Origin of the sequence: Microbulbifer variabilis, assembly GCF_020524905.1 — a bacterium.
In the GTDB taxonomy this organism is placed as follows: Bacteria; Pseudomonadota; Gammaproteobacteria; order Pseudomonadales; family Cellvibrionaceae; genus Microbulbifer; species Microbulbifer variabilis_A.
Genome location: NZ_JAIVKI010000021.1, coordinates 1 through 57,671 on the forward strand (window position 1 = coordinate 1; position 57,671 = coordinate 57,671).

Sequence of the window (57,671 nt, forward strand, 5' to 3'; positions counted from 1 at the left end):
CCAGGCTGCTGAATCAAGTGATTTTTTGCAGCTTTTTTCGGTGATCCGAGTGGCTCAAAGCCTTTTTCGAATCCCGGCAAGTGCGTTTCCGCCCCTGCTTGAAGTGGCGCGCATTATAGCGACCTCTCCGTACTTGGCAAGCTCTTTTTGAAGGAATTTTCTGTGAAAAATCAGTCAGTTGGAACTAGTCCCTCACCGCCGTCTCAGGCAGCGAGGGCGCGAACTATACGGACTACTGTGCTTCTGTGCAAGGCTTTTTTCATCTATCGCACAGCCCTCTTTTTTTGAGGGTAGTATTGAGGCCGCATCCGACCTCTCGACGATCACATGTCCCTGTTAGTTCGCACTCCCGCATAACTAACATAGAGTCGAGAGACACAAATACCAAAGAGAATTTAGAGATTAGTGCAGCTCCCTGTCCTTCGCCTTTTCATCACTGGTTTTGTCGCTTCGATTGACAGGTTTAGGGCGGACCCTGACCCATAGCCACATTGCAGGACCTGAAAGCGTGTAAAGCACAGCCAGTGTGAGCAGCACTCCAGCAGGGTCTATGGTCACCAGGCTAAAAACAAGGATCACCGCCAGCATCATTACAAAAGGCACTCTGCCTTTGAAATCTAAACCCTTGAAGCTCGCGTAACGGAAATTAGATACCATCAGAAGCCCGGCAGCAGCAGTTACCAGCGCTGCGATCATTGCAAGGCCAGCCCCAACCTCCACATTGTGTCCAGCCCAAACCATGCTGGCGACAATAGCGGCTGCCGTAGGACTGGCAAGACCGATAAATACCCCTTTGTCGACAGTATCCACCTGGGTATTAAAACGAGCCAGACGCAGTGCGGCGCAGGCCGCATACAAAAATGCTATCGCCCAGCCAAATTTACCTAAAGTATCCAGTCCCCAACTAAACGCAACCAGTGCGGGGGCAAGACCAAAGGACACCATGTCCGATAGAGAGTCATATTGCACTCCAAAGGCGCTTTGGGTATCGGTCAAGCGCGCTACCCGCCCGTCCAGACCATCTAGGACCATAGCCACGAAAATTGCGATCGCTGCGGCCTCAAAGTTGCCGCTCATACCGGCGACAATTGCATAGAAACCGCTAAAGAGGGCCCCGGTGGTAATTAGGTTGGGCAAGAGATAGACCCCGCGTGCGCGGACCTTCTTACCATTTTCCGCAACCTCTTCCTCAATGTGCTCGTCGACAGGCAGACGAATTTCCTCATTCAACCCACTGACTGGATCTTCGGACTGCTTATCATCGCCATGAACGCTCATAGACTCTCCGTAAATGCATTTTGCTGCCAGCGAGTGTACGCCATTGCCCTGTGCACGCACAGAGCAAAAAAAAACGGCGGGAAACCCCGCCGTTTTTTTGCTGGGAAAGGATCAGCTATTGCCTTCAGTTCGATCGATAATTTTATTGGCTTTTATCCAAGGCATCATGGCACGCAACTTGGCACCAACCTGTTCGATTTGATGCTCTGCGCCAATACGACGCTCCGCCTTCAAGCGCGGCTGCCCAGCAAGAGATTCCAACATAAAGTCCTTGGCGAATTTTCCGGTCTGAATATCCTTCAGCACTCGCTTCATTTCAGCTTTGGTTTCGTCGGTTACAACCCGCGGCCCGGTAACATAATCACCGTACTCAGCAGTATTCGAAATAGAGTAGCGCATGTCGGCAATACCGCCCTGATACATCAGATCGACGATAAGCTTCAGTTCATGTAGACACTCGAAGTAAGCCATTTCCGGTGCGTAACCCGCCTCAACCAGCGTTTCAAAGCCCGCGGTTACCAGTGCAGAAACACCACCACACAATACGGCTTGCTCTCCGAAAAGATCTGTTTCAGTTTCTTCGCGGAAATTGGTTTCGATAATCCCAGAGCGACCACCGCCATTTGCAGAGGCGTAGGAGAGAGCCAGCTCTTTCGCTTTGCCTGAAGCATCCTGATAAACCGCAATCAGTGTTGGCACACCGCCACCTTCAAGATAGGTCGAGCGCACGGTGTGGCCGGGGCCCTTTGGCGCAATCATAATGACATCCACGTCCGCTGGCGGCTCGATCAGTTCGAAATGCACATTAAAACCATGGGCAAAAGCCAGCGCGGCACCAGATTTTAAGTTGGGGGCTACCTGCTCTTTATAAATATTGGCCTGGTACTCATCCGGTGCCAAAATCATTACCACATCCGCATCTTTGACTGCGCTCTCAACCTCAGCCACGCGTAAACCGGCTTTTTCGGCTTTTGCCCAGGAACTGGAACCCTTGCGCAATCCGACAACGATATTCTCCACACCAGAGTCTTTAAGGTTATTTGCATGGGCGTGCCCCTGAGAGCCATAACCGATAATGGCAATATTTTTCCCGCGAATTAAAGAGAGTTCACAATCTTTATCGTAATAAACTTGCATGATTAAATTCCTGTTTCCTACTATCTAAACACTTAATACTTTTTCACCACGGGCGATTCCCGAAACACCGGAACGTACGACTTCCATAATGGTGTGCTCACCTAGTGCCTGCAAAAATGCGTCGAGCTTTTGACCGGTGCCGGCAACCTGTACCGTGTACATGCTGCTGGTGACATCTACAATCTGCCCGCGAAAAATATCTACACTGCGCTTTACCTCATCGCGCTGAGCTCCATTTGCACGCACTTTTACCAGCAGTAATTCCCGCTCAATATGGGAGCCTTCGGTGAGATCGACCAACTTCACCACATCGATTAATTTATTCAGATTTTTTGTGATCTGCTCAATCTTGTGGTCATCACCGATAGTCACCAGGGTGAGGCGCGACAAGGTGGCATCTTCGGTAGGTGCCACGGTCAAACTCTCAATGTTATAGCCGCGTTGGGAAAACAGTCCCACAACCCGAGACAGCGCTCCCGGTTCGTTCTCCATCAAAACCGAAATAATTCTACGCATCGCCTTAACCCCTATGTCCGTTCGGTTTTGCTCAGCCACATATCGCGCATGGAGCCGCTCGGCATGACCTGCATCGGGTAAACATGCTCAGAGGGGTCAACATAAACATCGATAAATACCGTGCGATCTTTATGAGCAAAGGCTTCCTGCAGTTTTGTGTGCAGTTCCTCGCGCCGCTCAATCTTCACGCCCAAATGGCCATAGGCCTCGGCGAGCTTAACGAAATCCGGCAGAGATTCTTCGTAGACACTATTGGAAAGGCGTCCCTCATACTGCATTTCCTGCCATTGTTTCACCATGCCGAGAGCCTGGTTATTAAGACACAGAATCTTGACCGGCAAATGGTATTGAGTGGCGGTGGACAATTCCTGAATGCACATCTGAATACTGCCCTCGCCGGTCACGCAAACGACCTCCTTATCGGGGTGGGCAATTTTCACCCCAAGGGCAGAGGGCAGTCCAAAACCCATGGTGCCGAGACCACCGGAGTTAATCCAACGGCGTGGCTTGTCAAAGTGATAGTACTGAGCTGCAAACATCTGGTGCTGTCCGACATCAGAGGTAACGAAAGCATCTCCCTCGGTTATATCGTAAACCGCGCGAATCACCTCCTGCGGCATGATCATGGCGCCGTCTGTCTTGTAGCGCGGGGCAGTGTAGAGACCGTGGCGCTCACGCCAGTCGTCTATCTGACGCCACCAGTCAACAATGGCCGACTGGTCTGGCTGCTCATCGCTGGATTTGAACGCCTCCAACATATCCGCCAGTACCGACTGCACAGTACCCACGATAGGAATATCGGCGACGATCGTTTTGGAAATAGAGGCCGGATCCACATCAATATGGATAATCTTTGCTCCGGGGCAGAATTTACTGGGTGTATTGGTGACTCGGTCATCAAAACGCGCCCCTACCGCCAGAATGACATCGGCATGGTGCATCGCGGTATTGGCCTCAAAAGTGCCGTGCATACCGAGCATACCGAGGAAACGTTTATCGCTACCGGGGAAGGCGCCGAGTCCCATCAGCGTATTGGTCACAGGGTAATTCAGATGGCGAGCCAACTCGGTGAGCAGTTCGGAACCCTCCCCCTGCACCACACCACCGCCGGCGTAAATTACCGGCCGCCGGGCCGACAGCAACAGCGCCACCGCTTTACGTATTTGTCCGCTATGGCCCTTGCCCGCCGGAGTGTAAGAGCGCATACGCAGCTTCTCTGGGTAGCGGTACGGAAAGCGTTCGGCAGGATTGGTTACATCCTTGGGCACATCGATAACCACCGGGCCGGGGCGGCCAGTAGTGGCTATATAGAAGGCTTTTTTGACAATCTCGGGAATATCCTCGGCATTCTTTACCAGGAAACTGTGCTTAACGATCGGGCGTGAACAGCCAACCATATCGGTTTCCTGAAAGGCATCCTCACCGATCTTGTCGCTGGGTACCTGACCCGAAATCACCACCATGGGGATTGAGTCCATATAGGCAGTCGCAATCCCGGTAATCGCATTAGTGGCTCCTGGGCCAGAGGTCACCAGTACCACGCCCGCCTTGCCCGTAGAACGTGCATAGCCGTCTGCAGCATGGGTAGCACCCTGCTCGTGACGCACCAAAATATGCTTGATGGACTTCTGTCTAAAGATGGCGTCATAGATATGCAGTGCCGAACCGCCCGGGTAGCCGAAAATCAGATCTACCCCTTCATCCTGCAGCGCGCGAACCAACATATCGCCGCCGGAAAGTAATTCCACTTGAGTCTCCTCAATTTACCTAGTTGGTAGGATAGCCATCACCAAAGAACCGCTAACCGAACGAACAACAAGAATGTTGAACGGCAATTGTAAAGGAAAATGGTGACAGATATCAGCCTGTTGCGTGTTTACATGCCGATTTTTAGGATGAAATCATCGCGCGCAGTAAAACACCCAGCCTGAAACCGACACGTCAGTATCAAAATTGCAGGCTAGCAGGCCTCCAGGGGTAGGGAGAGCCTCTCGACGGAATTGCGGCGGAAGGGTGTTCCACCTGAGTTAGTGTCCTGGCCGCGGGTGTGCGGGGACGACTACTCGCCGAAGAAACAGTCGATTTTGCCAATCCAACCTTGACTGTCAATAGACATGAATGAAAGTGTTAAGAGAGTTACAGGAAAGTCCACCGATACCGGTACAATATGCTAGGTAAGGAAAGATAAAACGATGAGGGGTAATCCAATGCGCATCGCACTCGCAATGCTATTCTCCGGCCTGGCACTGGCCGCTCAAGCCAACGGCATCTACAAATGGGTAGATGAAGACGGTGTGGTGCATTTTGGTGAGCAGCCACCTAACAGTTCCGAAGTCGAGGTAATAAAAAAGCCCAAGTCGGAACGCTATAAACAATGGGAAGCGGAACAACAGGCCGCACTGGCTGCGGAGAAAGCCAAACAAGAGGCTGCAAAGCCCACTCCCGAGAAAAAAAGTACTGCAAAGCAAGAGTCCCAGGGCCCTTCAAAGGCAGATGAGCAAGTTGCCCGCGCCCAGGCTGAGGCGCGTGCGCAACGCTGTGAATCCTCACAGAAGAATCTGAAAGCCCTGACGAGCCATGCTCGGGTACGCGAAATCGACGAGCAGGGCAATCAACGCATGCTGGGAGAGGACGAGCGCCAGGAGCGTATCACAAAAGAAAAACAGAGCATCCGCGACAACTGCTAACGATCTCGGCGGCTACAACTCTTTGTAGGGCGTATCGTTAAATTGCTCCAGGCTGTAGCGCTCGGTGTAATAACCCGGTTCAAACAGCCTGTCTGCCCTCGGCACGGTCACTCGGGCAATACTCAACTGCTTGACCAGATAGGGGCCGTCCTGATCGGCATCGCGGATCATCAGTCCATAGAATTCGAAGGGTATCCAGTGTCTCCCAGGTGGAAGCTCAACCGCATACTGGGTACTGCCAATAGGTGTCTGCTCATCGTTGTAGAGGGAGCCACGGAAGTAAAAACGTCCCTGCTGCAGCACTTCCACTTCGGCTTCCACCAATAGATTACCCTCACTGGTGAGCGAATCTCGCAAATTACCGGTATAGCTGCCGGTATCTTCAGATAGCGTAAAAGCGGCGGCATCGCGAAGACCGTCGATATCCGTATCCACGATGATTTTATAGATACCCGTTGGCAGCGACTGGCCCTGGTAAACACCCGCCTCCATTTCCGCTTCGTAGATCAGATCTCCATTACTGTCCTTGAAGGTCAGGGAACCCAGTACATGCTGGTCGTCCAGGACCATCAGGGCAGTCAGGTCCGCTGGCACCTTGACCCCATCGCTGTCTGTCTGATAGGCATAGACCCGTACAGTATCCCCATACAGATAAAATTTCTGGTCGGTCCAAAGGGTCAGGGTATCTCCATTATCACTGTAGGTTGTGCGCTGGTCGGGGGCGTGGGTCTGGGAGATTGGATCCTGCGAGGCGCTCTTGATCGCGCGGTTTTCCGGTGGATAGCGGTGGAACTTGGCCAGATCGGAAAGCAGGGATTGGTGCAGCTCGGTCTTTACCGGACGCGCCTGGATCTCCTGCCATACTTGCACAGATTTATCTTCAACTGGATCCTCCTCAACGGACTCGGCCCGCCGTAACTGCACCAGCTGTGGCCGGGGGGTATCCACCCCACCCGCCTCGGCCTTGGCAACAACCGCTGTGGATACTTCCCCAGCTTCTCCAGTGAACCAATAAGCCACTGCTGCTGCGATCAAGACAATAGATCCCAGGATGGCTAGGCGCCTCTTGAGGCGGTTGTTGCTGGCGGACATCGACTATCTCCCGCAAAAATTACTGAGTACAAGCGGCGATACGGCCTGCGCTGTTTTTCCCAACTCCGCAGTCCAGACCATCGGGAATGCTATCGTAATCCGGAGACATAATACCGCCATTACGCTCAGCATCGTGATCGGTGTAGATACTGGCCAGGTTATAGGATCGGGCTGTACCCTTGTTGTCGTTATTACAGGAGAAGGTGGCACTACCGTAGGCAATACCCATAAAAGTGTCGTACTGTTTCAGGTTGGACCAGAGGTTGCGCTTGCCGGAACCGGAACAGTTCATTTGAGAAGCAAGATTGATATAGCCATCATCTTCGCCATTTAGCAGTGCAGAGGAAACACTTTCCGCACCGGGAAAGCCCGCGTAGCCGCCGATGGTATAGACAGGGGCGCCCAAATTGGTACCTACATAATTGCGCACGGTATAGATATCGTTGGTCTGCATGTAGCGCACTGCGGAGCACTCTCTGCCGAAGAAAAGATCGTTAATTACTTCATCATACCAGGTGCCATTGCAGATACGGTCCACCCCCTCGGTGCCCGCGATTGCGCCACCGGTAGTGAAAATCGCAGCCACTCCACTAATCGCACTATCAAAATCCACGGTTACTGCGTTGGCGTCACTCAAACTGGCTACCTGTACTTCCTTGGTGACGGTTTTACAACTTTTACTGCCATACCAGGTTGTCGAGCACTTCTCGACTTCCTGCATTTCAGTATCGGTATCGTACTGCTCGTAAGCACGATTGTAGTAAGGCGACCCCTCAACTGAATTACCAGCGATATACATCATTTGGGCAGCGCCTTGGCTGTGGGAAATTATCCAAAAAGTATCATCGGCGGAACACTGGTTTTCATGCTCGAATTTATCCCCGGCTCCGCTGCGAATCTGGATTATTTGCCGGGCAATTTCACCGGATGTTTGATCGTGCCAATAGGGAAGTTCACCTTCGTCGGTAGAGTTATACCCCACCACGCCGTAATTTCCCCCATTGACTAGCAGCTGATCGATGAAACTACTGTTTTGATATTCATCGAAATAAGTTTCGCTCCAATAGTCCAGTGCCGGCTGCACTAAACTCCCATTATTATCAGTGCTGGTTGTGTGCCCCTCGACTCCATGTCCATGGACCAGGATATAGCAGTTCTCCGCTATGGCTGAAGAAGTACCTACCATCGCAGCAAAAAAAACAGACAGGCCTGCGCCTAGTCGTTTAGAAAGTGTCATGGTTATCGCCCTTTATAGTTTTATAAGTGGATTTTTATTGACCGCAGAGTCTCGAGGTATCCGTTTCGCAACACTTTGCAGGCAACTGCAAGTTATCCGGTGAAGCTGGTATTACAATAGGATTTTTGGCGCCAGAGGATGATCGAGTACGCCACGTGAGGCGACCAGTTCGTCATAATTCACATTTTTGTTTTCGTTGTTTGATGTGCCTTTGCTATGATCCTGTCAACGCCACCCGGACGGCAAAGAGTCATGAGAGACCAGAATAAAAATATGTCCGGCCATGCCGGCGTGCCTAAAATTTTCGCACCTTATTTTGTTACTGCCGCTGCGCGGTTAGGTATTCCTATTGGCACATTGATCGAGCGCTTGCCATTCACATTTAGCTGGAATCCCCGCGAGAGTGAGCGACTCAGCTATAGCGAGTTCAATGCGCTGATCGAAAACCTGGTGGCACTTTCCCCGGTTTCTTCGCCAGGGCTAAGCTTCAGTCGCTTTCCCATTATTTTGTGGCTGGAGGAAACGATTATCGAAGCGCAGCCTTCACTGCGACGTCCCCGGGAAATCTTGCGCCCCGCAGAGATTGTTTTATCGCAAACCCTTGCTCCGCTACTGCGTTTCGAAACCAAGAAGGAAAAAGAATTTGAAATCCTCACTTTGCACTGGCGTCTGGAATTATTTAGCGAATCCGTAAATCATTTCTTCGCTGAGATGTTGATGGCGCGTATCGCAGAATTGTTGCGTACCCTTAACCCTCAGTTTACCGAGGTATGCGGTGTTAAGTTACGCAGTGTAAAACCCGAGGACGACTCGATTTATACGCGGATTTTCCAGAGCCCGGTAGAGTTCGAATGTGATACCAACGCCATTATTCTCAGCGCGGAAACGCTGGATTTTCCTATCCCCAGTTATCACAAGTTGCTGCGCAGTCAGAGCCGTAATGTTTTGAAAACCGTTTTGCACAATACCTTGTCGAGCTACAACCTGGCCGCAAGCCTTCGCTCCTGGCTTGAAAAGCATATACTCCAGGAGGAAGTCTCCATCAAGCAGGCCGCCGCTCACTTCCGTACCAGTGGACGCACCCTGCAAAGGAGGCTGAAAGAACAGGGGGTTACTTTTCAAGAGTTGAAAGACAGTGTCACCCTGGCCCTGACTAAGCGGTTACTGCTGTCCTCCAGCGAATCCGTCGAGAGTATCGCCATAAAACTGCATTTTGCTGAGCGTGCGGTATTCACCCGTTTCTTTAAAAAGCACGAGGGGGTAACCCCCAGTGAATTCCGCCGCAGCAATGCCTCAAGAGATATTCTCGACGCTTAAAAACATCGCTCGCAGAGTTTTTAACTCCCCTGTGCTTGCGCCTGGATCTTTTTGTAGTCTCGCCCTAAATACAAATACATGGCAGGCACAACAAAAAGAGTAAACAAAGTGCCAATAGTCATTCCTGAGGCGACCACCAGCCCCATGGCAAAGCGAGCCCCTCCCCCGGGCCCAGATGCGAGCAACAAAGGCACCATTGCCAGTACCAGAGATGCTGTTGTCATCAATACGGGGCGCAGGCGAATGGAAGTGGCCTCCTCTATAGCCGTGCGCTTATCCAGCCCCCCCATTTGTAATTTATTGGCGAACTCCACTATCAATATTCCATGCTTGGAAATAACACCAATCAGAGTCACCAATCCCACCTGTGTATAAATATTGAGTGTGGTTAGACCAAGACTGACAAAGATCATGGCACCGCATACACTCATGGGCACAGTCACCAGCATAATGAGCGGGTCGCGCCAAGATTCAAACTGAGCTGCCAGCACCAGATAAATCACAATCAATGCAAAGAAAAAAGTCACCACCAATTCTGAGCCTTCCGTCTTGAACTGCCGGGATTGACCTGAGTAATCCACCGAGTACTCTGCTGGCAGTATTTCGTTAGCTGCGCTTTCCAATACCCCAAGCGCCTCCCCCAAAGTCACACCGGGCCGCGGCACTCCGGAAATCGTCACCGCATTGAGTTGCTGGAAGCGTTTTAATTGTTGCGGCTCCACGGTTTGACGCAGATTTATCAGAGTATTTACCGGTACAAGGTCGCCATTGATCGCACGAATATAATATTGCTTCAATTGATCAGAAGTGAGTCGGTCGACCCGCTCAACCTGAGGGATCACCTTGTAACTACGATTATCAAGGGAGAAGCGGTTAACATAGGCACCGGAAAGCATTGCTCCGAGATCCCGGCCTAGGTCCACCATATCCACCCCCATTGTAGCGGCCTTTTCCCGGTCTATTTCAATAACGATCTTGGGTTTGTCAATTTTCAGATCGGAATCCAAAAAAATAAATTTTCTACTCTGCAATGCCTTAGCCATAATCTCACTGGCAACATCAGCGAGGTTCTCCATAGGCTCTGTTGCCCCGATTACAAACTCAACCGGTAACTGACCACCCGCGGTGGGCAAACTTGGCGGCACTACCACTGCCACTTTGAGTCCGGCAATCTTGCGGACATCTTCACTGATTAATTCCTGCATTTCTTCAGTATCGCGTTGTCGCTTTTCCCAGGGCCCTAAAACAAACCCCGCGGTAGCATTGTTGACGCCATTACTAAAAGTACCAGCACCGTTGAGTAAGAAAATATTTTCTACTTCGGTGTAGAGATCGGCAATATCCACCAACTCTCCACTGTATTGCTCGACATAATCCAAAGTGGCATAGGCATCTGCAGTGGAGATAGTGAGTATCAAACCCCGATCCTCTGTAGGCTCCAACTCCTGAGGTGAGGTAATAAACAGGAAATAGCAGCTGACTAAAACAATCAGGCCAAACAGTAAAATAACCCCGCGCTCTTCTAACGCGTTGTGCAGACGTTTCTCAAACCCTTTTTGCAAATGGGTAAAGCGCCGTTCGAGCCAAACCTCCAAGCGCGAACCCCCACCCTCCCGCGGTTTCAAGATTCTTGAAGCCATCATCGGTGACAGTGTCAAGGCTACAACACCGGACAGGAGCACGGCACCCGCGAGGGAAAACGCAAATTCAATAAACAGGGTTCCGGTAAGGCCACCGAGAAAACCAATAGGAATGTAGACGGCAATTAGAGTTGTGGTCATGGCGACCACAGGCCAGGCCAATTCCCGGGCACCGACAATAGCCGCCTCTCGGGGCGAGAGCCCTTCCTCAATATGACGATGCACATTTTCCAAAACAATGATTGCATCATCCACGACTATGCCAATGGCCAGTACCATACTCAGCAGCGTCAATAAATTGATGGAAAAGCCCATCAGCAGCATCAGAAACATTGCGCCAACCAGGGAGAGAGGAAGAGCGATAGCTGGAATTAAAACGCTGCGCAGTGAACCCAGAAACAGGTAGATCACCACGATAACAATGATCACCGCTTCAATAATGGTACTTACAACTTCCGAAATAGAGTCCTGAATATATTCAGTGCTGTCATAGGGAATTTCGCCCTGCATCCCTTCGGGTAACTGTGGGAAAATTTCACTCTCCAGTTTTTGTCGCACACGCTTGATAACATCCAGGGAGTTCGCATTCGGAGCCACTTCGACAGCGATAAAAGTGGCGGACTGCCCATTGAATGTCACCGAGCTATCGTAAGTCTCGGCACCTAACTCAATATCGGCTATATCACCGAGCCGCACCAACTGATCGCCACTAGCACGCACTACCAGATTTTGGAAATCCATTTGCCGGGAAATATCTGTATCCGCACGAATTTCCACCGCCACTCTCGAGCCCTTGGTAGCCCCCACCGCAGACAGGACATTGTTGTTACGCAGAGCATTGGACACATCCTCGGGAGTCACTTCCAGCGCCGCCATTTCTTTGGGCTTAAGCCAGGCGCGCATGGCAAAAGTGCTATCGCCGAGCAACCGCGCACGTTGCACACCAGCAACAGTAGCCAGCTTGGGCTGTACGACCCGGACCAAGTAATCGGTGATCTGATTGTTGGCGAGAATCTCCGAGGAGAACGATAGGTACATAGCGGCGGTGGTCTCCCCCTGCTGCATCTCTACACTGGAGTCCTCCGATTCCTCGGGTAAATCGCTGCGTAGTTTATTGACCTTGGCGACTACCTGGGTGAGCACCTCATTCGGATCATAATCGAACCGAACATAGGCATTAATAGTGGAGAGCCCCTGAACGCTGGTGGAGACCATATAGTCAATGCCGTCTGCCGTAGCAACTTCTTGCTCCAGCGGCGTGGTAATAAAGCCCTGAACCAGATCGGAATCTGCGCCCACATAGACGGTGGAAACTGTGATAACCGCATTTTCCAGTTCCGGATACTGGCGAATATTTAATTCAGTAATTGAGCGCAAACCCAGCAGAAAAATAAAGAGGCTTACTACTGAGGCTAATACCGGTTTACGAATAAATATCTCAGTGAAGTTCACCGCAACTCCCTATAGAAATTAACTATTCCCAGGAGTGGGAGATGGGTTTTCCGGCGGTTTGTTCTCATTATTGATCACAGCTTTCTCACCATTGCGCAATTTGAGTAAGCCGCTGCTGGCTACCTCATCACCCTGTAATAATCCCTGTACAATTTCCACCAGATCGCCGCGTTCCTCTCCAGTTTTAACAAAGCGCTTATTTGCGGTGACAGTGCTATCAGCAGCACCTTTTTCCAATACAAAAACCGAGACGCCATAAGGAGCAAATAACAGGGCTGTGCGGGGTACGACCAGTACACGGCGGCTAGCTTCTATCTGTACGGAAACCTGGGCAAACATACCGGGGCGCAAGTGTTTCTTGGGGTTTTCCAGTGTGGCCTGTATCAGGAAGTTGCGGCTGGCCTTATCCACTCTGGGATCAACGGCAGTAATCTTTCCGCTGTAGGTATTCCCAGGAAAGGCATCGGTAGTCAGGTTAATGGGCATCCCCTCCTTAACTAAGGCGTATTTTTGCTCGGGAAGGGAAAAATCGACAAAGATCGGATCCAGCTGCTGTAGGGTCACCACTGCATCTCCAGGGCTGACATTCTGGCCCAGGTCTATTCGCCGAATACCCAAAACACCATTAAATGGCGCCAAGACTCGGCGCTGGTCCACCCTGGCGCGCTGTACTTCGATATTGGCCACTACCTGATCCAGGGTACTGCGCGCAGTATCTAGGTCCGCTTCTGTGGTCACCCCGCGCTCGGTGAGGGTTTTAATACGTGCATAATTGCGCCTTGCCAAACGCAGCTCGGCATCCAAAACCTGTAGCTGCGCTTTTTCCGGCTCAGCGAATATTTCCACAAGGAGATCGCCTTTATGCACATACTGACCAGATTTAAAGTGAATGGCGCTCACAACACCCTGAGCTTCGGTAGTAACCTCAACGCCATTAACTGCGCGGACTGTGCCGACCCCACTTAAATCCTCCCGCCAATTTTGTACCTGGGCCTTTGCCGAAGTTACCGTAGGCGCCGGTAACGTCATAGTGTCCAGATATTGGCTCACCATACGATGGACAATAAATTTGTACGCAAAAATGCCGCCAAACAGTACCAGGCATCCAAGCAGCATTAGCATCATGCGTTTACTGATAATTTACCCCCGATCGTTTACAACAATTCCGCTGTGAATAAGCTGGAAAATAAGACAAGCCCCAACTCAACAGGCCACTAATTTCAGTTTATAAAGAAAATCCTGTGTATACCGGCAGACACTGATGGGGTTGTAAAAGAAAACAAATTTAGGTGACAAGTGGGGATATGGAGATACCTACACTCAGGCAGAAAATAGAGTGTCAATCATCAAGGACAAGGGATTATTAAAAAGAGAAAGTGGACTAAAGAAGCATAAAAGTCTAGCTCAAAGACCAATGAAACAGATAATGACTTATCTGTTTCATTGGCAGAACAAACATCAAGATGATCGCTTAGTGAAATACCGCCCGATCACCCTCGACATCCGCATGGATAGTGCTTCCGGGCGTAAACTTACCGGCAAGTACATCCTGAGCCAGTGGGTTTTCCAGCCAGATCTGGATCGCCCTTTTCAGTGGTCGGGCGCCATAGACTGGATCAAAACCCACCTCCGCGAGCTTGTTCAGCAAGCCCTCAGAGACCTCCAGTTTCAGGTCTCGTTCACTCAAACGACGGCACAACTGGCCCAGTTGAATTTCCGCAATGGAACGCACTTCTGCCTTATCCAATGGGTGGAACACCACCACTTCATCAATACGGTTAATAAATTCCGGGCGGAAATGGTTACCCACCACCTCCATCACCGCATTTTTCATCTGGCGGTAGCGGATTTCTGCATCCAGATCGTCGCCATTTTGAGCACTGGCAAACTTCTGGATCAGATCCGATCCCAGGTTGGAAGTCATCACCACAACGGTATTACGGAAATCCACAGTACGCCCCTGACCATCGGTCAGGCGCCCATCGTCCAGTACCTGCAGAAGAATATTGAACACATCCGGGTGCGCCTTTTCCACTTCATCCAGCAGTACCACCGAGTAAGGCTTGCGCCGCACAGCCTCGGTCAAATAGCCGCCCTCCTCGTAACCCACATAGCCGGGAGGGGCACCGATCAGGCGCGCCACAGAGTGCTTCTCCATAAACTCCGACATATCGATGCGCACCATGGCATCTTCTGTGTCGAAGAGAAATTGCGCCAGCGCCTTACAAAGCTCTGTTTTACCAACGCCAGTGGGGCCCAAGAATAAAAATGAGCCATTGGGGCGATTGGGATCGGCGAGGCCCGCGCGGGAGCGCCGCACTGCATTGGCCACAGCGTCGACGGCTTCGCCCTGCCCTATAACACGCTTGTGCAGCTCATCTTCCATTCGCAGCAGCTTTTCCCGTTCGCCCTCAAGCATTTTGGAAACTGGTATTCCGGTCCAGCGGGAAACGACTTCGGCCACCTCTTCATCGGTCACCCGGTTGCGCAATAGCCGCGGCTCTTCTGTAGCCTCATGGGTAGCAGCGGACTTTAACTGCTGCTCCAGCTGTGGGATCACACCGTATTGCAATTCTGACATACGGGTAAGGTCCCCGGCGCGACGCGCCGACTCCATATCCAGCTTGGCCTGCTCCAGTTTTTCTTTTAAATCATGGCTGCCGGCGAGCTGGGATTTCTCGGCTTTCCACACTTCCTCAAGGTCAGAATATTCTTTCTCCAGCTGGTGAATCTCCTCCTCCAGCTTGGCTAGACGCTTCTGCGTAGCCTCATCATCTTTATCTTTCTTGACCGCCTCGCGCTCAATTTTTAGCTGGATTAAACGGCGCTCCAGTTTATCCATCGATTCCGGTTTGGAGTCTATTTCCATACGGATGCGGCTGGCCGCTTCGTCGATCAGGTCGATGGCTTTGTCGGGTAACTGACGATCAGTGATATAGCGCTGGGACAGTTTAGTGGCGGCAATAATGGCTGAGTCGGTGATATCCACACCGTGGTGTACTTCGTAGCGCTCCTTCAATCCGCGCAATATGGCAATGGTGTCTTCCTCGGTGGGCTCATCTACCAATACCTTTTGGAAACGGCGCTCAAGGGCGGCATCTTTTTCGATGTACTTGCGATACTCATCCAGGGTGGTGGCACCAACACAGTGCAATTCACCCCGCGCCAATGCCGGTTTGAGCATATTGCCAGCATCCATAGCGCCTTCAGCCTTGCCGGCCCCCACCATGGTGTGTAATTCATCAATAAATAGAATAATCCGCCCTTCCTGCTTAGAGAGTTCATTGAGCACCGCTTTTAAGCGCTCCTCAAATTCCCCACGGAATTTGGCGCCGGCCAATAGAGCGCCCAGATCCAGAGACAACAGACGCTTGTCTTTGAGACCTTCAGGTACCTCACCGTTAACGATTCGCTGAGCGAGTCCCTCGACAATCGCCGTTTTACCCACACCGGGTTCACCAATCAGTACTGGATTGTTTTTGGTACGGCGCTGTAGCACCTGAATCGTGCGGCGAATTTCATCGTCGCGGCCAATCACCGGGTCGAGCTTGCCGGATATCGCGCGTTCGGTCAGATCCAGAGTGTACTTGTCCAGTGCTTGGCGCGCTTCTTCCGCATTTGGATCGTCAATTTTTTCATCGCCACGCACTTTTTGTATCGCCGCCTCTAATTGCTTTAAATCGCCATTGGCATTGAGAATTTTGGAAATTTCCCCCGCAGCGGAATCAAATGCCGCGAGTAAAACAGTCTCACTGGAAATAAAACTGTCGCCATTCTTTTGTGCTTTTTTATCTGTGAGATTCATCAGGCGCATTAGCTCCTGAGACATACCAACATCCCCGGTCGGGGAGCTGATCGTTGGCAGCTGATCCAGTCTCTTGGCTAAATCGTTGCGCAGGCCATTCAGATTAAACCCCGCCTGGGATAAAAATGCGGGCACACTGCCGTTATTTTGGTTGAGCAGCGCGAGCAACAAATGTTCCGGGTAAATTTGGTTGTGGTCCCTGCCAACGGCCAGGGATTGTGCATCGGCAAAAGCTGCCTGCAGCGGGTTTGTCATTCGGTCTATGCGCATAAATGCAACTTCTCCTACTCGGGATTTTTTGTAGCACTGCGTCGATAGCTACCGGGAGGCGCCACGCTTCAGTGTAGTGATGAGAAGTAAAATAGGGGCGGGGGAAAGGTTTTCAATGATTTAAATCAATTGGTAGGAATTTCCGACATAAATCGTTAATGAGCAAAATTATTTTTGCTGGAATGCAGTGTTAGCTTCCCACCTCGACTTGATTTGTGTACTCGGCGCCCCAATAACGATCAAATGAAAGTGGCGCGCTCTGCCATATCCTTATCGTAAGTGAGACCAAGTGAGAAAGGTGCGAGCGATATCATAGAGAGGAAAATAAAAGTCACTCGCCCTTGTTCATTTAATTAGCTTTCATCATCGGCCAGCCAGATTAACGATGCCATACGACCGGTGGTTTTTTCCCTGCGATAGGAAAAAAAGCGTTCGGCTTCATTGACTGTACAGTGTTCGCCACCATAAATGCTCTCAACCCCGAGTTCAGCCAGTTCAGCCCGCGCCAAGGCATAGATATCGGCAAGGAAGTGCAAAGGCTTCTGGCTGTGGGGGCGGAAACACTGGGCAATCGCCTCGGTATGAGCACCACTTTGGGCATGCTCGAAGAAGACTTCTAAAACATCGACACCCGTTTCAAAAGCCTCGGGGCCTATCGCAGGCCCCAACCAAACCAGTAATTCTTGTGGGTCGCAATCGAGTGCCGCAACCGTATTTCGCAATATGCCCTCGGCCAAGCCTCGCCAGCCCCCGTGCGCCGCCGCTACCCTGGTGCCAGCCTTGTCGCAAATAAGTACCGGTAGGCAGTCGGCGGTGAGAACGGCACAGACACCCCCACCCCCAATGTTAAAGCTGGCATCGGCGGTACGTACAAGTCCGTCAGCCTGTGCCTGAATAACCTTGTCACTGTGAATCTGTTCCAGCCACTGAGGCACCGCCGGCAGCTTCAACTCCTCCAACAACTGCCGCCGATTGGCCTTCACTGCAGGTTCCTCATCCCCCACATGAGCGCCGAGATTGAAGCTACTATAAGCCCCGCTGCTGGCACCGCCTTTGCGCTGAGTGGTTACCGCGCGCACCTTGGCTGGAGCAGGCCAAGAGGGAATCAGGTAATGATCGATGGACATGCTATTTCTGCTTTATAACGATATTGCGAAACGAGCAGTGACTGCCGCTTCACCTAAAGTAGCTGGGGCCACTGGTATTCACTCGCGCTGGTCCCTATCGAGAAGATCGAGCAACTGGAGCATATCCGTTGGCATGGGAGCACACCAGTGCATATTTTCCCCAGTCAGCGGATGAACCAAGGCCAGCTCTGCAGCGTGCAGGGCCTGACGTGGAAAGCCCTGCAGTGCCTGAACCAGCTCTCTGTTCGCCTCTGCAGGCAATTTGGGTCTGCCGCCATAAAGCGGGTCGCCCACCAAAGGATGGCGAATATGGGCCATATGGACACGAATCTGGTGGGTGCGCCCCGTTTCCAACTTACAGCGCAGTAAGGTGTGAGCGCGAAAGCGCTGCTGAACCTGATAATGGGTGATGGCTTCCTTACCACCAAAATCCAGCACTGCCATTTTCAGGCGGTTCTGCCGATGGCGACCGATAGGCGCATCAACCTTTCCTGGCCCGGTTATATAACCTTGCACCAGGGCATCGTATTGCCGACTGACCGTTCTCTGTTTCAGCTGGTCTACCAGATGTACCTGAGCCGGCAGAGTCTTGGCGACAACCATCAAACCGCTGGTGTCCTTATCCAGGCGGTGCACAATGCCTGCCCGGGGGATCATTTCCTGGTTTGGGCAGTGATGCAGCAAGCCATTCAATAAGGTGCCATCGGGATTGCCCGCGGCAGGGTGTACCACCAAGCCTGCAGGTTTGTTAATCACAATGAGACTGTCGTCCTCGTAGACAATATTCAGGTCCAGGGCCTGGGCGGTCCAACTCCCCTGAGGCTCCAGCTCCGCTCGCAAGCTGAGCCGCTCACCGCCAAATAACTTATCCTTGGGCTTGGCAACAGCGCCGTTTAAGGTGAGTTGTCCGCCTTTGATCCAGGATTGCAGGCGAGAGCGGGAGTAATCGGGAATTAATTCGGCTGCCGCTTGGTCTAATCTTTGACCAGCCATACTGGCCGGTACTTCAATATCGAGTTTTAGGTGGTCATTCATCAAACAATTGCAAATACTTTGGGCAGCTCCGGGACTGTGTTTAAATGTCTGGAGTGCCAGATTAATCTTGGCGGATAGTTTAATAAGGTAGAGTGTGAGAATGATAGAGCGAGGGGCTATACAAGCCTGGAAAATGCTGTGGCTGGCCTTGGTGTCCGCAATAATGGTTGCCTGCGCCAACACCGATGATTCAGAAAAGGGGCTGCCCACCGGCAACCGGACTGAGCAGGCCTTCTACGAGGCTGCCCAGCGGCAACTGCGTACCAGCCAATGGGACCTGGCGATCAAAAACCTGCGCGCCCTGGAAGACAACTTCCCCTTCGGCAACTACGCCGAGCAGGCCCAGCTGGAGTTGATCTACGCCTACTACCGCAATTATGAGAACGATGCCGCCATCGCCGCTGCAGATCGTTTTATTCGCCTGCACCCGCAACACCGCAATGTCGATTACGCCTATTACATGAAGGGACTCTCCTCCTTCACCGAGGGTACCGGCCTGTTTGAGCGCTTTATGCCCACCGATCTGACCAATCGCGACCCTGGCGCTGCACGCGAGTCCTTCGCCTACTTCTCACAGCTGATGGCCCGCTATCCAGAGAGCCGCTACGCCGCAGATGCGCAGAAACGCATGATTCACCTGCGCAACCTGCTGGCCCGCTATGAGATTCACGTGGCCAACTACTACTTCAAACGCGGCGCCTACCTCGCCGCCGCCAACCGCGGCCGCTACGTTGTGGAAAACTTCCAGCAGACCCCGGCTGTGCCCGATGCGCTCGCGGTAATGGTTCAGGGCTACCACTTGATGGAGATGCCCGAGCTGGAGGCCAACGCTCTGAGCGTGCTGCGCAACAACTACCCCAAGCATCCGGCTTTCAATGAAGATGGCACCTTCAACTACGCCTTCTTCAAGGGCGCCAGTGGTCGCAGCCTGGTCCACCGTGTAACTCTGGGGCTGTTTGAGAAGTCTGACCCACAAGGCTTCGACAGCCGTGAGCTTTACAACCCCGAGTACAATCGCGGTGAGGCTCCCCTCCCACCAGAGCTGATGTAAGCACCCCTGTTAAACGTAAAAACGGCGCCTTATAGCGCCGTTTTTACGTTCTGGGCTGGCTTATTCTCCAGCCTTCCAACCGTTGGTAATCGGATAGCGACGATCCCGCCCGAAGCCTCGCTCGGAAATCCGAACCCCCACAGCAGCTTGGCGGCGCTTGTATTCATTGCGCGCCACCAGGCGCACCACCCGCTCTACAATGCTGCGTTCAAAGCCCTGCTTGATGATCTGCTCCGCACTGTAATCCCTATCGACGTAGAGATTCAGAATCTCATCTAACACTTCATAGGGGGGCAGACTATCAGTATCCGCTTGATCGGGAGCCAACTCAGCGCTTGGTGGTCGTGTAATGACGGTCTCTGGTATGACCTCTGAGACCGTATTGCGGTAGCGCGCCAACTCAAACACCAATACCTTGGGCACGTCTTTTAAAGCGTTAAAGCCACCCACCATATCTCCGTATAGGGTGGCATAACCGACCGCCATTTCACTCTTATTGCCGGTGGTCAGCACCATGGCCCCCTTCTTGTTGGAGATAGCCATCAATAGCACCCCACGAGTTCGTGCCTGTAGATTTTCCTCGGTGGTATCCCTTTCACTGCCGGCAAATTCTTCCGCCAAAGCCCCCATGAAGGCATCGAAAACCGGCTCAATTCCTATCTCTCGATAATCGACACCCAGGCGTTGGGCCTGATCGGCAGCATCCGTCTTACTCAGGTCCGAGGTGTAGTGGAATGGCATCATCACCGCTTCAACCCGGTCTTTGCCCAGCGCATCCACGGCAATCGCCAGAGTCAGAGCAGAGTCAATGCCGCCTGAGAGCCCCAGCACCACACCGTTGAAGCCGTTCTTATTGACATAGTCGCGCACCCCCAACACCAGCGCCTGGTAAACCGAAGCCAGATCCCCCATAAGAGGGGCCACCTCGCCGGGCAATAAAGTCACTCTACCGCTCTGCTGAGAAACCGATACGGGTAATAATTGCTCCGCAAATTCTTCTGCCCTAGCACAGACCTGCCCCTGAGCATCGACGGCCATGGAGCCCCCATCGAAAACCAGTTCATCCTGGCCTCCACACCAATTCACATAAACAATCGGCGTTTCAACCGCACGCGCTTGCCTGGTTATCAACTCCTGACGCTGCAGAGCCTTACCACGATGGAAGGGGGAAGCGTTGATATTCAGAATCAACTTAGCCCCGGCCTCTACGGTCTTTTGTAAAGGCTCTGGATGCCAGATATCCTCACAAATACTAAAGCCAACCGGGATCCCCTTAATCTCCACCACACAGGGCCCATCCCCCTTGGTGAAGTAGCGCTTTTCATCAAATACCTGATAGTTCGGTAGCTTTTGCTTGGCGTACTCCGCCACTAACTCCCCATCGGCAATCAGGCCAGCCATATTAAACAACCTGCCATTGCGATGGCGGGGGTAGCCAACCAGAATCGCACAGGGCAGCTGTACCGCTTTCAACGCTTCCAGTGCCGCATCAATACGGGTTTGCATACTGGGGCGCAGCAGCAAATCCTCCGGAGAGTAGCCACACAGAGTCAATTCTGGGAACAGAACCAAATCGGCGCCCAACTCGCGGTGGGCCCTGTTGGCCATCTCAATAACTCGGGCGGTATTACCGGGAATATCTCCTACGAGAGAATTGATTTGTGCCAGCACTAGCTGCAAAGTAGACATGGTTAAACCTCGGACAAGACAGGCCGCCATTGTACCCCCTGTGGGCTGTAACAGCAGCGGCCGCCACAACAACAAACCGGGAAGACATCTTGAGTAGTGCCAACAACACCAGTACACCCCCTTCTTTTCAACACCATGAATTATTGCGCATCTGTGCAATTTACCGGCTGTCTATCGCCCTGGTATTACTGGGCGTTTTCTATTCAGATATCGGCGCCGGTGCTTTTGGCGATGATGCGCCGCTACTTTTCCTATACACAGTTGTGGTGTATTCCATTCTTAATTTTGGTTGGCTAATTTTTTTACGCCAGCGGGCTTATCAAGTGGGTACAGGGCAAGTCGGGATTATTCTGGCCTGTGACATTTTGGTTTTCCTCTTATTGATTGAATCCAGTGGCGGGCTGAACTCGGGCCTCGGCTATCTACTGCTAATTAATTGTTCTATCGGCTCCATCCTCTTGGACCGTCGTATGAGTGCCTTCTTCGCAGCGCTGGCCAGCCTCGGGGTGATCGGCCTGCAGTTGTACAATTTGATATCAGGCCAGGGAACTAGCCAGGATATTGTCGCTGCAGGAAGCTTGGGATTACTATTATTTGCCACCGTAAGCGCACTCCAGTATTTGTCTGCACGCATCCGCAGCGCCAATATGCGTGCGGACCAGCAGAGTCGCCAAGCAGCGCACTTACAACGGCTGGCTCAGCAGATTATTGAGCGCATGGGTACTGGGGTTCTGGTGATGGGACCCGGCGGCCAACCCGAGCTCGTCAACCAGGCTGCCCGACGGCTCCTGGGAGAACATCTACAACCCGAAAGTAAGGTGGGAAGCTCGTTACTCCACTCCATCCGTCAATGGCGCAACGATGAGGGGCCCGATACTCCGCTGCTGCAAGCGGAAAATGGCAGAGAACTGCACTTAAACTTCGCCAAGCTCAAGCATGAAAGTGGCAGCAGCACACTGGTATTCATGGAAGACAACCGCAAACTGGCGGAAGCCGCGCAGAAATTGAAGCTCGCTTCTCTCGGGCACCTCACCGCCTCCATCGCCCATGAAATTCGCAATCCACTATCAGCTATCAGTCATGCCGCCCAGCTGTTGTCAGAATCCTCCCAGTTGCGCGAGGAGGATCACCATCTAACCGAGATCATTTGCAGGCAGTGCCAACGGGTGAACCAGATCGTTGAAAACGTTATGCAATTATCCCAACGTCGGGCCGGCAATCCCCAGGAACACAATATATGTAGCTGGCTGCAACAAATTATGCTGGATTACAACGCCGGCTCTGATAAGGGCGATCGAGTCGAACTCGACTTACCATCACAAACTCTGAGTGCAAGGTTTGATGCAGCACAAATGGCTCAGGTGGTCACCAACCTCACCGACAATGCTCTGCGCCACTCACAAGCGGCTACCGGCGAGCGCCAGGCCGAGATCCGTGTGTACTACAATCCAGAGAGGGGATGTACTCAACTGGATGTGAAAGATAGAGGACCTGGTGTTCCACAGGAGCATCGTGACAAGGTTTTCGAGCCTTTTTTCACCACCGGCAATCGGAGCAGCGGGTTGGGCCTCTATATTGCCCGGGAACTATGTGAAACCAACCAGGCAAATCTCTATCATTGCCGTAGTGATGATGATATGAGCTGCTTCAGGGTTGAATTTGCTCACTAAATCGATGTGACTTGATTCTACTCAGAAATTTTTCCCAAAATGTATGGGATTATTCGTAAAGAATTTCTGACATAATCAGAATCGGCACCTTTGCCCACAATCTCCACAAAACAAGAAAAGACAGAGAATTGATGCTACCTCTGGCCCTGGTTGTCGATGACGAACCGGATATCTGCAAACTAATCACACTCACTCTGCAGCGCATGGATGTGAACTGCCACACCGCAGCCAACCTCGCGGAGGCAACGCGCTTGCTTACAGAAAACCACTACGACTTCTGCCTTACCGACCTGCGCCTACCCGACGGCGATGGCTTGCAATTGGTGGAGCATATCCAGAGTGGCGTTCATCGAGAGCTGCCCATCGCAGTGATTACCGCCCACGGCAATATGGATACCGCCATCAAAGCGCTGAAGCTCGGTGCTTTTGATTTTGTCAGTAAACCGGTCGACTTGGAACGACTGCGCAACCTCGCCCAACTGGCCCTGCGGCTAAATCGGGAGCGCGACCCAAAACTAAGCAAGAGTTCAGAGCAGTTGCTTTTGGGAGAAGCGCCAAATATGCGCAAGCTGCGCGAGCAAATTGCCAAAGTCGCGCGTAGTGATGCTCCGGTTTATATTAGTGGTGAGTCAGGTTCCGGCAAAGAGCTGGCCGCTCGTGCCATCCACGCCCAAGGGGCTCGCGCAGACAAACCGTTTGTACCCATTAACTGCGGCGCCATTCCCGCCGAGCTAATGGAGAGCGAGTTCTTCGGGCACAAAAAAGGCAGCTTTACCGGCGCACACAAAGATAAGGCCGGCTTACTACAAAGTGCCCAAGGAGGCACACTATTTCTTGACGAGGTAGCCGACCTGCCCCTAGATATGCAAGTAAAGCTTTTGCGCGCGATACAGGAAAAACGTATCCGCCCTATCGGCGCAAACCAGGAAATCCCAATCGATGTACGTATCCTCAGTGCAACACACAAGGACTTGGCAAAGGAAGTCAATGAGGGACGCTTTCGCAGTGACCTCTATTACCGTATCAATGTCATCGAAATATTAACTCCGCCATTGCGCGAGCGTAGTGAAGACATCCCCTTGCTAGTCGATGCCATCATGCAGCGCATAGCCAACATTTCAGGCGAAATTCCTCCCGGCATCACCTCCGATGCCATGCAAGCCCTACGGACCTATCCCTTCCCTGGTAATGTACGCCAACTAGAAAATATCTTAGAGCGCGCTTTTACCCTATGTGACCAACAGGAAATTCGCTGTGAAGACCTGTTTCTGGAAAAGGATGAGAAACCGCAGGAACGAGAGGCCTTTTCCACTGCGATAGAAAGTGAAATCTTATCCGAAAATCAGCTGGAAAATAGCAACTGCTTTGATAGCAGCCAGTACAAATCACTGGATGAGTTTCTGCAGGATATAGAGAAAGAAGCGATAGAGAGCGCGCTTACCAAAACCCGCTGGAACCGCACTGCCGCAGCCCAGAAGTTGGGTATCAGTTTTCGCTCTCTACGTTATCGATTGAAGAAGTTGGGGCTGGAAACCTAAAGATATAAAAAGGGCCGGGTATTTTTTTACCGAGCCCGAAAATTTTAAGAAATACGCAAGCTACCAACAGTTACTAGAATTACTGCCCGTAGCGGTCTTCACACCAGCCTGAGTCAAAGTAAAGCCAGTACATGCACTATCCCCGCCTTGAATAGAACCAGAAACTGGTGCCGCAGTTAGCGTATAAGTAGTCGCGCTCAAAACTCCTGTAATGGAATAATAATTATTCTCCGAATCGATACTCTTATTATTTTGTAAATCCGCTGCAACACTACAGTTTGTATAATCATCATAAGAACTGTAAGCAGTAAAGCAGCGCTGCAAACGCTGCGCCACATCATTGAGGATTGCTTTTGCTTCAGAGCGATTACTCTTACGTACAGATTCCATATAAGACGGATAAGCGATAGCGGAAATAATACCTATAACCGCAACCACAATCATCAGCTCTATCAAGGTGAAACCATGACTCTTATTCAATTTAATTATCTTAATCGTAGACATTGTTAAAATTTTCTCCAGGACAAGCGCTCAGAAGGTGTAGTGATTTCACCGGTATGATTCCCATATTCACCAGAGGTCTCCGAAAATGGCACATAGACTTTACGTCCGGCGATTATATAGCCAGAGAAACCTGTGCTCGCGCTAGCTTGCTTTGAATTTGGGTTGTCCAAGATACCGTCGTTGATAAAACGGGTATCTCCAACACCCACCAACTCCATAGTCCAACCTGTAGCGCCATAATCACAGGGATCACTAGAGGTAACCAAGGTCGGGAAAATCAGTCGATCGCGCACAAGCAGTGGCTTACTGATAATACGCTCCCCAGTAGTACCTTTATCTCCGCTATCGCCGTAATTTACAGCACCAAAATCCAGGAACCAACCCTTCTTATTTCCTAGATCATCCCCCCACCACTCATCCTTATCTTTAGAGATTGTACGAGAGTTACCCGACTCCACGATCTTTTTTTCCATCAATAGGCTAGTGCGCTTATCCAGAGAGTTACCACCTGTGTTGTTAACAGACATGAACTCAAGCCTTTCTCCTGTATCCTCTAAGGCATAGAAACTATTGATCACCGTACCAGCAGCATTATCGGTACTCGCCATATACTGACCGGTACCAAAATACACCATAATTGAGTCACTGGATCGGGGATTAGCGCCAAGAGTGGGAGCAGCAGTAATAGACTGTGGATTGCCATTAACGTCTGTTGCCGTAAAGAGAGGAAGACGTGGTGCGTCATCACTATCACCGTCACGGAGTGACACATCCCATTTACTCATGTCACTATCACTAAGATCGAACTTCCACAGATTACCCAGAAGATCTCCCGCATAGGCGGTATTAACCAAACCCTTAGCATCGATCAATAGGGAGGGCTCGGCCAAACCATTGTCTTTATTATCAGAAGTTGGGATCACCTTGAAATTATTCGGGTTTGCCAGATCAACAACTACCAGGCTCGCCATATCCTTTGAGGATTTATAACCGTTACCAAAGATCAACTTCCAGCCCGCCGCAGTGGGGACCACCAAAGGACGCCCTAAAATATTGCCAATATAGGAGCCTGCTGCTGTAGCATCCAATTCGAAAAGTACCTCGGGGCTGCTTGGGTCGCTGACATCTAAAACAAATAAACCCTTGGCACCAGCCCCATAAGTACCTACCAGGATATTCATCCATTTAGCACTGCCGGCATTGTTCTTTTTGAAGTAAGCATCCCCTACAAAAAGAGGACCGTCCACAAAATACTGATGGGGATTTGTCTCGGAGCCATAATCGCTTGCCGCAAGATTTTTTAGTTTGCTATATATTCCCTTAGGCACATAGGCAAAGACCTCAGCACCTGTGCTGGCATTTATTCCGTGCAACATGCCATCGTTAGCCCCCACATAGAGTACCTCAGTGCGACTGCTCTTCTTGGTATTACTCAAGTAGTCGGCATAACTGCTTCCCCCAAGGCTAGCCGGTAGCAGGGAAAAATATTGATCACGATTATCGGCCAGGACCGGAGTGCTATTGACTATATCCCCGAGTAACTTAGACCTGCTGCGTAAACCTTGAACCGTTTGGCCAGCAACCCAGCTCAAGCGCTGCTTAGCAACTGTCTCATCATCTCCGCCTTTAAGCGCCTCCTTTTGTGTATCATTCAAAGATGCCCAGGTGAAATCTACTGTTTTGCTGCCTGTGGCTGAGTTGGCGTTATAGGTTTTGATTTTTCGAGAGCTGGTGGGAATTTTTCCAGACTCGGAAGTATTCCAAGTAGAGATACTTTTTAAAGTGCCGTCCTCATTCATCTTGATAGAACGGACCTCACCACTCCAATCATTGGAATCAAACAGCGCCTGGAAAATCGCCGTATCAGTACCCAAGCGTGTGGAGTTGGCCGCAACTGCCGAGGCCGAACCGGATCTGCCACTAATATCGGAGAGTACCGCGCTCAGCTGGCTGGCAAATGTCGTTGGATCACCCGCACTATAGAAACCTCCGCGGCTATTGACCGCAGCATGTAGTAAATCATCCAGCTTGGTTGCGTTACTAGCATATTCATAGTCAGGATCATTCCATAATATTGATGTTTTATCAGTGATAGCCTTGAATGCATCTGCGGGGTTTATATCGCCAGTCACCCCAAGGGCCACCCCAAAAGTCACCATATGCTGGTACGTGGCAGTGTCCAATGCATTCTCTTTCACAGGTAGATGGTCCGCTAGGCCTGGATGCAAGTCATTTTCATAGTATTTCATGGCAATATCTGCCAGGGTACCATCGTGGGTATCGGCAAAGGGCACGCCATTATCGCTATCATAATTAGCAACCGATACAGATGAATAGTCATTTCCATAACCATCGGTCATTAAAATGGTATAGGCAGCCCTACAAGCTAGCTGAGGCGTAGTATCATTTGTAGCCCCGGGGTCTCCCGACCAAGGTCCTTTATTATCCTTGCGTTGATAATACTTCCCTGCATTGTCCAAAGCGGTCAATAGGGGTGTGCCTGCCGCTGGTATATCTATACCATAGAGTGTGTCAAAGAAGGTAGAACGGTCATCCCCCTTAAATGCACGAACCCCTTTTTTTATGGTCGCTGTGCTTTCACCATCAACGGTGCTACTCGAGGAGTTGAGACTTCCAAAACCAACCCTAAGCCCCTCTCCCTGCGCAGCAAAAGCCTGACCGATGCCCGCTCTTGACATCAATACACGTGAGCGGTAGTAGCTATACCAATTGGCAAAATTTTGTATTTCTTCTTGATAAGTACAGAAGTTTTCTGCCGAGCAATCGGTACGTTTCTCGCCTTTAGGATAGGTAGAATTATTACCTTTAATTTGAACGCGAGTATAGTTCGCAACATTTAATAAAGCGCCATTGGAAATAGTTCCGTCAGGAGGGCCAATATATTTGAAGTAAGTAGATGGTCGAAAAGTGACTTCTCCACTTTCGCATAAATTATCTCTAGAACCGGCGATGGCTTCTTTTTTTATCCAACAATTAGCTTTTTGTTTATTATTTCTCTTTAAATTACGCCAGCCTTTAGCTTTATTGAATGGATTATGGTAGGCCTTAGTTGGTGATGCATCATCCCATAGTGTTCCATCTTTTTTTGCCCAAGGAGTATAACGGATCTCAGGATCATAATAGGTCTTATTGTTATGAGAAGAACGAAAAAATGCTGCCCAAGGATTGTCGGCTTCAAATTTAGGAACGACCTGCCATTGATTACTATTATTCCAATAATCACATTTCGAAGTGTTAGTTTCACTATAGATACATGATTCAAACTCTACATTTGCGCTATCATCATCTGTTGCAGCGGGATAAACATAATAAACTGAGCGATTGCTAGAGAATATATTGGTATAGTCCGAGGGTGTCACCTCAAACTGCATAGATCCCGAATCATCCAGGATAAACATAATGTTGGGATCAGCAGAAGTCTGTAAAAATAGCGGCTGCTGGGCGAGATCCATTGAGACTGCCGAATGTGTCACCCCCAGGGTTATCAGTGCAGACACCACTACGGAGCTATATTTTAAATATTTTTTTATATTCAACATAATACTGCTTCCAGGCACAAAGTTTAGAATGGCTTAAAGTTTGATTGCAGGATTACTATTGCGGTATCTGTACCACCCACCCCGCGGCTGGTTACACGATAATATTCCTCAGGATCAGGTCGAGAGATAAAATCGATAGCTCCCCCACTGGCTCCTGTAGCTAAAACCTGCTCGGTAATTCTTTCAACCACATAGACTGGTTTGCTCTTCACGCCCTTCAAAGTAATATCTGCAGTAGCAGTTTGTTTCCAATCATAGGTCTGCCAATAGCCGGTATTCGAGGAACCGTCTAACTCTTCTTTGTGTCCAGTATTTGAGCCATCAAAGAGAGTAGTTACGGGTTTTTCCATCTCCTCATTCACATTTTCCTCGGCAATCCTTAGCCCCGCTTCCGCAGCCTGGAATGCCAGCTGGCGGTCGCGCATATTACCAGCCATTAATTCTTGCATGCCGCTGCCACGAATCGCAGCGAGCCCAATAAAAGTCATTAGCAGTAAAATAACCAGGCCAACTAAAAGAGTCGCGCCCTGCTGGTGTGAAAACTTAATAGGGGTAACTAATCTTTGCATTCTTGAATACTCCCGTTATGGCATACGACCGCGTATCGCAATGGTGCTGGTAAATACTTGGCGCATCCTCCGATCTGGTGCCGTAACCAATTTCCCGTTGAAAGTATATTTCTGCAGCTCATCTAAAGCATTTTCATCCGTAGAGACCACCAACAGTTCCACTTTAATCGCAGTAACTTTATCCCACTCACTTGCTGGGATATCCTTTGCATCCACAAATTTATCGGGAGCGCGGTCACTATTCGTATTCAGGCCATATTTCAGCTGCATCTCCTCGACACCTGTCAATAATTCCTGCACTTCATCATTGACCTTGCGGAAAAGGCCGGGGCGGCCACTAGTGGCATTATTGGCAACATAGTAAAATACGGTGTTTACCCTTAGTAACTGCGAATCACTCCCAAAATTTTCCCTTTCGGCCCATTCGCCTTTACCATTATCATTACCTGGATCAAAGCCGTCCTTTACTTCGTGATAAATAACCAAATACTTCGCATCTTTACCGACCGTTGCTTCTTCTTTGGCTTGCGGAACTGCTTCCGGCAGATCATCGGTTGGCAGCTTATTGGCGAACTCAAATTTTGTTGCTTGGAAAACAATCCCTTTTGAGCAACTGGCAACCACTACAATATCGCCCTCACAGAATCCGCTATACTTATCTTTATCATTCGGGCAGCCTTTTTCTTCGACACCGGTATTTTCTATATAAATACGGTCATTTTCACTTGTCCCTTGCAATCCAACCATATTGCTATTGGCACTGCGCAATATGAGGGCATCGGAGTTGCTCAGACGGTTTGGATAGCCAGTATCAGTGACATTTTCATCAATACCCTCAATAGGTTTATCAAAGCGATATAAAAGACCTGTAGTATCCTTAAGATAATTTTCAACGGGTTTTTCTGCGAAATTGGCACAGCCCATATAGCCCGCCATACGCAGATCATCAGCGATAAAATCTATTGCTAAACGCCCGGTTTCCTGAACCCGGGCAATGGCACTCTGGGTGCTAAAAGTCACCTTGCTGGACAGGAAAAGTTGTATCACACCCGCCATTAATACCAAGCCCACTGTGATCGAGACCATTAGTTCGATCAGGGAGATACCCCTCTGCTTCAATAATCCCATTGTATTTATATCCGTGTCATATATTCAAAACTGGTTGTTCCATCAGCAGCGGTGGAATCCTGCTCCCCCCAGCGAATGGTCGCTGTACAATTACCATCGTTATCACAGGTAATTCCTCCGGTACCATTCGGTAATTGACGCTTCAAGAGCTCTCGCCACTCAATTAAGTCTTGCCCAGCTAGGCTAGAGCTGCTGGTTGGAGTGCTTGCGGTTACCGCCAATTTATAATCCGCGACTTTTGTGCGGTTGGCCCGAACCCGCTCCAACATATCGTAAGCTAGAATATTGGCCTGGGAGCGCATGTAGGCGCTATGGTTATACTGCAAGGCTTTATTTTGTAGTGCGGCCAATCCCAGCAGGGAGGTTGATAAGATCAATACCGTGACCATGACTTCAATAAGTCCAACGCCGCGCTGCCCACTTATTAGTTTCATAGAATTCACCCTCAGCAGCTGGATTTATTTATATTAAGTACCCCGGAACCACTAATCACCAGTGTGCGAGCACTAGCACCCGTGCAGTCGGTCACTTTTGTAATAATCGTAGTCTCGTTGAATCGACCCAGGGTACCGAGGCTTGTGTAGCGTATAAAGTTTGTATCGGTACCTTGCTTAACACTGATAGCCGCATTATCACCAGCCTCCCAAGTACGCAAAATCTCCCCCACTCCGACATTTACACTTTTATCTGTTCCAGCTGTATCCACAAATACCATCCAGCCCTGCGACCAAGTATTGGCCGCAGAACACTTGACTCCATCAGTGCTCGCACAAATAGAAACCCGAGCAGCGCGCTTAACCGCTTCTGAACGAGCGTAGCTGAGCGCTCCTATAAAATTCTCTGATACCGCAACAGACCGATTATTATTAATCATGTCTGTAAAACTTGGCGCTGCGATACTTAACAGCACAGCCAATACTACGAGTGTGATCATCAGCTCAATCAGGGTAAAACCTCGCTGCAGCAAACAGCATTTTTGTTGGCTCTGCTTATACCGCATAAATTCCTACTCAATTTGTACCAAAAATTTTATGTTTGCTCAGCCGCCAAGCATCTAGATGGGAAATTTTCCCAGAGTTATATTTGCGAAAATAGCATTGCCGTCAGCACCACACCAAGGGGGCTCGACAAGCGGCAATTCCAGCAGATTCAATGGTCAATAAACTGAGACTTGTGTCTAATAACCCATGGAGAGGGGACATGACTCAGCAGGGCTTTACACTACTCGAGTTACTGATCACCTTAGCGGTATTATCGATACTTCTTTTGATCGGTCTGCCAAGCTTTACACAAATGCTGCAAAACACTCAGCTGCAAACCGCAGCCGAGGAGTTTTTTGCTTCTGTGCAACTAACCCGCACCAATGCCATTACCCGTAATCAACGGGTAACCATGCGCAATATGGGGAGCTGGGAGCAGGGCTGGGAGATCTTTGCCGACAACGATAATGACGGGAATAGGGGTACTGATGAGGTGTTGATTCTTAGCAGTGGCCCTCAGGAAAAAGTCCGAGTTAAGACAAACAGACCAGTTGCGGATTATATTTCTTTTATAAGCACAGGGGAGAGCCGTAAGGTGGGCTCTCCACAAGGGGCTCTTCAAATGGGAACTCTACATATCTGCAGCCAAGAAAATAGCGAGGGAAAAGCCTTTATTTTATCCAGCGGTGGGCGAATGAGAATTCAGGAAGCAGATGAAAGTGATTGCTAATATTCCCACTCTCGTTTCAGCCCCCTCCTTTTAACGCAGCTCCTTAGGCAAAGAAAAGCGAATATTCTCCTCACGCCCATCCATCTCTTCAGGCAGGCTGGCGCCGAGCTGTTGCAGTTTGCTTATGACCTCTTGCACCAGCACCTCTGGAGCCGAGGCGCCGGCGGTGATGCCGATGGATTTTTTGCCGGTGAGCCAACCGGCATCAATATCGGCAGCGCCGTCGATCAATTTGGCATCAGCGCCGCAGCGCTCAGCCAATTCACGCAGGCGGTTGGAGTTGGAGCTATTGGGGCTGCCCACAACCAGTACCAAGTCGCTCTCCAGGGCGAGTTGCCGCACAGCGTCCTGACGGTTTTGAGTGGCGTAGCAGATGTCGTCCTTGCGCGGGCCGCAGATTTTGGGAAAACGCTGGCGCAAGGCATCGATTACACGGGCAGTGTCGTCCATAGAGAGTGTGGTCTGGGTTACATAAGCGAGGTTGTTCTCGTCTTTTACCTGCAGGTTAGCCACATCCTCCTCGTCTTCGACCAGATAGATAGCGCCACCGGCGGCGCCATCGTACTGGCCCATGGTGCCTTCCACTTCCGGGTGGCCGGCGTGGCCGATCAGTATGCACTCAGCGCCATCGCTGCTGAACTTGCTGACTTCAATGTGCACCTTGGTAACCAGTGGGCAGGTGGCATCGAACACGCGCAGACTGCGATCTTCCGCCTCCTGCTGCACGGCTTTGGATACACCGTGAGCACTGAAAATAACGATGACATCATCGGGCACTTCCGACAATTCATCCACAAACACGGCGCCGCGCTCGCGCAGGCTCTCCACCACAAACTTGTTGTGCACTACCTCGTGGCGCACATAGATGGGCGCTCCAAAAACATCCAGGGCGCGGTTGACGATATCAATCGCGCGGTCGACGCCGGCACAGAAACCGCGGGGATTAGCCAGTCGGATTTGCATTTTTACTTCAGCACTCTTTCGAAAAACAGTTCAAAGGGCGAAAGCCGCCCCCTATTGAATCGAATCCACTGCGATGATTTTTACGTGGAAGTTCAGGGTCTGCCCTGCCAGCGGGTGATTGAAATCAACGGTCACTTCGTCTTCTTCAATCTCGCGAATCACTCCGGGCAATTCACCACTGCCATTATCAAAAGACACTACCAACCCTGGCTCCAGTTCAATATCTGGGGAAAAGCTATCGCGGCGAACCTTTTGCATATTGGCCGGATTGCGCTGACCAAAACCCAGCTCGGGAGGAATTTCAATTTCCGCTTCATCACCGACTTTGAGGCCGAACAGGGCTTTTTCAAAGCCTGGTAGGAGACTGCCATCCCCCACGCTGAAAGAGGCAGGATCGCCCTTGAATGTGGAATCCACTTCGGTACCGTCATCCAGCTTTAGGCTGAAATGCAGAGTTACGCGGCTGTGTTCGCCGATAACGCTATTACTCATGGTTCGTTAAACTTCCGCGTTATTTTTTGTCTTGTCGCCGTCTTTTTCTGCAAAGAAAAGCAACTGTATAACCAGCATGGCTGCGCCGATACTGATACCCATATCCGCTACATTAAACACCGGGAAATGCCAGCTGCCGTAGTACACGGAAATAAAGTCCCGCACATAACCCAGTAAAATGCGGTCCCATAGATTACCGAGAGCACCGCCCAGAATCAGGGCTAGAGCACAGGGCTCCCAGCGCTTCAATGCTGAAAGACGCCACAGCCAGATAGTGACAACAGTACTAAAACCTAGGGCAATCACACCGAAAAACCAGCGCTGCCAGCCTCCTGCATCAGACAGGAAACTGAAAGCTGCACCGTAATTTTCCGCATAGGTAAATTGCAGAAACCCCGGAATAATCTGCATCGCCGGGCCCTGCATAAACTCACCCACGGCCCAGACTTTGGTGGCGACATCCAGGGCCACTACAGCCAGTGCCAGCCAATACCAGCGCCAGGGGTGACCGAACAAAAGATTGGTCTTAGGCATAGTGCCTCACCTCTCCTTTCCCCGTCACATTCTCCACACAGCGGCTGCAAATATCTGGGTAATCACTATTCTCCCCCACATCCGCGCGGTAGTGCCAGCAACGCGCACACTTGGGGTGGTCCACCTTACTCACGTCAATTTTGAGACCTTCAAGCTCAGTAGTCTCGGCACCCCCCGCATCGCTGAGAGGCTGTACACAAGTGGAAGAGCAAATCAGTACGAAGCGCAGTTCATTTTCCAGCTCGAGTAATTTCTCGCGCAGGTCATCACTGGCATACAAAGTAACCGCCGCCTGTAAAGATCCACCGATGGCTCCGGCTGTACGCTGCTCTTCCAATACCTTGTTCACCGCCGTTTTCACTTTGGCAATTTCGGCCCAGTATTCTGCACCTTTATTGGCCTCTACCGGCAGCTTGGGCAGAGGATACCACTCTTCAATAAAGACACTATCGGCATTGTTACCTGGAATAAACTGCCACAACTCCTCGGCAGTAAAGCTCAGAATCGGTGCTATCCAGCGCACGAACGCCTGCACAATATGATAGAGCGCGCTCTGAGCCGAGCGACGCGCGATACTGTCTTCCTTGGTGGTGTACTGGCGATCCTTGATGATATCCAGATAGAAACCACCCATTTCCACTACGCAGAAGTTATGCAGCTTCTGGTAAATCTGGTGGAACTGATAATTATCGTAGGCCGCCAAAATCTCGTCCTGCAGGTGCGCAGCCTTATCCAGCGCCCAGCGATCCAGCGCCAGCAATTCACCCTCCGGCAGCAGATCTTTCTGTGGATCGAAACCAGCCAGGTTCGACAGGAAGAAGCGCGCAGTATTGCGTAGACGGCGATAAGAATCTGCGGTGCGCTTGAGAATTTCATCGGAGACGGCCATTTCACCACTGAAATCGGTGGCCGAGACCCACAGGCGCAGTACATCTGCACCCAATTTGTTGATCACATCCAGGGGGGCAACGGTATTGCCGATAGACTTCGACATTTTGCGCCCCTGGGCATCCACGGTGAAGCCGTGGGTCAGTACCTGTTTGTAGGGTGCACAGCCATTGATAGCGATGGAAGTCTTCAGGGAGGATTGGAACCAGCCGCGATGCTGGTCGGACCCTTCCAGGTACAAATCGGCGGGGAAGCGTAGCCCTTCGCGACGCTCCAGCACGGCATAATGGGTCACGCCAGAGTCAAACCAGACATCGAGGGTATCGGTCACTTTCTCGTAGTGTTCGGCCTCATCACCAAGAAGATCACGGGCATCCAGATCAAACCAGACATCCATACCTTTTTCATCGACCAGAGCGGCCACTTTATCCATCAGCGCCGGGGACTCCGGGTGCAGCTCGTGGGTTTCTTTGTTCACGAACAAGGCGATAGGCACTCCCCAGGTACGCTGCCGTGAGATACACCAATCTGGACTACCATCGAGCATTGAGTCGATACGAGCCTTGCCCCAACCGGGTATCCACAGCACCTTGTCTGCCGCTTTCTGCGCCTGCTCCAACAAGTCATTTTGCTGCATGCTGATAAACCACTGAGGGGTCGCACGGTAGATCAGTGGAGTCTTGGTCCGCCAGCAATGCGGGTAGCTGTGTTCCAGTTTGCCCTTGTGCAGCAGCACACCGCGCTCTTCAAGCAGTGCAACAATCTTGTCATCCACTTTGTAGACATGGTCGCCGGCAAAAAGCGGCACGTTGTCGCGGTAGACGCCGTTATTATCAATGTAGTTGAGGGTTTCAATGCCGTAGCGCTTACCCACCTGGAAGTCATCCGGGCCGTGGTCCGGGGCTGTATGCACACAACCGGTACCGGCATCTGTGGTGACATGATCGCCGAGTACGATAGGCAATTGCTTGTCATAGAAGGGATGGTGCACTTTCAAGTACTCCAGGGCGGCGCCGCGAATGCGCCCCACAACTTCCCCTTCGAGGCCCGCGCGGGCCAATACTGCATCCTTCAGCGCTTCCGCAACCAACAGGCGACGCTTGCCGGATTGCACAACCACATATTCGAGCTCACCATTAACAGAAACCGCCTGGCTAGAAGGCAGGGTCCAGGGTGTTGTAGTCCAAATGACCACCGACAGCGGGCCATCACCCGCATGACCACCGGAGGCATCGGCAATCGCCAGATCTGCCTCTTCGCTTACCGGGTAGCAGACATCAATGGAGTAGGAAATCTTATCCTGATACTCCACTTCCGCTTCCGCTAGTGCTGAACCGCCCACCACACTCCAGTACACAGGTTTGAATCCACGCGCCAGATGGCCATTTTTCACCACGCGGCCGAGGGCGCGAATAATGTCGCCCTCAAACTGGAAATCCATGGTGCGGTAGGGGTTATCCCATTCGCCAAACACACCCAGGCGTACAAAATCTTTCTTCTGCCCTTCCACCTGCTTGGCAGCATACTCGCGGCATTTCTGGCGGAAGGTCTTGTGGTCCACCTTAGTGCCAGCCTTGCCGATTTTTTTCTCTACACGGTGTTCAATAGGCAGGCCGTGGCAGTCCCAGCCGGGTACGTAGGGAGCATCGAAACCGCTCAAGGTTTTCGACTTAATAATGATGTCTTTGAGAATTTTGTTAACTGAGTGACCAATATGAATATCGCCATTCGCATAGGGCGGGCCGTCGTGCAGGATAAACTGCTCGCGTCCGGCGCGCGCCTCGCGAATTTTTTCGTAGAGCTTGGTGTCCTGCCATTTTTTCAGAATTGCCGGCTCACGCTGTGGCAAATTGCCGCGCATAGGGAAGTCGGTCTCAGGCAGATTCAGGGTCGCTTTATAATCAGTCATTGGGTGTCTACTTCAGCTCTAGTAGAAAAATAAATTAGGTCGTCTCAGTTTATGGAAGCGGTCGAGGGTTTTTTCTAAACCACTGCCGGGCATTATCGATATCCTCAGCGATACGGGCTTTGAGAATATCCAACGAGGCGAACTTCTCCTCATTGCGCAACTTGTGGCAGAACTCCACGGCGAGTTCTCGCCCATAGAGATTGCCGTTGAAATCAAACAGGTTCACCTCCAGCAGTGGCTGTGCGCCCTCCCCCTCCACAGTGGGGCGAAATCCCACATTGGCCACGCCATCTATCTCTCGGCGCCCCGTGGCAAGTTCGGAGCCATCGGTGGCAGTGGTGCGCACCGTGGCAAGTTCGGAGCCATCGGTGGCAGTGGTGCGCACCGTATAAACGCCAACCAATGGGGAACGGTAGCGATGCAGGCGCACATTGGCCGTGGGCGCGCCCAGCTGACGCCCAAGTGAACGCCCAGGCGCTACCCTGCCGGTTATCTTGTAGGGCCGCCCCAGGAGGGCCTCAGCCAACAGAAAATCGCCGTCCTGTAGCGCTTCGCGAATACGGGTACTGCTGACCCGAGCACCGCGTATTTCTATAGTCGCAGTATCTTCCACGGTGAAGCCACTCTGCGTACCCATCTCTTGCAGGAGACTGTAATCACCATTTCGGTCGCAGCCAAAACGAAAATCATCGCCCACCACCAAATGGCGAATGCCCAGGCCGTCGAGCAATATCCGCTGGATAAAAGCCTCGGCACTGAGTCCACGTAGAGTTTCATTAAATTGCAGGCACAAAACCCGATCCACGCCCGCGTCGAACAGAGCCAGCACTTTTTCCTTAAAACGCATCAGGCGTGCGGGAGCTTTTTCACCAGAAAAGAACTCGTGGGGCTGGGGCTCAAAAATAATGGCCACTGAGGGAAGGCCCCACTCCAGCGCGCGCTGTTGCAACTGGGCAATGATTGCCTGGTGACCGAGATGTACACCATCGAACGAGCCGATCGTCGCCACGCATCCCCGGTGGCGGGGGCGCAGGTTGTGCAACCCGCGAATTAGTTCGCGCTCCTGGGCCAAAACGATCTTCCCATCCTCATAAAATCGAGCCGCACAGTATAGCGGATTCCCACCGGGCGGCCAGTGGCTACTGGCCCCGTGCGATAAACGTCATTACGGGGCTTATAGTTAGTAGCCAGTAGCGAGCTAGCTTGTAGCGCGGAAGTGTCGCGGCCGCAGACCTGAAACAAATAGGGCCAAAAGATAAGCCGAGCCCCCTGCGGCCACTATCACCCCCATGCGCCAAGCGCGTTCGAACCAGCCCCAAGCGCTCCAGGCCTCCCAGACATGAAGAAGCCCCAACAGCGCAGCAACCATCGCCAAGTTGGCCGCAAACAACCGCAAAAGGTAACGCCCCCAGCCGGCCTCAGGCATGTAAACATCATCTCTTCGCAAGCCCTTATACAGCAGCCAGGCGTTGATCGCCGCTTGGCAGGCAGTGGCCAGCGCCAGCCCCATATGACCGAGCTTAAAATAATGATTCAACGGAATAACAAACAAGAGGCTCAGCACCATCTTGGCTGAAATCGCGATCAAGCCGAAGCGCACCGGTGTATAGGTATCCTGGCGGGCGAAATAGCCAGGTGCCAACACTTTGATCAACATAAAAGCCAACAGCCCCAGGGCATAGGCCCGCAGGGACCAGGCTGCCATTTGCATGTCACGTGGCTGCATCTGGCCGTATTGAAAGAGTGTGGTCAACAGCGGCTCGGCCAGTACCACCAGGGCTACCGCCGCGGGCAGGGAGATAAAAGTAACGCTGCGCAGCGCCCAGTCGAGGGTATGGCGGAAGCGACGCGGATCCCCATCGCTGTGCAGGCGCGACAAGCTTGGCAATATCACCGTGGCCACCGCCACACCAAACACTCCCAGCGGCAATTCAGTCAGGCGATCAGAAAAATACAGCCAGGAAACACTGCCGCTGGGCAGAAATGAGGCCAATAGGGTATCCAGTACCAGACTGATTTGTGTGACTGAGACGCCAAAAATCGCGGGAGCCATCAAACGTAGTATTTTACGAACCCCCGGATGGCTCCAATCCCACTTGGGCTTTGGCAGCAACCCCTCACGCGCCAAAAAAGGCAACTGGAATAGCAGCTGCACCACGCCAGCGAAAAGCACCCCCCAGGCCAGGGCCAGAATCTCTGGATCGAACCAAGCCGTACCCACAGTTGCCGCACCGATCAAAACCAGATTCAGCATGATCGGCGTCAATGCCGGGATAGCAAAGCGATCGAAACTGTTCAGGATGGCCCCGGTGAAGCCCGCCAAAGAGATCAGCATCAGGTAGGGGAAAGTAATTTGCAGCATACCGGCGGCAAGATCGAACTTCTCTCTTTCGCTGCCGTCCCACCACCAGCCAAAAGCAAAAATTCCGGTCACTATTGGCGCGCACAGTACGCCAAATAGAGTAACCAGTAACAGGACACCGCCGAGCGCACCCGCGACCCGGTCATTCAGTGCTCGCGCTGCGGCAATTCCGCCTTTTTGGCGATACTCCGCAAGAACCGGCACAAAGGCCTGGGCAAAAGCGCCCTCAGCAAACAAGCGGCGGAAAAAGTTGGGGATTTTGAAGGCCACAAAAAAGGCATCGGCGGCGTCCCCTGCACCGGCAAAGCGCGCCAGTGCCATATCCCGGGCTAGGCCGGCAACCCGGGACAACATAGTCGCTGCCCCCACCACCGAGCTGCCGCGCAGGAGTCTGGACGCACCGGATTTTTCGGTGGGTTGGTCTTGGGTGGGGGGCAACTGGGACAACGCTGTGACTCCTGGATTTGGGCGAGACCTGCTGGCCGGCAAGTCTACCGCAATTCCACGGAAACCATGGTAGAGATGGGTAACAACGTGCTCCTACGACCTGGAGCCCGCGAGCCTATACTAGCTGTGAGCTAGTTACGCGTCCCACGGAACCGGTGGCGCGGGGAGAAGACAGGATGACCATTAACGCTTTGATTATTGCCCTGGTACTGGCGATTGTGCTTTACATTGCGATAATGCGCGGCCCCCGCCCCCAGCGAGTACGTGTCCGTGTAGATTCGCCCCGCGACCGGCGCTACCACCGCCTGAAATAACAGGACACGACCGGTTGCCACATTTCGCCACAATTGCGCGGTAGTTTGCCACTACTGCGCCACGCCAGCGCCTCCTTGGAGCTTTTTAATAGCACTCAAACGGGCCCAATAAACAGCCCACCGAGTAAAAGAAAGCCTCCAAGGAGAGTAGCAATGAAAAAAGCATTACTGGTTGCAACCCTGTCTTCCCTGATCGCCTCTGGTACCCAGGCGAGTGAACTTAATGAATCAAAACTGACCCCGGCCAAACAGGCCACGGTCTTTACCACGGCAGCCGTTGCCGGTGCCGCTGTAGGGGGTCCATTCGGGTTTATCGCCGGTGCTATCGGTGGTGCCTGGCTCGGCGAACAGGTCAAGCAAGCAGAAGAGGCAGATATGCTGGCAACACAACTGACAGAGAGCCGTGCAGAGCTCAGCAACCTGGCACAGCAACTGGATGCGGCTCGACTGTCCGCGAATGACGCCAGCCAAGTGGCACTGGATTCACTGCAATTCCAGATGTTATTCACCACTGGAGAAGATGAGCTTCAGGCCACCCAGCTTCAGCAGCTGAATGCCATGGCAGACTTTCTGAAGCGCCATCCACACCTGCAGATTCATCTTGAAGGACATGCGGACCCAAGGGGCAGCGACGGTTACAACAACGTGCTGTCTGACCAGCGCGCCTTGAGTGTTGAGCAGGCGTTGGTCTCCCTGGGCATCGATGCCTCTCGAATCAGTCGTCGCGCCATGGGCTCCACCTACTCCCAGGCACCCAAAGGGGATGTCGACGCCTACGCCATGGAGCGTCGTGTAGATATCCGCTTCTCTCTGCCTGAGGCCATGGCCGGGCGCTTCTAAAGACCGCCAAGCCCCACGGCAAAGCGCCGCGATGGACTACAAACCCTCGCGGCTGCGCAAGGCGACTTCAAATCGCTGTTGGACCTGTAGGCGGATTACAAATACGCCAAAACTCTCCCCCTGAAAGAAACCCTGTTGCTTGCGGGCCATTTGCGCCCGCCTTTTTGCCAATAAGCAGCGATTTCGTGCATGATTCTCCGCCACAAAGGAAGCAGCCGGAATCAACCATGAGTGCAACAATCGCTATTGTCGAAGACGAGCGCGCCATCGCCGAAAACTACCGCGATGCACTGCGCCGCAGTGGTTATCGAGTCGATCTCTACAGCGCGAGGATTGAGGCCATGGAGGCTTTTCGCCAGCGACTGCCAGATCTTGCGGTTATCGACGTCGGGCTCGGTAGCGAAGTAGAAGGCGGCTTTGAGTTGTGCAGGGAATTGCGCGCCATGGCCCCCAGCTTGCCAATTCTGTTCCTCACAGCCAGAGATTCCGAGCTGGATATTATTTCCGGCCTGCGCCTCGGCGCTGACGATTACCTCACCAAGGATATCTCCCTGCCCCATATGCAGGCCCGTATCAATGCGCTACTGCGCCGGGTCAGCGTACTGCGCGATCAGGGCAATGAAGGAGAAAGCCTGACCCAGGGTAAGCTGGAACTGGATATCTCCCGATTGCACTGCCACTGGAACGGGTTGGCAGTGGACCTCACTGTCACGGAATTCTGGATAGTCCACGCTCTGGCTAAGCGCCCAGGACATGTGAAATCCCGCAGCCAGTTAATGGAGGCTGCGAGGGTGGTTTTGGACGACAACACCATTACTTCCCATGTAAAGCGGATCCGCAAAAAATTTCAGGCCCTGGATAGTGAATTTAACGCTATAGGCACAGCCTATGGCATGGGGTATCGCTGGCAAATTTGATGGCCCTGGCTGCATACAAGCCGGCCCACAGAATTTCGAGAACTCATACATGAAACTTCGCCGTCAACTCCTGTTGGTGAGTCTTGTGGCGCTGGCCCTGCCCTGGGCGGGCTGCCAATACCTCCGTCAGGTGGATGCGGCACTGGCGCAGGGCCAATTACAGGCCCTCGAGGCCACAGCTGCGGCGATTGCCGCGCGCCTGGCCAGCGCCCCACAGCTCATTGCTCCAGACCCCGCACGCCACGCACGGCCGCCGGGCAGCCAACTCTACCTCAATCCACTTTCCCACCCTCCGGTCGTGGATGGCTACGGAGATGACTGGCGCCCCTGGGAGTTCGCACCTCGGGAACTACTCAATGAGCAGCTCATGCCCCAGGCGCAAATCACCCTCGGCCAGTTTGAGGATCAGATTTACCTGCTGCTAACCGTGAGTGATGAGACCCCCGCCTACCGAGACCCTCGCACAAATCTGCTCGCGGGTGGGGATACTGTCGAACTGTTTACCAACGGGCGCCATTACTTGTTACCGGTGGCGAGCCGGGGCCCGGTCGAGGCTTTGTGGCACAACCCACGCGAAGGTGATTACCAACGCGAGTTGCGCCTGAGGGGACGTTGGACCACCTCACCCAAAGGGTATCAACTAGAACTCTCCCTTCCCTATGCGCTCACTGGTGGCGGCCTATCCATTCGAGTACAGGATCGCACCAACAGCAACGGGACGCCACCAATCCATAGCGCCAGCACCCTTCCCGCCGATGGCCAACCGGGGCGTTTAGTTGCCCCGCTGCCTGAACTACAGAAAGAACTCGATCACTTTGCCCGCCCAGGCCTGCGCCTGGCCGTCGTAGATAGCGAGGGATTCCTGCTTGCCAGTAATGGCCAACCACAAGAGGTTGATGAGGAGGAGAGCGCACCCCGGCCCTGGCTGCGCAGCTGGATTTACCGCAAGTTACTTGCCCGAGAAGAACTACCAAAACTGCCCGAGGATGACCTGCCGCTCAGCAGCGGTATAGGACGTGATACGGCAGAGCAGTGGTTTGGCGGGCCACTGCAGTCGCGTATAGGCGCAGTCAGTGTGCCCGTGATCACCCGAGCCGATGAAGTCATAGAGAGACCACTAATGGGGCGGGTTCTCATACTGCAATCCGCCGAGGCCATGCAATCGGTAACCGAGGGCGCCGCGCACCGGCTGTGGCTAATTAGCTGTGCGGCCGCGGCAACCGCACTGCTGTTTTTACTTGGCTACGCTAGCTGGCTGTCGTGGCGTATTCGCAAACTGCACCGCGCCGCGCGCAATGCAGTTGACAGTAACGGCAAATTGCGCGGCGACTTCCCCCGCTCCTCCGCCAGCGATGAACTGGGCGCACTCAACCGCGCCTTTGCCAGCCTTCTGGGAGAGCTAGACCAGTATCACCAATACTTACGCACCCTTGCCAGTAAGTTGTCCCACGAGCTGCGCACGCCTCTCGCGGTGGTGCGCTCCTCCCTCGACAATCTCTCCGCAGGCGAACTGGATGAAGATAGCCGTCGGTATGCCGAACGTGCGATGGATGGCAGCGCCCGCCTATCCGGAATCCTCAACAGCCTCTCTGCAGCCAGCAACCTGGAAACCAGCATTCACCAGGCAGAGCGTGAGAGCTTTGATCTGGCAGATCTGCTGGAAGTCATGGTGCAGTGCTACAGCGACGCCCATCCCCACCACCTTTTTTCACTGAAAAAACCCGATGGCGAGCTTCGCTGCGAGGGGGCACCTGAGCTATTGGCGCAGCTTTTAGACAAGCTGGTGGACAATGCCTGCAGCTTCGCCCCAGAGGGCAGTGAGATCCAGCTTTTAGCCCGCAATGAAAAGGGCGGCTACCTAATCAGTGTGAGTAACGATGGCCCTTTGTTACCCAGTGGCTATGCACACAAGCTGTTCGATTCACTGGTATCGGTGCGCAAGGAAGGCGACAACGCTGGGCATTTGGGCCTTGGGCTCCATATCGCCAAATTGATTGCTGATTTTCACCAGGGCCACCTGGAGGCTCGAAATCGTGTTGATAATAGCGGTGTGGAGATCAGCCTGAAGCTGCCGAGCCGCTAACTACACACATGTATTGAAGGTAAAGCGCAAGGCGTCTACGCAGATGGTTGACAAACAACCAGCTGTGGGGATAATGTCGCGTCCCGATCGGGCCCCAGGGCCTGTTAGTTACAGATTTATAGATTCCAGACAGGAGCAACCGGTGGCCAACTCACCTCAAGCGAAGAAACGCGCGCGCCAAAACGACAAGCGCCGCAAGCACAACGCCAGTCTGCGCTCCATGGTGCGCACCTACATCAAGAAGGTAGTTGCGGCCATCGATGCCGGCGATGCGGAAAAAGCAAAAACTGCATACGCAGAAGCGGTTCCCGTTATTGACCGCATGGCAGACAAAGGCATTATTCACAAGAATAAAGCCGCTCGTCACAAGAGCCGCCTGAACGCTCAGGTTAAAGCTCTGGCCGCCTAACTCTAATTAGGCAGCAGACACAAAAAACCCCGCAATGCGGGGTTTTTTTATGCTCGTAAATTGGCCTGACTACTAGAGCAAGATAAGGTTATCCCGGTGTATCAGCTCGTCGTCATCACGATAGCCGAGCAGGTCGACGAAGCGCTCCGATGACTGACCGAGAATCCTGGCGCTCTCGCTGCTGTCATAATTCACCAAACCTCGAGCGACCTCTTGTCCCGCACTATTACGGCAAGAAACCAAATCTCCCCGGTGAAAGCGACCCTGCACCTCAGTCACTCCAACGGATAGCAGGCTTTTGCCGCCATCGCGCAACGCCTTCTCAGCACCACTATCGAGAGTGAGACTGCCGCGGACCTGCAGCTGCCCGGCAAGCCAGCGTTTGCGCGCAGCCAGGGGGCCCGCCTCAGGCAGCAGGAGAGTACCCAAGGCCTCCCCCTTCCATACCCGTGTTACGACTCCCTCTCTGGCACCTCCTGCAATCACGGTGCAGGCTCCAGAGCGAGCTGCCAATTGCGCTGCGCGCACCTTGGTGGTCATACCACCGCGCCCGAGACCACTGCGAGAGTCCCCCGCCATTCCCAGCAGCCTGGAGTCCAGCGCCGACGCCTCGCCAATCAGCTCCGCATCGGGATTATCACGTGGATCCTCGGTAAAGAGACCGTCGGCATCGGTCAAAATGAGTAGGGTATCTGCCTCAACAAGGTTTGCCACCAGCGCCGCCAGGGTATCGTTATCCCCAAAACGGATTTCATCGGTTACGACCGTATCGTTTTCATTAACAATCGGCACAGCCCCCAGAGAGAGCAGGGTTCGCAATGTGCTGCGCGCATTGAGGTAGCGGGTGCGATTTGAGAGATCATCGTGATCCAACAAAATCTGAGCGCTGCGGATATCGAAGTCACCAAAGGCCTGCTCATAAACCTGCACCAGATGGCTCTGTCCCACCGCTGCCGCGGCCTGCAGCTGGTGTATCGACTCGGGCCTGCGATGCCAGCCGAGGCGATCCATACCTGCGGCAACTGCCCCTGAAGAAACCAACACCACTTCAACGCCCTGCTGGCGCAATTCGGCAATCTGCGCCACCCAGGCGGAAATGGCTACACTATTGACGCCACGGCCGTTATCGGTAAGCAAGGCACTGCCGATCTTCACCACCCAACGCCGACCCTTAGAAAGCCCTCCGCGGGACATTGATACGGAGCCCATACTCCCCCCTGGACACCGGCCCCTCGGGGGCCTATCAAATGATCATTTTATTGCCGATAAAGACCGGGAGCCGACTGATATTCGGCACGGCGGCAATGGCTTGCCGCCGGTAGGATACAATTCAAGGACGGTATTCGATATCGACATCGTGGTCATCATCGTCCCAGTCTTCATCGTCATCCACAAGACCTTTCGCAGCCCTGCGCTTAGCGCGATGACTCTCCCGTAGCTCCTCAATACGCTCGCGGGCTTCGCGCTGCATCTGGCGCTGTGCCTCCAGCTCGGCCCCGGCCATCTCTGGATCGCGATTTTCCTGCTCCTGACGGTCTTCCAGGTAGTCCATCAAACGGCCACTGAGTACCTCAGTGCCTTCACCACGAATAGCCGCCACGCGAAATACCGGCCCGCTCCAGTCCAACGCATCCACAATTGATTGGCAGCGTTCTTCCAGTTCAGCAGCAGGCACCAGGTCGGTTTTATTCAGTACCAGCCAGCGCTCTCGCCCCGCCAGAGTACTGCTAAAACTGGCCAATTCTCGCTCGATCGCGCGGGCATTTTTCACGGGGTCCGAGCCATCGAAGGGCGCCAGATCCACCAAGTGCAGCAGCACCCGGCAACGGGTCAAATGCTTAAGGAAACGAATACCCAGGCCAGCCCCTTCAGAAGCCCCCTCAATCAACCCCGGAATATCGGCAATGACAAAACTGCGATGCTTCTGTACCTGCACCACCCCCAGATTTGGTACCAGCGTCGTGAAAGGGTAGTTTGCCACTTTGGGCTTAGCCGCCGATACTGCCCGAATAAAAGTGGATTTACCGGCATTGGGCAGCCCCAACATTCCCACATCCGCAAGCACCTTCAGCTCCAGCTTTAGGTTACGGAACTCCCCCTCGGTACCATTGGTAGTTCGGCGGGGAGCCCGATTGGTACTGGACTTAAAGCGGGTATTACCCAGGCCGTGAAAGCCTCCCTGGGCGACCAACAGGCGCTCACCAGCCTCGGTCATATCACCGATCGCCTCTCCAGTATCTACATCAATGACCGTAGTACCCACAGGCACTTTCAATACAAGATCTTCCCCCTTGGCCCCGGTACAGTTGCGCCCGCGTCCAGGCTGGCCACTCTCTGCGGCATAGCGGGGTTGGTAACGGTAGTCTACCAGGGTGTTAAGGGAGTCATCGGCTTCCAAATAGACGGAACCACCATCGCCGCCATCACCACCATCCGGGCCACCTTTTTCTACAAACTTTTCTCTGCGGAAGCTCAGGCAGCCATTGCCACCCTTACCCGCCTGCACAAAGATGGGCGCCTCATCGACAAACTTCATAATCACTCCACCGCAACAGCGGTTGTCTCATCTGGTGCGCACATATTCGCACCTACCTTCATATTCATCATACCAGCCAACAAGCCGCCCCTCGCAGGCACCTGCCACCCCAGCTTCCCGCCACTGTATTATCGGGACTTTTCCAACAAAAAAGCCCCGCGATAGCGGGGCTTTTTATGAAGCTAGGGCTTGTAACCGCTTAAGCTGTTTCGATAGAAACGAATTTGCGGTTGTTGGGGCCTTTAACTTCAAATTTCACAACGCCGTCCGCGGTGGCGAACAGGGTGTGGTCTTTGCCCATACCAACGTTAACACCGGCGTGGAACTTGGTGCCACGCTGACGAACGATGATGCTGCCTGCTGCTACAGACTGGCCGCCAAAGCGCTTCACGCCCAGGCGTTTACTCTCGGAATCGCGACCATTTCGCGTACTACCGCCAGCTTTCTTGTGTGCCATGAGTCGTTACTCCTCTCTTATGCCTTGATGCCAGTGATTTTAACTTCGGTGTACCACTGACGGTGGCCCTGGCGCTTCATGGAGTGCTTACGACGACGGAACTTGATGATTCTCACCTTCTCGCCGCGGCCGTGGCTTACCACTTCAGCAGATACTTTAGCGCCGTCTACAACGGGAGCGCCGATGTTGATTGTGTCGCCATCAACGACCATCAGCACTTTATCGAAATCAATGGTTTCGCCAGTAGCTACTTCCAGCTTTTCCAGGCGAAGTACTTCACCTTCTTCTACACGGTGTTGCTTGCCACCGCTCTCAATAACAGCGTACATATTTCTATGCTCCGGTATGGACGACACGAAGCAGCGGGAGGACTATCGAGTCACTGCTCCGCATTTCGGGAGCTTGCGCCGTGTTGTTTAACATCTATTTCGCCGGCGGCGTCATCGACTCTAAAGCCGAGGAGCCCGCAATCGACGGGGCGCAGATTCTAATCAATTCGCCGGGTTGATACAATAGCGACCCTCCGCCGTCCGAGCCTTCGGTGGCGCTTGTCTAGTCGTATTAAGGAACACTTAAATGCTGCCTTTTCACCGGGTCGCCGCCGAAGACTTTGCCGCGGTCAACCAGCGTATTCTCGACCAACTGCACTCGGATGTCCCCCTGGTGGAAAATATAGGCCACTATCTGGTCGAGGCCGGCGGCAAGCGCCTGCGCCCGCTATTGGTACTATTGTGCGCCAGAGCCTGTAACTACGGGGGTGAGCGCCATATTGATCTAGCCACCATTATCGAATTTATCCATACCGCTACCTTATTGCATGATGATGTGGTGGACACCTCCGATATGCGCCGCGGCCGCCTCACCGCCAACGCAAAGTGGGGCAATGCGCCCAGTGTCCTGGTGGGAGACTTCCTCTACTCCCGCGCTTTCCAGATGATGATTGCCCTGCAGGACATGCGCATCATGGCACTCCTCTCCGACACCACCAACACCATTGCCGAAGGCGAAGTACAACAGCTGGTGAACGCAGGCGACCCAGAAGTCAGCGAGGAAAACTATTTCGGTGTAATTTACAAAAAGACTGGAGCGCTATTTGAAGCGGCCTGCGAGACCGCCGCCGTTTTGGCCGACTGTTCCACCGAGGAGCAAAACGCCCTAAAACTGTATGGTCGCCATTTGGGCCTCGCATTCCAGCTGGTGGATGACGCCCTGGATTACCGCGGCAACCCGGAAGAGCTAGGCAAGAACGTCGGCGACGATCTGGCGGAGGGCAAGCCCACGCTTCCTCTTATTTACACTATGGCCAATGGCAACAGTAGCCAGGCGACCCTAGTAAGGGAGGCCATTGAACAGCGCAGCGCGGCAAAATTGGTGGAAATTGTCGAGGCTATTGAGGCTTGCGGAGCACTGGATTACACCATGGAGCGGGCCCGGACTGCCGTAGAGGATGCCAAAGCTCAGCTGGATTTCCTACCCGAGAGCGATCAAAAAACCGCGCTACAACAATTAGCCAGTTTCGCCGTAGAGAGAAATGTCTAACAATCTCGGAGCATTGCCCTAGACACGAGAAGATCAGATATCTCGAGCCAGCCTCACAAAAAAGCCCCATAAAATGGGGCTTTTTCCTTTCAAGGCAGCAGCTCTTAAAATCTATCTAGAGATGAGCTGGATATCATGACCGAATTAGCTCTAACAGCTCTTCGGTCTTTTCACGCATCAAGGCTTCATCCCCGCGAGATTCAACATTGAGGCGAATCACCGGCTCAGTATTGGACATGCGCAAATTAAAGCGCCACTCGGCATAAGCCACGCTCAAACCATCCACATGCTCAACACTGAGTGCATCCGCACCATACTTCTCCTCTGCAGCTTTAATAACCGCTGCAGCATCCTGCACCTTGGAATTGATCTCACCCGAGCAGGGGAAAGCCGCCATACGCTCCCCCACCAACTGGGATAGCGTCTTACCGCTACGGCTGACCAGCTCCGCCACCAGTAACCAAGGGATCATACCACTATCACAGTAAGCGAAGTCGCGAAAATAATGGTGTGCACTCATCTCGCCACCATAAATGGCATCTTCTTTGCGCATACGCTCCTTGATAAAGGCATGGCCAGTTTTGCTCTGGACCGGCTCGCCCCCGGCAGCGCGCACAATATCCTCCGTATTCCATAGCAGGCGCGGATCGTGAACCACCTTGGCACCCTTGTGCTTCACCAGGAAGGCCTCCGCAAGCAGGCCGACAACATAATATCCCTCGATAAAATCGCCGTTCTCATCGAAAAAGAAACAACGATCAAAGTCACCATCCCAGGCAATACCAAAGTCGGCACCACTATCCCGCACCGCTTCTGCAGTAGAGGCGCGGTTTTCCGGCAAGATTGGGTTGGGAATCCCATTGGGGAAGTTGCCATCTGGCTGGTGGTGAACCCGAACAAACTCAAACGGCAAGTGCGGCGCCAGTGCATCGACAACGGCACCCGCACCACCGTTACCCGCATTGACCACCAATTTCAGGGGATTCAGGGCTTTGCTGTCGACATAGCCAAGCAAGTGCTTCACAAAATCTGCGCGATGCTCAAAATGCTGTAGGCTCCCGCGCTCCGCAACGGGGGCAAAATCATTCTCTTCCGCCAAGCGTTTGATATCAAACAAACCGGTATCGCCGCTAATCGGCCTACTACCCGCGCGAACAAACTTCATGCCGTTGTAATCCATGGGGTTATGACTGGCGGTAACACAGATTCCGCCATCAAAATCACCATGGAAAGTGGCGAAATACACCTCTTCGGTGCCGCATTCACCAATATGGAAGACATCGGTACCAGCGTCGCGCAAACCATTCACCAGGGCATCCGTCAGCTCACCGCTGGTAAGTCGGATGTCATGACCGACCACGACACGTTTCGCCCCCAGAAATTGGGCAAATGCCCGCCCCACCCGATAAGCCACTTCGGTATTCAGTTCATCAGGCACCCGGCCGCGTAAATCATAGGCTTTAAAGCAGGTCAGTTCTGACACTTATTTTTTCTCCTGGGCGGCCTGTTCCGGTAGATACACGTTTTCAAAGACATGATTAGTGGCCTCAATAAACCCTTCCACCGAGCCACAGTCAAAGCGCCGCCCCTTAAAAGCGTAAGCAAGAACACAACCCTGGCGTGCCTGGGTCAGCAGCGCATCGGTAATTTGTACTTCCCCATTTTTGCCCGGTGGGGTATCGCGGATCAGATCAAAAATATCCGGGGTGAGAATATAGCGGCCGATAATCGCCTTATTGCTTGGCGCGTCTTCAGCAGCCGGCTTTTCCACCATATCCGTTACTTGATAAAGGCCCGGTTTAATTTCATTGCCTGCAATCACACCAAACTTGTGAATCTGCTCCATCGGCACCTCCTCGACGGCGACGATGGAACAACGGAACTGCTTGTATAGCTGCACCATCTGCGCGAGCACACCCAGATCATCATTCAGGCACAGGTCATCCGCCAGCACTACCCCAAATGGTTCATCTCCCACCAGGCGACGCCCCTGCAATATCGCATCACCCAAACCGCGCATCTCACCCTGGCGGGTGTAGGAAAAGCTGGCACTATCAATCACTTTATGAACAGAATCCAGATAACGTTCTTTACCGGTCCCAGCAATCTGATGCTCAAGTTCGTAGTTGGTATCGAAATGGTCTTCGATAGCGCGCTTACCGCGCCCTGTGACGAACCCTATCTCTGTCAGGCCCGCCTCGATGGCCTCTTCGACACCATATTGCACCAGCGGTTTGTTCACCAACGGCAACATCTCTTTCGGCATCGCCTTGGTTGCAGGAAGGAAACGGGTGCCGTAACCAGCAACCGGGAATAAACATTTCTTAAGCATTGCGCTCCCCAAAATCAAAAACAAGCGCTGCCCTGCGCCGGCGGCAACTTAACATAGCTAAAAGAAGAGTTCACTTACAAAGGATGACGTCAAATTCCTCTGATGTGTCAGCGCTCTACACAATTGATCATATAAGATGTTGTGAAAGTAATTACTACGACAGTCACAAAAATAATTTTGACTCACTGGACAAGCGACACACAGCGCTTAGAATGCCCGCTCTTACAAAAACGCTCAACATAAGTTGCGTAACCACCCACAACCGGGGAAAAGATGAGTAATTTTGTTCAAAAAAGTAGCTACGACAGAGAGGAGCTACTGACCTGCTCCACTGGTGAGATGTTTGGCCCAGGCAATGCCCAATTGCCAGCTCCCAATATGCTGATGCTGGACCGCATCACCCATATATCCAAAGATGGGGGAGCCTTTGATAAGGGGGAGCTGATCGCCGAGCTGGATATCCACCCCGACCTCTGGTTTTTCGAATGCCACTTTCCCGGCGACCCGGTAATGCCGGGATGTCTGGGCCTGGATGCCATGTGGCAGCTGTTGGGCTATTTCCTCGCCTGGAAGGGCAACCCGGGGCACGGTCGCGCCCTCGGTTGTGGTGAGGTCAAATTTACCGGTCAAATACTTCCTACCAGCAAGAAAGTTACCTATCACATTCAGTTGAGCCGGGTTGTTGAGCGGAGACTGGTCATGGGAATCGGCGACGGCACAGTATCTGTAGATGGGCGTGAAATTTACACTGCGAAGGATCTTCGCGTAGGCTTATTCACCCGCACCGACAATTTCTAACCTCATGAAACCAATACCGGTAGAAACCATAAAGGCCTCTGCCAACAAGTAATGCTGGAGATCACTATGCGTCGGGTAGTTATTACCGGGATGGGCATCACATCCTGTATCGGTACCAATACAAAAGAAGTTACCGAATCCTTGAGAGCAGGCCGCAGTGGCATTCGCTTTCAAGAAGAGTACAAAGAACTAGGCCTACGCAGCCAGATTGCAGGTCCTGTCGATATCGATTTCAAGGAGCACATCGACCGTAAACAACTGCGCTTTATGGGGGATGCCGCCGCCTATGCGTATATCGCTATGCGCGAGGCAATCGAAATGTCCGGTATGGAGGAGAGCGATATTTCCAACCCCCGCACCGGTATTGTAATGGGGTCCGGCGGCACCTCTACTCAGCAGATTATTGATGCAGCCCATACCCTCAAGGAAAAGGGGGTTCGCCGCGTCGGCGCCTATCGGGTTCCCCAGGTGATGAACAGCACTGTTTCCGCCTGCCTAGCCACGCCCTTTAAAATCAAGGGCGTGAACTACAGCATTTCCTCCGCCTGTGCTACCAGTGCCCACTGCATTGGCCACGGTGCCGAGCTGATTCAAATGGGCAAACAGGACGTTATCTTTGCCGGTGGCGGAGAAGAGCTCGCCTGGAGTCTGACTCACTTATTCGATGCCATGGGTGCGCTTTCGAGTAAATACAATGACGAGCCAACCAAGGCCTCACGCCCCTATGATGCCGATCGCGATGGTTTTGTCATTGCCGGTGGTGGTGGGTGCCTGATTCTGGAAGAAATGGAGCATGCCCTCGCTCGAGGGGCAACCATCTACGCCGAACTCACCGGCTATGGTGCGACTTCCGATGGATACGATATGGTGGCCCCGAGTGGTGAAGGCGCGGTACGCTGCATGCAACAGGCTCTGGCGGGTATGGATGGCAAAGGGCTCCAGGGTGATGTGGATTACATCAACACCCACGGCACCTCGACCCCGGTTGGCGATGTCGCTGAATTGAAAGCCATGAGAGAAGTCTTTGCTGACAAAGTTCCCCCATTTGCTTCCACCAAGTCCCTGACCGGACACTCCCTGGGGGCCGCCGGTGTGCAAGAGGCCATTTACAGCCTGCTAATGATGCAAAACAACTTTATCGCCGCCTCCGCAAATGTGGATCAGCGAGACCCTGCGGCCGAGGGGATGGACTTAGTCACAGAGTTGCGTGAATGTGAGATTAAACGTGCCATGTCCAACAGTTTTGGCTTCGGTGGCACCAACGCCTGCCTGGTATTCGATAAGGTGTAAAACCACCGCCTCAATCTAAACAAAAAGGGCGCCAATTTGGCGCCCTTTTTGTTTTATGGCAGTAAGACTATTCCTGCTGCTCCGCATCCAGGCGCTCCAGCCACAATTCCACTTGCCTGGTCAGGCCCTGTCGCCAGCTGTGCTGCTGTATACCAAAGACATCGCGCAGTTTGCCGCAGGCTAATACCACGCCCCTGTCCCTCTGGTCCGGCCCGGTTTCCAGCGCACTAAATTGCGCAAATCTGCTCTCGTCATAGAGTGACTGGGCTCGCTCCACAACCTCCAGGGCAAACTCCACCGCAGTACAACTATCTGAACTACCGTAGTGAAAGATCCCTCGCGCCACAGCACCACTGGCCAGCTGCTGCGCTACCGCAACGGCGACGCGGGCCAAATCCAGGGCGGTGACGGGGTTACCACTATTACAACCATCCAGCGCGACTGGCTCGCCCGTAACGAAGCCTCGCAATACCCGTCCAAGTAAAGCATCTGGATTGCTATCCACCAGCCAGCCAAAACGCAGAATAGTCAGGTTTTCGTGACCTGCCAGGGCTTCCTCACAGGCCAGCCATTGCCGTCCACTTCGAGCTTGTGGTACCGCTACTTCATCCTCGTCATATTTCCTCGGTTCGCCACCAGCAAAGACCGCATAGGAAGAGAGGTGAATAACATGCCGGCAGGGACACTGTGCCAGCGCCTTGGCTACCCGTAGAGCCTCTGGCATCCCCTGGTCATCCGCGCAGGCCGAGGCATTGATAACAATAGAGGCGGGACGCAACTTATCGAGCTCCGAGGGCCCAAGTTGCTGGATGCGAAAGCCGGCGCGCTGCAGGCGCTTCTGCAGCGCGTTGTCGATATCGTTTCCGGCGCGAATTAACGCAACCCGATCCGGCTTGTATCCGGTATGTAGATCAGGCACAGGTCAGGCCTGCTTTAGAACGGGATATCGTCGTCGAAGCTATTATCGAAACCACCGGCAGGGCCCTGGTTTGGTTGCTGCACGGGCTGCTGTTGGTTACCGGGTGCTGGACGCCCTTGATTACCCTGCTGGTAACCACCTTGCTGGAAGCCGCCCTGCTGTTCGTAACCACCCTGGCCGCCCTGATGACCTCCCATCTGGCCGCCCATGCCGGCTGCACCCATTGCGGCACCGCCCATGTCTTGACCGAAGCCTCCCTGCTCTCCTCGGCCATCGAGCATTTGCATCTCACTGGCAACAATCTCGGTAGTGTAGCGATCCTGACCGCTACTCTTATCCTGCCACTTGCGCGTGCGCAGTGAGCCTTCAACATAGACCTTAGAGCCCTTGCGCAAGTACTCACCGGCGATCTCAGCCAGGCGATTAAAAAATACTACACGGTGCCATTCGGTGCGCTCCTGTTGCTGACCAGTCTGCTTGTCCTTCCAGCTCTCACTGGTGGCTAAACTGATGTTGGTCACCGCACCACCGCTCGGCATATATTTGGTCTCCGGGTCGTTACCCAGGTTGCCGATTAAAATTACTTTGTTGATACCCCTGGCCATGGCCCTCTCCTCTCTTCGACCCGGGTCCCACCCGGAGCAATAATCATTCAATAATTAACTATAAGGTGCGGTTTCACCCGCACTATTAGTCTGTAAACAGGCAGCCGCCCACAGCGACAACCAGTGTATTTTTATACAGCAGCATACAACAGACACCCGCTGTTAGTAAGCGCTACCCTGGCGGACACCCGAGACCCTCTCACGCAGAAGCCACCAGAGCAGTATCCAAATTGCCACTACCGCAAAACCGAGCCCCGCCACAGCACTGGTGCCACCGAGTCCGTACAGATAGCCACCCAGACTGCCGCCGACAAAAGTGCCAAAAAACTGTAGTGTCGCGTAGAGGCCTGAGGCAGCCCCACGCGCATCCTCCGGGGCTTTGCGAGTTAACTGTGCCGGCAACAGGGCTTCCAGCAAGTTGAAGCCAATAAAGAAAATACTCAGCAGTAGTACGACCGCTACAGTCCCATTCATCGGCAGTAGCGCCGCGCTGCCAGCAACCAGGGCAAGCGCCGCCAGGTTCAGTGCGAGTGGCACCTTGCCGGCACGCTCGGCCATACGCATCATGGGCAACATAACGATAAAGGTGCCGAGCATCAGTGGACCATAGAGTTTCCAGTGCTCTTGCGCCGGCCAGCCCAACCGATCGACCAGTACCAGCGGCAAGGCCACAAACAGTGCCGTCAGTAGCAAGTGGGAAAAGAAGGCCCCGCTGACCAGGCGCCAAGTCAGGCCACTAGCCAGAACCTTGCGAAAACCGCCCTTAAATACTGCTGGGCGCTTTGCCACTTGAGGTGTCGGCACCACTCTCCATACCAGCAACATGCCGAATAGGGCCAGTGCCGCCGTCAGCCAGAAAATAGCCGGTAGTCCGCCTGCCCCCGCGAGTGCAGGGCCCAATATTACCGCCAGCATAAAGGCCACACCGATCGAAGCCCCGATCACGGCCATGGCAATGCCGCGCTTTTCATCCCGGGTTAAATCGGCCACCAACGCCATCACTGCGGCTGCGATCGCACCGCAACCCTGTAACACCCGACCGACAATCAGACCATATACGGAGTCCGTCTGTGCCGCGACGATACTACCGAGGGCAAATAGTGCCAAACCGGTATAAATCACGGGTTTGCGACCCCAGCGATCGGACAAGAGCCCCAACGGAATCTGCAATAAGGCCTGGCTCAAACCATAGGCACCCATGGCCAACCCCAGCAGCATCGGGGTGCTATCGCGATAGCCCTCACCGTAGACCGTGAGTACCGGCAGCACCATAAACAGGCCGAGCATGCGAAAGACATAAAGGGAAGCCAGCCCACCCAGGGCCCGGCGCTCAGTGGAATTCATGCAGCTCCCGGAACAGCGTCAAATTGGGCGCGCATTGTACAGCGAGCGAGCGCCGGGCTGTAGTGGAAGCTGTACAACTTTCGCGGAGATCTAGCCGCGGCCATAGTCGTCATCGAAGCGGACTATATCGTCCTCGCCCAGGTAACTACCGGACTGCACCTCTATCAGTTCCAACGGAATAGTACCGGGATTTTCCAATCGGTGAGTCACTCCCAGGGGGATATAAGTGGACTGATTCTCGGTAACCAATAGCTCCTCATCGCCGCGGGTCACCCTTGCGGTGCCACGCACTACTATCCAGTGCTCGGCGCGGTGGTGATGCATCTGCAGGGAAAGCTGTTGTCCGGGCTTAACCACGATGCGCTTTACCTGAAAACGCGGGCCCGCATCGATAGAGTCGTAGTAGCCCCAGGGTCTATACACCTTGCGGTGTCGCTGGGCCTCGCTGCGGCCGGAGCGCTTGAGACTCCCCACCAATTTCTTCACCTCCTGAACCCGCTGCTTGTCAGCAATTAGCAGGGCATCGTCGGTATCCACCACCACCAAATCCTCTACCCCGAGCAAACTGACCAAGCGACTCTCCGCGCGCACCAGGCAACCGCTGCTGTCTTCCTGCAATACATCACCTTGCAACAGATTGTCGTCGTCATCCCGCTCGGCCAGCTCCCACAGACCCAGCCAGGAGCCCACATCGCTCCAGCCAGCATCCATGGGTACTACAGCCGCCGATTCCGTGGGCTCCATGACCGCATAATCCACGGATTCATCGGCACAAGCGGCGAAGGCCTCTCTATCCACCCGGGTAAAGTCCAGATCTCGAGCCGCCTGCTCGTAGGCCGTGCGACAGGCACTGAGGATATCCTCACGATGCTGGCCCAGTTCCTCCAAATAGCGGGAGGCGCGGAACAGAAACATGCCACTGTTCCAGGAATAACCGCCATCGGCCAGGTAGGACTCGGCGGTATCGGCATCTGGCTTCTCGACAAACTCTGCCACCGACCATGCACCGGCGGAAAGCGCCTCTCCGCGGCGGATATAACCGTAGCCGGTCTCTGCCCGAGTCGGAACAATCCCAAAAGTCACCAAATGCCCCTGCTCTGCCAGAACCCGAGCCGGCTGTAGCGACTTTTGAAAGGCCACCACATCAGCCACCGCATGGTCCGCCGGCAGTACCAGCAGCAAAGAGTCCTCACCGGACTCAAGCGCTGCCAGGGCTGCCAGGGCAATAGCCGGTGCCGTATTGCGCGCGCAGGGCTCCAGCAAAATAGACTGGGCGCCATGACCAATTTCGCGCAGCTGCTCCGCAGCGGCGAAGCGATGTTCCTCATTGCACACTAAAATCGGAGCCTGTAGCTGTGCCACGCCCTCCAACCGCCTTGCGGTAGCCTGTAACATGGTTTCTTCACCTGTTAGCGGCAAAAACTGCTTTGGGTAGGTTTCGCGAGAGAGTGGCCACAGGCGCGAACCGGTGCCACCACAGAGAATTACAGGGATCATCAGCGCTATCTGTTCATCGGTTGGTTTTTTTGCGGCAGACGATTTTGGCACATTGAGTGGCGAGTTTATACTCGACTGTTTTCCCGGCACCGCAGTTTTGATCGCCCCGCGCGGAGCAAGTCCGTGGCCCGGCCCAGTATTAGCAGCACTATAGGTAGAGCGTGGACACGATTTATGTGAGGGG

General features: G+C 53.0%; 49 protein-coding genes (1 of these 49 running past the window's edge). 15 read left to right on the forward strand and 34 right to left on the reverse strand.

Translation table 11 applies throughout. The annotated features are described in order from the left end of the window. Positions 1-402 precede the first annotated feature (402 nt). The 4 genes from pssA to LC073_RS18320 form a co-directional block, all read right to left on the reverse strand. Positions 403-1,278: a CDP-diacylglycerol--serine O-phosphatidyltransferase gene (gene pssA / locus LC073_RS18305; RefSeq protein WP_226648767.1), complete on the reverse strand. Its 876-nt coding sequence runs from the start codon at positions 1,276-1,278 to the stop codon at positions 403-405. Between the two features lie 111 nt (positions 1,279-1,389). Then, on the reverse strand, positions 1,390-2,415 hold the full coding sequence (gene ilvC, locus LC073_RS18310) for a ketol-acid reductoisomerase (RefSeq protein ID WP_226648768.1): 1,026 nt from the start codon (positions 2,413-2,415) through the stop codon (positions 1,390-1,392). A gap of 24 nt (positions 2,416-2,439) precedes the next feature. Then, positions 2,440-2,931, reverse strand: a complete 492-nt coding sequence (gene ilvN / locus LC073_RS18315; protein WP_152451264.1) for an acetolactate synthase small subunit — start codon at positions 2,929-2,931, stop codon at positions 2,440-2,442. 11 nt (positions 2,932-2,942) lie between these two features. Next, positions 2,943-4,679 carry an acetolactate synthase 3 large subunit gene (locus tag LC073_RS18320; RefSeq protein WP_226648769.1) on the reverse strand — a complete coding sequence of 579 codons (1,737 nt, stop codon included), beginning with the start codon at positions 4,677-4,679 and terminating at the stop codon, positions 2,943-2,945. A 459-nt stretch (positions 4,680-5,138) separates the two neighbouring features. On the opposite strand from LC073_RS18320, the gene LC073_RS18325 reads away from it, so the two are divergent. After that, positions 5,139-5,618, forward strand: coding sequence for a DUF4124 domain-containing protein (locus LC073_RS18325; protein WP_226648770.1), 480 nt, complete (start codon positions 5,139-5,141; stop codon positions 5,616-5,618). Between the two features lie 12 nt (positions 5,619-5,630). Here the strand turns inward: LC073_RS18325 and LC073_RS18330 are convergent, their stop codons facing one another. Continuing rightward, positions 5,631-6,710, reverse strand: coding sequence for a hypothetical protein (locus tag LC073_RS18330; RefSeq protein WP_226648771.1), 1,080 nt, complete (start codon positions 6,708-6,710; stop codon positions 5,631-5,633). 19 nt (positions 6,711-6,729) lie between these two features. After that, a complete protein-coding gene (locus LC073_RS18335; protein ID WP_226648772.1) occupies positions 6,730-7,947 on the reverse strand; it encodes a hypothetical protein in 1,218 nt (405 codons plus the stop codon). Positions 7,948-8,199: 252 nt separating this feature from the next. Between LC073_RS18335 and LC073_RS18340 the strand changes: the two genes are divergently transcribed. After that, positions 8,200-9,264, forward strand: a complete 1,065-nt coding sequence (locus tag LC073_RS18340; RefSeq protein ID WP_226648773.1) for a helix-turn-helix domain-containing protein — start codon at positions 8,200-8,202, stop codon at positions 9,262-9,264. 20 nt (positions 9,265-9,284) lie between these two features. Here LC073_RS18340 and LC073_RS18345 read toward each other — a convergent pair whose 3' ends face one another. From LC073_RS18345 to rluD, 5 genes are all read right to left on the reverse strand, one after another. Further along, on the reverse strand, positions 9,285-12,356 hold the full coding sequence (locus LC073_RS18345) for an efflux RND transporter permease subunit (protein WP_226648774.1): 3,072 nt from the start codon (positions 12,354-12,356) through the stop codon (positions 9,285-9,287). Positions 12,357-12,374: 18 nt separating this feature from the next. After that, the gene (locus tag LC073_RS18350) at positions 12,375-13,481 is read right to left on the reverse strand and encodes an efflux RND transporter periplasmic adaptor subunit (RefSeq protein WP_226648775.1); all 1,107 of its coding nucleotides are present in this window, start codon (positions 13,479-13,481) and stop codon (positions 12,375-12,377) included. A gap of 346 nt (positions 13,482-13,827) precedes the next feature. Next, positions 13,828-16,431, reverse strand: a complete 2,604-nt coding sequence (gene clpB / locus LC073_RS18355; RefSeq protein ID WP_226648776.1) for an ATP-dependent chaperone ClpB — start codon at positions 16,429-16,431, stop codon at positions 13,828-13,830. Positions 16,432-16,784: 353 nt separating this feature from the next. Continuing rightward, the gene (gene pgeF / locus LC073_RS18360) at positions 16,785-17,558 is read right to left on the reverse strand and encodes a peptidoglycan editing factor PgeF (protein WP_226648777.1); all 774 of its coding nucleotides are present in this window, start codon (positions 17,556-17,558) and stop codon (positions 16,785-16,787) included. 78 nt (positions 17,559-17,636) lie between these two features. Further along, on the reverse strand, positions 17,637-18,593 hold the full coding sequence (gene rluD, locus LC073_RS18365) for a 23S rRNA pseudouridine(1911/1915/1917) synthase RluD (protein ID WP_226648778.1): 957 nt from the start codon (positions 18,591-18,593) through the stop codon (positions 17,637-17,639). A gap of 100 nt (positions 18,594-18,693) precedes the next feature. Here rluD and LC073_RS18370 point away from each other — a divergent pair, with 100 nt between their 5' ends. Beyond that, entirely contained in the window at positions 18,694-19,644 is a 951-nt protein-coding gene (locus LC073_RS18370; RefSeq protein WP_226648779.1) for an outer membrane protein assembly factor BamD, read from the forward strand. 60 nt (positions 19,645-19,704) lie between these two features. Here LC073_RS18370 and LC073_RS18375 read toward each other — a convergent pair whose 3' ends face one another. Then, positions 19,705-21,333, reverse strand: coding sequence for an NAD+ synthase (locus LC073_RS18375; protein WP_226648780.1), 1,629 nt, complete (start codon positions 21,331-21,333; stop codon positions 19,705-19,707). An 89-nt stretch (positions 21,334-21,422) separates the two neighbouring features. Between LC073_RS18375 and LC073_RS18380 the strand changes: the two genes are divergently transcribed. Continuing rightward, positions 21,423-23,003, forward strand: a complete 1,581-nt coding sequence (locus tag LC073_RS18380) for a sensor histidine kinase (protein WP_226648781.1) — start codon at positions 21,423-21,425, stop codon at positions 23,001-23,003. 131 nt (positions 23,004-23,134) lie between these two features. Beyond that, complete coding sequence (locus LC073_RS18385; protein WP_226648830.1) at positions 23,135-24,541, forward strand: sigma-54-dependent transcriptional regulator; 1,407 nt, start codon at positions 23,135-23,137, stop codon at positions 24,539-24,541. Positions 24,542-24,601: 60 nt separating this feature from the next. Here LC073_RS18385 and LC073_RS18390 read toward each other — a convergent pair whose 3' ends face one another. From LC073_RS18390 to LC073_RS18420, 6 genes are read right to left on the reverse strand one after another with little or no spacing between them, the layout of a single operon-like run. Next, complete coding sequence (locus LC073_RS18390; protein ID WP_319004742.1) at positions 24,602-25,045, reverse strand: type IV pilin protein; 444 nt, start codon at positions 25,043-25,045, stop codon at positions 24,602-24,604. A gap of 2 nt (positions 25,046-25,047) precedes the next feature. Continuing rightward, positions 25,048-28,605, reverse strand: coding sequence for a pilus assembly protein (locus LC073_RS18400; protein ID WP_226648782.1), 3,558 nt, complete (start codon positions 28,603-28,605; stop codon positions 25,048-25,050). Between the two features lie 23 nt (positions 28,606-28,628). After that, on the reverse strand, positions 28,629-29,174 hold the full coding sequence (locus LC073_RS18405) for a PilX N-terminal domain-containing pilus assembly protein (RefSeq protein ID WP_226648783.1): 546 nt from the start codon (positions 29,172-29,174) through the stop codon (positions 28,629-28,631). Positions 29,175-29,189: 15 nt separating this feature from the next. Then, positions 29,190-30,302 carry a PilW family protein gene (locus LC073_RS18410; RefSeq protein ID WP_226648784.1) on the reverse strand — a complete coding sequence of 371 codons (1,113 nt, stop codon included), beginning with the start codon at positions 30,300-30,302 and terminating at the stop codon, positions 29,190-29,192. A gap of 5 nt (positions 30,303-30,307) precedes the next feature. Continuing rightward, a complete protein-coding gene (gene pilV, locus LC073_RS18415; protein ID WP_226648785.1) occupies positions 30,308-30,736 on the reverse strand; it encodes a type IV pilus modification protein PilV in 429 nt (142 codons plus the stop codon). Positions 30,737-30,747: 11 nt separating this feature from the next. Beyond that, entirely contained in the window at positions 30,748-31,302 is a 555-nt protein-coding gene (locus LC073_RS18420) for a GspH/FimT family pseudopilin (protein ID WP_226648786.1), read from the reverse strand. A 200-nt stretch (positions 31,303-31,502) separates the two neighbouring features. Here LC073_RS18420 and LC073_RS18425 point away from each other — a divergent pair, with 200 nt between their 5' ends. After that, positions 31,503-32,012 carry a GspH/FimT family pseudopilin gene (locus LC073_RS18425; RefSeq protein WP_226648787.1) on the forward strand — a complete coding sequence of 170 codons (510 nt, stop codon included), beginning with the start codon at positions 31,503-31,505 and terminating at the stop codon, positions 32,010-32,012. 30 nt (positions 32,013-32,042) lie between these two features. On the opposite strand, the gene ispH is transcribed toward LC073_RS18425, so the two are convergent. The 6 genes from ispH to murJ all read right to left on the reverse strand — a co-directional run bounded on the left by ispH (position 32,043) and on the right by murJ (position 39,607). Further along, the gene (gene ispH, locus LC073_RS18430; protein WP_226648788.1) at positions 32,043-32,975 is read right to left on the reverse strand and encodes a 4-hydroxy-3-methylbut-2-enyl diphosphate reductase; all 933 of its coding nucleotides are present in this window, start codon (positions 32,973-32,975) and stop codon (positions 32,043-32,045) included. A 51-nt stretch (positions 32,976-33,026) separates the two neighbouring features. Then, positions 33,027-33,467 (reverse strand): FKBP-type peptidyl-prolyl cis-trans isomerase, encoded by a 441-nt coding sequence (locus tag LC073_RS18435; protein ID WP_226648789.1) that lies wholly within the window; start codon positions 33,465-33,467, stop codon positions 33,027-33,029. Between the two features lie 6 nt (positions 33,468-33,473). After that, complete coding sequence (lspA, locus tag LC073_RS18440) at positions 33,474-34,001, reverse strand: signal peptidase II (RefSeq protein WP_226648790.1); 528 nt, start codon at positions 33,999-34,001, stop codon at positions 33,474-33,476. Beyond that, complete coding sequence (gene ileS / locus LC073_RS18445) at positions 33,994-36,798, reverse strand: isoleucine--tRNA ligase (RefSeq protein ID WP_226648791.1); 2,805 nt, start codon at positions 36,796-36,798, stop codon at positions 33,994-33,996. The genes lspA and ileS overlap by 8 nt, the downstream gene beginning before the upstream one ends. A gap of 49 nt (positions 36,799-36,847) precedes the next feature. Then, positions 36,848-37,870, reverse strand: coding sequence for a bifunctional riboflavin kinase/FAD synthetase (ribF, locus tag LC073_RS18450; protein WP_226648792.1), 1,023 nt, complete (start codon positions 37,868-37,870; stop codon positions 36,848-36,850). A 126-nt stretch (positions 37,871-37,996) separates the two neighbouring features. Beyond that, positions 37,997-39,607: a murein biosynthesis integral membrane protein MurJ gene (gene murJ / locus LC073_RS18455; protein WP_226648793.1), complete on the reverse strand. Its 1,611-nt coding sequence runs from the start codon at positions 39,605-39,607 to the stop codon at positions 37,997-37,999. A gap of 176 nt (positions 39,608-39,783) precedes the next feature. On the opposite strand from murJ, the gene LC073_RS18460 reads away from it, so the two are divergent. The 5 genes from LC073_RS18460 to rpsT all read left to right on the forward strand — a co-directional run bounded on the left by LC073_RS18460 (position 39,784) and on the right by rpsT (position 44,170). Next, on the forward strand, positions 39,784-39,921 hold the full coding sequence (locus LC073_RS18460; RefSeq protein WP_226648794.1) for a hypothetical protein: 138 nt from the start codon (positions 39,784-39,786) through the stop codon (positions 39,919-39,921). A gap of 153 nt (positions 39,922-40,074) precedes the next feature. Then, positions 40,075-40,761, forward strand: a complete 687-nt coding sequence (locus LC073_RS18465) for an OmpA family protein (RefSeq protein ID WP_226648795.1) — start codon at positions 40,075-40,077, stop codon at positions 40,759-40,761. Between the two features lie 227 nt (positions 40,762-40,988). Continuing rightward, a complete protein-coding gene (pdsR, locus tag LC073_RS18470; RefSeq protein WP_226648796.1) occupies positions 40,989-41,678 on the forward strand; it encodes a proteobacterial dedicated sortase system response regulator in 690 nt (229 codons plus the stop codon). Between the two features lie 49 nt (positions 41,679-41,727). After that, complete coding sequence (locus LC073_RS18475) at positions 41,728-43,761, forward strand: ATP-binding protein (protein ID WP_226648797.1); 2,034 nt, start codon at positions 41,728-41,730, stop codon at positions 43,759-43,761. A gap of 142 nt (positions 43,762-43,903) precedes the next feature. After that, entirely contained in the window at positions 43,904-44,170 is a 267-nt protein-coding gene (rpsT, locus tag LC073_RS18480) for a 30S ribosomal protein S20 (protein WP_226648798.1), read from the forward strand. Positions 44,171-44,242: 72 nt separating this feature from the next. Here rpsT and proB read toward each other — a convergent pair whose 3' ends face one another. From proB to rplU, 4 genes are all read right to left on the reverse strand, one after another. Continuing rightward, on the reverse strand, positions 44,243-45,379 hold the full coding sequence (proB, locus tag LC073_RS18485) for a glutamate 5-kinase (RefSeq protein ID WP_413231461.1): 1,137 nt from the start codon (positions 45,377-45,379) through the stop codon (positions 44,243-44,245). Positions 45,380-45,500: 121 nt separating this feature from the next. After that, positions 45,501-46,706: an Obg family GTPase CgtA gene (cgtA, locus tag LC073_RS18490; protein ID WP_226648799.1), complete on the reverse strand. Its 1,206-nt coding sequence runs from the start codon at positions 46,704-46,706 to the stop codon at positions 45,501-45,503. A gap of 199 nt (positions 46,707-46,905) precedes the next feature. Then, the gene (gene rpmA / locus LC073_RS18495) at positions 46,906-47,163 is read right to left on the reverse strand and encodes a 50S ribosomal protein L27 (RefSeq protein ID WP_226648800.1); all 258 of its coding nucleotides are present in this window, start codon (positions 47,161-47,163) and stop codon (positions 46,906-46,908) included. Positions 47,164-47,180: 17 nt separating this feature from the next. Next, on the reverse strand, positions 47,181-47,492 hold the full coding sequence (gene rplU, locus LC073_RS18500) for a 50S ribosomal protein L21 (protein WP_152451207.1): 312 nt from the start codon (positions 47,490-47,492) through the stop codon (positions 47,181-47,183). Positions 47,493-47,739: 247 nt separating this feature from the next. Here rplU and ispB point away from each other — a divergent pair, with 247 nt between their 5' ends. After that, positions 47,740-48,702 (forward strand): octaprenyl diphosphate synthase, encoded by a 963-nt coding sequence (gene ispB / locus LC073_RS18505; protein WP_226648801.1) that lies wholly within the window; start codon positions 47,740-47,742, stop codon positions 48,700-48,702. A gap of 133 nt (positions 48,703-48,835) precedes the next feature. Here ispB and LC073_RS18510 read toward each other — a convergent pair whose 3' ends face one another. Together LC073_RS18510 and galU are read right to left on the reverse strand one after the other, a co-directional pair. Then, positions 48,836-50,185 carry a phosphomannomutase gene (locus tag LC073_RS18510; RefSeq protein WP_226648802.1) on the reverse strand — a complete coding sequence of 450 codons (1,350 nt, stop codon included), beginning with the start codon at positions 50,183-50,185 and terminating at the stop codon, positions 48,836-48,838. Further along, positions 50,186-51,034: a UTP--glucose-1-phosphate uridylyltransferase GalU gene (gene galU / locus LC073_RS18515; RefSeq protein ID WP_226648803.1), complete on the reverse strand. Its 849-nt coding sequence runs from the start codon at positions 51,032-51,034 to the stop codon at positions 50,186-50,188. It abuts the gene before it with no gap. A 273-nt stretch (positions 51,035-51,307) separates the two neighbouring features. Here galU and fabA point away from each other — a divergent pair, with 273 nt between their 5' ends. Next, positions 51,308-51,832, forward strand: coding sequence for a 3-hydroxyacyl-[acyl-carrier-protein] dehydratase FabA (fabA, locus tag LC073_RS18520; RefSeq protein ID WP_226648804.1), 525 nt, complete (start codon positions 51,308-51,310; stop codon positions 51,830-51,832). A gap of 66 nt (positions 51,833-51,898) precedes the next feature. Beyond that, positions 51,899-53,122, forward strand: a complete 1,224-nt coding sequence (fabB, locus tag LC073_RS18525; RefSeq protein WP_226648805.1) for a beta-ketoacyl-ACP synthase I — start codon at positions 51,899-51,901, stop codon at positions 53,120-53,122. A gap of 67 nt (positions 53,123-53,189) precedes the next feature. Here the strand turns inward: fabB and LC073_RS18530 are convergent, their stop codons facing one another. The 4 genes from LC073_RS18530 to LC073_RS18545 all read right to left on the reverse strand — a co-directional run bounded on the left by LC073_RS18530 (position 53,190) and on the right by LC073_RS18545 (position 57,487). Beyond that, positions 53,190-54,041: a sugar nucleotide-binding protein gene (locus tag LC073_RS18530; protein ID WP_226648806.1), complete on the reverse strand. Its 852-nt coding sequence runs from the start codon at positions 54,039-54,041 to the stop codon at positions 53,190-53,192. Between the two features lie 14 nt (positions 54,042-54,055). After that, complete coding sequence (gene ssb / locus LC073_RS18535; protein WP_226648807.1) at positions 54,056-54,646, reverse strand: single-stranded DNA-binding protein; 591 nt, start codon at positions 54,644-54,646, stop codon at positions 54,056-54,058. A 162-nt stretch (positions 54,647-54,808) separates the two neighbouring features. Next, positions 54,809-55,990, reverse strand: a complete 1,182-nt coding sequence (locus LC073_RS18540) for an MFS transporter (RefSeq protein WP_226648808.1) — start codon at positions 55,988-55,990, stop codon at positions 54,809-54,811. Positions 55,991-56,080: 90 nt separating this feature from the next. Then, entirely contained in the window at positions 56,081-57,487 is a 1,407-nt protein-coding gene (locus LC073_RS18545) for a mannose-1-phosphate guanylyltransferase/mannose-6-phosphate isomerase (protein ID WP_226648809.1), read from the reverse strand. Positions 57,488-57,648: 161 nt separating this feature from the next. Between LC073_RS18545 and uvrA the strand changes: the two genes are divergently transcribed. Next, a protein-coding gene (uvrA, locus tag LC073_RS18550; protein ID WP_226648810.1) for an excinuclease ABC subunit UvrA crosses the window boundary here: on the forward strand, positions 57,649-57,671 show its start. It continues 2,803 nt past the right edge of the window; only the first 23 of its 2,826 coding nucleotides appear in the window; its start codon is at positions 57,649-57,651; its stop codon lies beyond the right edge, outside the window.

Excerpts from the sequence above, each read along its gene's own strand:
- rplU (WP_152451207.1), bottom strand. The coding sequence starts at position 47,492 with ATGTACGCTGTTATTGAGAGCGGTGGCAAGCAACACCGTGTAGAAGAA.
- LC073_RS18420 (WP_226648786.1), bottom strand. The coding sequence starts at position 31,302 with ATGCGGTATAAGCAGAGCCAACAAAAATGCTGTTTGCTGCAGCGAGGT.
- LC073_RS18335 (WP_226648772.1), bottom strand. The coding sequence starts at position 7,947 with ATGACACTTTCTAAACGACTAGGCGCAGGCCTGTCTGTTTTTTTTGCT.
- pilV (WP_226648785.1), bottom strand. The coding sequence starts at position 30,736 with ATGAAACTAATAAGTGGGCAGCGCGGCGTTGGACTTATTGAAGTCATG.
- LC073_RS18375 (WP_226648780.1), bottom strand. The coding sequence starts at position 21,333 with ATGTCTACTTTGCAGCTAGTGCTGGCACAAATCAATTCTCTCGTAGGA.
- LC073_RS18545 (WP_226648809.1), bottom strand. The coding sequence starts at position 57,487 with ATGATCCCTGTAATTCTCTGTGGTGGCACCGGTTCGCGCCTGTGGCCA.
- LC073_RS18325 (WP_226648770.1), top strand. The coding sequence starts at position 5,139 with ATGCGCATCGCACTCGCAATGCTATTCTCCGGCCTGGCACTGGCCGCT.
- rluD (WP_226648778.1), bottom strand. The coding sequence starts at position 18,593 with ATGAATGACCACCTAAAACTCGATATTGAAGTACCGGCCAGTATGGCT.
- pgeF (WP_226648777.1), bottom strand. The coding sequence starts at position 17,558 with ATGTCCATCGATCATTACCTGATTCCCTCTTGGCCTGCTCCAGCCAAG.
- ileS (WP_226648791.1), bottom strand. The coding sequence starts at position 36,798 with ATGACTGATTATAAAGCGACCCTGAATCTGCCTGAGACCGACTTCCCT.
- proB (WP_413231461.1), bottom strand. The coding sequence starts at position 45,379 with ATGGGCTCCGTATCAATGTCCCGCGGAGGGCTTTCTAAGGGTCGGCGT.
- LC073_RS18330 (WP_226648771.1), bottom strand. The coding sequence starts at position 6,710 with ATGTCCGCCAGCAACAACCGCCTCAAGAGGCGCCTAGCCATCCTGGGA.
- ispB (WP_226648801.1), top strand. The coding sequence starts at position 47,740 with ATGCTGCCTTTTCACCGGGTCGCCGCCGAAGACTTTGCCGCGGTCAAC.
- lspA (WP_226648790.1), bottom strand. The coding sequence starts at position 34,001 with ATGCCTAAGACCAATCTTTTGTTCGGTCACCCCTGGCGCTGGTATTGG.
- LC073_RS18465 (WP_226648795.1), top strand. The coding sequence starts at position 40,075 with ATGAAAAAAGCATTACTGGTTGCAACCCTGTCTTCCCTGATCGCCTCT.
- galU (WP_226648803.1), bottom strand. The coding sequence starts at position 51,034 with ATGCTTAAGAAATGTTTATTCCCGGTTGCTGGTTACGGCACCCGTTTC.
- ilvN (WP_152451264.1), bottom strand. The coding sequence starts at position 2,931 with ATGCGTAGAATTATTTCGGTTTTGATGGAGAACGAACCGGGAGCGCTG.
- cgtA (WP_226648799.1), bottom strand. The coding sequence starts at position 46,706 with ATGAAGTTTGTCGATGAGGCGCCCATCTTTGTGCAGGCGGGTAAGGGT.
- ilvC (WP_226648768.1), bottom strand. The coding sequence starts at position 2,415 with ATGCAAGTTTATTACGATAAAGATTGTGAACTCTCTTTAATTCGCGGG.
- LC073_RS18340 (WP_226648773.1), top strand. The coding sequence starts at position 8,200 with ATGAGAGACCAGAATAAAAATATGTCCGGCCATGCCGGCGTGCCTAAA.
- LC073_RS18385 (WP_226648830.1), top strand. The coding sequence starts at position 23,135 with ATGCTACCTCTGGCCCTGGTTGTCGATGACGAACCGGATATCTGCAAA.
- LC073_RS18460 (WP_226648794.1), top strand. The coding sequence starts at position 39,784 with ATGACCATTAACGCTTTGATTATTGCCCTGGTACTGGCGATTGTGCTT.
- LC073_RS18405 (WP_226648783.1), bottom strand. The coding sequence starts at position 29,174 with ATGCAAAGATTAGTTACCCCTATTAAGTTTTCACACCAGCAGGGCGCG.
- pdsR (WP_226648796.1), top strand. The coding sequence starts at position 40,989 with ATGAGTGCAACAATCGCTATTGTCGAAGACGAGCGCGCCATCGCCGAA.
- fabA (WP_226648804.1), top strand. The coding sequence starts at position 51,308 with ATGAGTAATTTTGTTCAAAAAAGTAGCTACGACAGAGAGGAGCTACTG.
- ssb (WP_226648807.1), bottom strand. The coding sequence starts at position 54,646 with ATGGCCAGGGGTATCAACAAAGTAATTTTAATCGGCAACCTGGGTAAC.
- LC073_RS18370 (WP_226648779.1), top strand. The coding sequence starts at position 18,694 with ATGATAGAGCGAGGGGCTATACAAGCCTGGAAAATGCTGTGGCTGGCC.
- LC073_RS18410 (WP_226648784.1), bottom strand. The coding sequence starts at position 30,302 with ATGGGATTATTGAAGCAGAGGGGTATCTCCCTGATCGAACTAATGGTC.
- LC073_RS18540 (WP_226648808.1), bottom strand. The coding sequence starts at position 55,990 with ATGAATTCCACTGAGCGCCGGGCCCTGGGTGGGCTGGCTTCCCTTTAT.
- fabB (WP_226648805.1), top strand. The coding sequence starts at position 51,899 with ATGCGTCGGGTAGTTATTACCGGGATGGGCATCACATCCTGTATCGGT.
- LC073_RS18390 (WP_319004742.1), bottom strand. The coding sequence starts at position 25,045 with ATGTCTACGATTAAGATAATTAAATTGAATAAGAGTCATGGTTTCACC.
- pssA (WP_226648767.1), bottom strand. The coding sequence starts at position 1,278 with ATGAGCGTTCATGGCGATGATAAGCAGTCCGAAGATCCAGTCAGTGGG.
- LC073_RS18435 (WP_226648789.1), bottom strand. The coding sequence starts at position 33,467 with ATGAGTAATAGCGTTATCGGCGAACACAGCCGCGTAACTCTGCATTTC.
- LC073_RS18425 (WP_226648787.1), top strand. The coding sequence starts at position 31,503 with ATGACTCAGCAGGGCTTTACACTACTCGAGTTACTGATCACCTTAGCG.
- ispH (WP_226648788.1), bottom strand. The coding sequence starts at position 32,975 with ATGCAAATCCGACTGGCTAATCCCCGCGGTTTCTGTGCCGGCGTCGAC.
- LC073_RS18475 (WP_226648797.1), top strand. The coding sequence starts at position 41,728 with ATGAAACTTCGCCGTCAACTCCTGTTGGTGAGTCTTGTGGCGCTGGCC.
- LC073_RS18350 (WP_226648775.1), bottom strand. The coding sequence starts at position 13,481 with ATGATGCTAATGCTGCTTGGATGCCTGGTACTGTTTGGCGGCATTTTT.
- clpB (WP_226648776.1), bottom strand. The coding sequence starts at position 16,431 with ATGCGCATAGACCGAATGACAAACCCGCTGCAGGCAGCTTTTGCCGAT.
- rpmA (WP_226648800.1), bottom strand. The coding sequence starts at position 47,163 with ATGGCACACAAGAAAGCTGGCGGTAGTACGCGAAATGGTCGCGATTCC.
- LC073_RS18400 (WP_226648782.1), bottom strand. The coding sequence starts at position 28,605 with ATGTTGAATATAAAAAAATATTTAAAATATAGCTCCGTAGTGGTGTCT.